Origin of the sequence: Streptomyces sp. NPDC051582 (genome assembly GCF_040681715.1) — a bacterium.
In the GTDB taxonomy this organism is placed as follows: Bacteria; Actinomycetota; Actinomycetes; order Streptomycetales; family Streptomycetaceae; genus Streptomyces.
Map to the genome: position 1 here is coordinate 111,197 of NZ_JBFAZJ010000015.1, position 57,671 is coordinate 168,867.

44 protein-coding genes (2 of these 44 running past the window's edge) are annotated in these 57,671 nt (G+C 72.0%); 27 read left to right on the plus strand and 17 right to left on the minus strand.

What is annotated here, in order from left to right; all coding sequences use genetic code 11:
- Positions 1-260: the 3' portion of a DUF3558 family protein gene (locus AB0M92_RS20935; protein WP_366103732.1), read on the plus strand. The gene continues 517 nt to the left of window position 1, outside the view; only the last 260 of its 777 coding nucleotides appear in the window; its start codon lies beyond the left edge, outside the window; it ends in the stop codon at positions 258-260.
- 137 nt (positions 261-397) lie between these two features.
- Positions 398-1,891, plus strand: coding sequence for a DUF2637 domain-containing protein (locus AB0M92_RS20940; protein ID WP_366103733.1), 1,494 nt, complete (start codon positions 398-400; stop codon positions 1,889-1,891).
- A gap of 89 nt (positions 1,892-1,980) precedes the next feature.
- Here the strand turns inward: AB0M92_RS20940 and lysS are convergent, their stop codons facing one another.
- Positions 1,981-3,720 carry a lysine--tRNA ligase gene (lysS, locus tag AB0M92_RS20945; RefSeq protein ID WP_366103734.1) on the minus strand — a complete coding sequence of 580 codons (1,740 nt, stop codon included), beginning with the start codon at positions 3,718-3,720 and terminating at the stop codon, positions 1,981-1,983.
- Between the two features lie 224 nt (positions 3,721-3,944).
- On the opposite strand from lysS, the gene argS reads away from it, so the two are divergent.
- On the plus strand, positions 3,945-5,705 hold the full coding sequence (gene argS, locus AB0M92_RS20950) for an arginine--tRNA ligase (protein WP_366103736.1): 1,761 nt from the start codon (positions 3,945-3,947) through the stop codon (positions 5,703-5,705).
- A 99-nt stretch (positions 5,706-5,804) separates the two neighbouring features.
- Here argS and AB0M92_RS20955 read toward each other — a convergent pair whose 3' ends face one another.
- Complete coding sequence (locus AB0M92_RS20955; protein WP_366103737.1) at positions 5,805-6,077, minus strand: DUF1876 domain-containing protein; 273 nt, start codon at positions 6,075-6,077, stop codon at positions 5,805-5,807.
- A 477-nt stretch (positions 6,078-6,554) separates the two neighbouring features.
- On the opposite strand from AB0M92_RS20955, the gene AB0M92_RS20960 reads away from it, so the two are divergent.
- A complete protein-coding gene (locus AB0M92_RS20960; protein ID WP_366103738.1) occupies positions 6,555-7,079 on the plus strand; it encodes a fibronectin type III domain-containing protein in 525 nt (174 codons plus the stop codon).
- A 244-nt stretch (positions 7,080-7,323) separates the two neighbouring features.
- Here AB0M92_RS20960 and AB0M92_RS20965 read toward each other — a convergent pair whose 3' ends face one another.
- Positions 7,324-8,853 (minus strand): FAD-dependent oxidoreductase, encoded by a 1,530-nt coding sequence (locus AB0M92_RS20965; RefSeq protein ID WP_366103740.1) that lies wholly within the window; start codon positions 8,851-8,853, stop codon positions 7,324-7,326.
- Between the two features lie 318 nt (positions 8,854-9,171).
- Here AB0M92_RS20965 and AB0M92_RS20970 point away from each other — a divergent pair, with 318 nt between their 5' ends.
- The 8 genes from AB0M92_RS20970 to AB0M92_RS21005 all read left to right on the plus strand — a co-directional run bounded on the left by AB0M92_RS20970 (position 9,172) and on the right by AB0M92_RS21005 (position 17,168).
- Positions 9,172-9,753, plus strand: a complete 582-nt coding sequence (locus AB0M92_RS20970; protein WP_366103741.1) for an NAD(P)H-dependent oxidoreductase — start codon at positions 9,172-9,174, stop codon at positions 9,751-9,753.
- A 67-nt stretch (positions 9,754-9,820) separates the two neighbouring features.
- Positions 9,821-11,104 (plus strand): MFS transporter, encoded by a 1,284-nt coding sequence (locus tag AB0M92_RS20975; protein ID WP_366103742.1) that lies wholly within the window; start codon positions 9,821-9,823, stop codon positions 11,102-11,104.
- Between the two features lie 109 nt (positions 11,105-11,213).
- Positions 11,214-11,828, plus strand: coding sequence for an NAD(P)H-dependent oxidoreductase (locus AB0M92_RS20980; RefSeq protein ID WP_366103743.1), 615 nt, complete (start codon positions 11,214-11,216; stop codon positions 11,826-11,828).
- Positions 11,825-12,628: an arylamine N-acetyltransferase gene (locus AB0M92_RS20985; protein WP_366103744.1), complete on the plus strand. Its 804-nt coding sequence runs from the start codon at positions 11,825-11,827 to the stop codon at positions 12,626-12,628. The genes AB0M92_RS20980 and AB0M92_RS20985 overlap by 4 nt, the downstream gene beginning before the upstream one ends.
- 136 nt (positions 12,629-12,764) lie before the next feature.
- On the plus strand, positions 12,765-13,160 hold the full coding sequence (locus tag AB0M92_RS20990; protein ID WP_366103745.1) for a DUF4440 domain-containing protein: 396 nt from the start codon (positions 12,765-12,767) through the stop codon (positions 13,158-13,160).
- 31 nt (positions 13,161-13,191) lie between these two features.
- The gene (locus AB0M92_RS20995; protein WP_366103746.1) at positions 13,192-13,839 is read left to right on the plus strand and encodes an NAD(P)H-dependent oxidoreductase; all 648 of its coding nucleotides are present in this window, start codon (positions 13,192-13,194) and stop codon (positions 13,837-13,839) included.
- 191 nt (positions 13,840-14,030) lie between these two features.
- Complete coding sequence (locus AB0M92_RS21000; protein ID WP_366103747.1) at positions 14,031-15,611, plus strand: AMP-binding protein; 1,581 nt, start codon at positions 14,031-14,033, stop codon at positions 15,609-15,611.
- A gap of 96 nt (positions 15,612-15,707) precedes the next feature.
- Positions 15,708-17,168 (plus strand): MFS transporter, encoded by a 1,461-nt coding sequence (locus AB0M92_RS21005; RefSeq protein ID WP_366103748.1) that lies wholly within the window; start codon positions 15,708-15,710, stop codon positions 17,166-17,168.
- Positions 17,169-17,359: 191 nt separating this feature from the next.
- On the opposite strand, the gene AB0M92_RS21010 is transcribed toward AB0M92_RS21005, so the two are convergent.
- The 9 genes from AB0M92_RS21010 to AB0M92_RS21050 form a co-directional block, all read right to left on the minus strand.
- Complete coding sequence (locus AB0M92_RS21010) at positions 17,360-18,571, minus strand: FAD-dependent oxidoreductase (RefSeq protein ID WP_366103749.1); 1,212 nt, start codon at positions 18,569-18,571, stop codon at positions 17,360-17,362.
- Positions 18,572-18,609: 38 nt separating this feature from the next.
- Positions 18,610-20,058: an FAD-dependent oxidoreductase gene (locus tag AB0M92_RS21015; protein ID WP_366103750.1), complete on the minus strand. Its 1,449-nt coding sequence runs from the start codon at positions 20,056-20,058 to the stop codon at positions 18,610-18,612.
- A complete protein-coding gene (locus AB0M92_RS21020) occupies positions 20,055-22,292 on the minus strand; it encodes a molybdopterin oxidoreductase family protein (protein ID WP_366103751.1) in 2,238 nt (745 codons plus the stop codon). Before AB0M92_RS21020 ends, AB0M92_RS21015 begins: the two co-directional genes overlap by 4 nt.
- Positions 22,285-23,691 (minus strand): nitrate/nitrite transporter, encoded by a 1,407-nt coding sequence (locus AB0M92_RS21025; RefSeq protein WP_366103752.1) that lies wholly within the window; start codon positions 23,689-23,691, stop codon positions 22,285-22,287. Before AB0M92_RS21025 ends, AB0M92_RS21020 begins: the two co-directional genes overlap by 8 nt.
- Before the next feature lie 23 nt (positions 23,692-23,714).
- On the minus strand, positions 23,715-25,145 hold the full coding sequence (gene pcaB, locus AB0M92_RS21030) for a 3-carboxy-cis,cis-muconate cycloisomerase (protein ID WP_366103753.1): 1,431 nt from the start codon (positions 25,143-25,145) through the stop codon (positions 23,715-23,717).
- Positions 25,142-27,130, minus strand: a complete 1,989-nt coding sequence (locus AB0M92_RS21035) for an FAD/NAD(P)-binding protein (RefSeq protein WP_366103755.1) — start codon at positions 27,128-27,130, stop codon at positions 25,142-25,144. Before AB0M92_RS21035 ends, pcaB begins: the two co-directional genes overlap by 4 nt.
- A gap of 41 nt (positions 27,131-27,171) precedes the next feature.
- The gene (locus AB0M92_RS21040; RefSeq protein ID WP_366103756.1) at positions 27,172-28,794 is read right to left on the minus strand and encodes an AMP-binding protein; all 1,623 of its coding nucleotides are present in this window, start codon (positions 28,792-28,794) and stop codon (positions 27,172-27,174) included.
- Positions 28,795-28,891: 97 nt separating this feature from the next.
- Positions 28,892-29,434 (minus strand): SRPBCC family protein, encoded by a 543-nt coding sequence (locus AB0M92_RS21045; protein ID WP_366103757.1) that lies wholly within the window; start codon positions 29,432-29,434, stop codon positions 28,892-28,894.
- A gap of 162 nt (positions 29,435-29,596) precedes the next feature.
- Positions 29,597-30,577, minus strand: coding sequence for an NADPH:quinone reductase (locus AB0M92_RS21050; RefSeq protein ID WP_366103758.1), 981 nt, complete (start codon positions 30,575-30,577; stop codon positions 29,597-29,599).
- A gap of 225 nt (positions 30,578-30,802) precedes the next feature.
- Here AB0M92_RS21050 and AB0M92_RS21055 point away from each other — a divergent pair, with 225 nt between their 5' ends.
- The 8 genes from AB0M92_RS21055 to AB0M92_RS21090 all read left to right on the plus strand — a co-directional run bounded on the left by AB0M92_RS21055 (position 30,803) and on the right by AB0M92_RS21090 (position 39,454).
- A complete protein-coding gene (locus AB0M92_RS21055; protein ID WP_366103759.1) occupies positions 30,803-31,975 on the plus strand; it encodes a 3-deoxy-7-phosphoheptulonate synthase in 1,173 nt (390 codons plus the stop codon).
- Positions 31,976-31,994: 19 nt separating this feature from the next.
- Entirely contained in the window at positions 31,995-32,765 is a 771-nt protein-coding gene (locus AB0M92_RS21060; protein ID WP_366103760.1) for a 2,3-dihydro-2,3-dihydroxybenzoate dehydrogenase, read from the plus strand.
- 69 nt (positions 32,766-32,834) lie between these two features.
- Positions 32,835-33,458, plus strand: a complete 624-nt coding sequence (locus AB0M92_RS21065; protein WP_366103761.1) for an isochorismatase family protein — start codon at positions 32,835-32,837, stop codon at positions 33,456-33,458.
- The gene (locus tag AB0M92_RS21070; RefSeq protein ID WP_366103762.1) at positions 33,455-35,371 is read left to right on the plus strand and encodes an anthranilate synthase family protein; all 1,917 of its coding nucleotides are present in this window, start codon (positions 33,455-33,457) and stop codon (positions 35,369-35,371) included. The genes AB0M92_RS21065 and AB0M92_RS21070 overlap by 4 nt, the downstream gene beginning before the upstream one ends.
- Positions 35,372-35,502: 131 nt before the next feature.
- Positions 35,503-36,525 (plus strand): ketoacyl-ACP synthase III, encoded by a 1,023-nt coding sequence (locus AB0M92_RS21075; protein WP_366103763.1) that lies wholly within the window; start codon positions 35,503-35,505, stop codon positions 36,523-36,525.
- A gap of 73 nt (positions 36,526-36,598) precedes the next feature.
- Positions 36,599-37,423, plus strand: coding sequence for an arylamine N-acetyltransferase (locus AB0M92_RS21080; RefSeq protein WP_366103764.1), 825 nt, complete (start codon positions 36,599-36,601; stop codon positions 37,421-37,423).
- A 16-nt stretch (positions 37,424-37,439) separates the two neighbouring features.
- The gene (locus AB0M92_RS21085; protein ID WP_366103765.1) at positions 37,440-39,053 is read left to right on the plus strand and encodes an FAD-dependent monooxygenase; all 1,614 of its coding nucleotides are present in this window, start codon (positions 37,440-37,442) and stop codon (positions 39,051-39,053) included.
- A gap of 212 nt (positions 39,054-39,265) precedes the next feature.
- The gene (locus AB0M92_RS21090) at positions 39,266-39,454 is read left to right on the plus strand and encodes a hypothetical protein (RefSeq protein WP_366103766.1); all 189 of its coding nucleotides are present in this window, start codon (positions 39,266-39,268) and stop codon (positions 39,452-39,454) included.
- Between the two features lie 90 nt (positions 39,455-39,544).
- On the opposite strand, the gene AB0M92_RS21095 is transcribed toward AB0M92_RS21090, so the two are convergent.
- Positions 39,545-42,370, minus strand: a complete 2,826-nt coding sequence (locus AB0M92_RS21095; RefSeq protein ID WP_366103767.1) for a BTAD domain-containing putative transcriptional regulator — start codon at positions 42,368-42,370, stop codon at positions 39,545-39,547.
- 635 nt (positions 42,371-43,005) lie between these two features.
- On the opposite strand from AB0M92_RS21095, the gene AB0M92_RS21100 reads away from it, so the two are divergent.
- Positions 43,006-44,187: a transposase gene (locus AB0M92_RS21100; protein ID WP_366103768.1), complete on the plus strand. Its 1,182-nt coding sequence runs from the start codon at positions 43,006-43,008 to the stop codon at positions 44,185-44,187.
- A gap of 78 nt (positions 44,188-44,265) precedes the next feature.
- Here the strand turns inward: AB0M92_RS21100 and AB0M92_RS21105 are convergent, their stop codons facing one another.
- The 4 genes from AB0M92_RS21105 to AB0M92_RS21120 form a co-directional block, all read right to left on the minus strand.
- Entirely contained in the window at positions 44,266-45,465 is a 1,200-nt protein-coding gene (locus AB0M92_RS21105) for an MFS transporter (protein WP_366103770.1), read from the minus strand.
- A 70-nt stretch (positions 45,466-45,535) separates the two neighbouring features.
- On the minus strand, positions 45,536-46,876 hold the full coding sequence (locus AB0M92_RS21110) for an ATP-grasp domain-containing protein (protein WP_366103771.1): 1,341 nt from the start codon (positions 46,874-46,876) through the stop codon (positions 45,536-45,538).
- A gap of 71 nt (positions 46,877-46,947) precedes the next feature.
- Positions 46,948-47,499: an NADPH-dependent FMN reductase gene (locus tag AB0M92_RS21115; protein WP_366103772.1), complete on the minus strand. Its 552-nt coding sequence runs from the start codon at positions 47,497-47,499 to the stop codon at positions 46,948-46,950.
- On the minus strand, positions 47,496-50,918 hold the full coding sequence (locus AB0M92_RS21120; RefSeq protein ID WP_366103808.1) for a hypothetical protein: 3,423 nt from the start codon (positions 50,916-50,918) through the stop codon (positions 47,496-47,498). The genes AB0M92_RS21115 and AB0M92_RS21120 overlap by 4 nt, the downstream gene beginning before the upstream one ends.
- 417 nt (positions 50,919-51,335) lie before the next feature.
- Between AB0M92_RS21120 and AB0M92_RS21125 the strand changes: the two genes are divergently transcribed.
- The 6 genes in view from AB0M92_RS21125 to AB0M92_RS21150 are tightly spaced (at most 38 nt apart) and all read left to right on the plus strand, a layout consistent with a single transcriptional unit that may run on beyond the window.
- The gene (locus AB0M92_RS21125; RefSeq protein WP_366103773.1) at positions 51,336-53,201 is read left to right on the plus strand and encodes a WD40 repeat domain-containing protein; all 1,866 of its coding nucleotides are present in this window, start codon (positions 51,336-51,338) and stop codon (positions 53,199-53,201) included.
- Positions 53,198-53,881, plus strand: a complete 684-nt coding sequence (ribA, locus tag AB0M92_RS21130) for a GTP cyclohydrolase II RibA (RefSeq protein WP_366103774.1) — start codon at positions 53,198-53,200, stop codon at positions 53,879-53,881. Before AB0M92_RS21125 ends, ribA begins: the two co-directional genes overlap by 4 nt.
- A complete protein-coding gene (locus tag AB0M92_RS21135; RefSeq protein WP_366103775.1) occupies positions 53,878-54,855 on the plus strand; it encodes an SUMF1/EgtB/PvdO family nonheme iron enzyme in 978 nt (325 codons plus the stop codon). The genes ribA and AB0M92_RS21135 overlap by 4 nt, the downstream gene beginning before the upstream one ends.
- Positions 54,852-55,988 carry a pyridoxal-phosphate dependent enzyme gene (locus AB0M92_RS21140; protein ID WP_366103776.1) on the plus strand — a complete coding sequence of 379 codons (1,137 nt, stop codon included), beginning with the start codon at positions 54,852-54,854 and terminating at the stop codon, positions 55,986-55,988. The genes AB0M92_RS21135 and AB0M92_RS21140 overlap by 4 nt, the downstream gene beginning before the upstream one ends.
- Positions 55,972-56,709: a class I SAM-dependent methyltransferase gene (locus tag AB0M92_RS21145; RefSeq protein WP_366103777.1), complete on the plus strand. Its 738-nt coding sequence runs from the start codon at positions 55,972-55,974 to the stop codon at positions 56,707-56,709. Before AB0M92_RS21140 ends, AB0M92_RS21145 begins: the two co-directional genes overlap by 17 nt.
- A gap of 38 nt (positions 56,710-56,747) precedes the next feature.
- A protein-coding gene (locus AB0M92_RS21150; protein WP_366103779.1) for a 2-oxoglutarate and iron-dependent oxygenase domain-containing protein crosses the window boundary here: on the plus strand, positions 56,748-57,671 show its 5' portion. It continues 45 nt past the right edge of the window; only the first 924 of its 969 coding nucleotides appear in the window; it begins with the start codon at positions 56,748-56,750; its stop codon lies off the right edge, out of view.

A 57,671-nucleotide genomic window follows, 5' to 3' on the forward strand; every position in this document is an offset into this window, starting at 1 on the left:
AGGCGTCGTCGATCGTGTACGGCGTGAAGAAGGAGGTCGACTTCTTCAACACGACGATCGTGGCGCGCACCCAGAACGTGGTGATCACGCTCGATTACAACGGTGCGGCGTACGAGGGCGCCGGTGCTCCGGATCAGGCCAAGCTGCTCGAAAACGCGATCGCCGCGGCGAAGGAGGCGGTCGCCTCGGTCGGCGCCGCCAACCAGCCGCAGGCCCCTCAGCAGCAGCCTGAGCAGCAGGCTTCCCCCTCCGCGCAGTAGGCGCCGGCGGGTCCGGGAGGCACGGCGGACGGCGCGGACGGCGCCCAATGGGAGGCTGACATTCAGTCACCTGTGCGGTCACCCGTACGCTGTGCCTGCCGTAGCTCGACAAGGGGAGGGGATCGCGGGTGGCCGCGATGCAGCTGACTCGTACGCACCGGATACTCATCGGCGTCGTGGTCGCAGGAGCCGTGGTCATCGCGGGGATCGGTTTCGCCGGTTCGTACGCGGCGGTCCGCGCGCTCGCCCTGCAGAAGGGGTTCGGGAACTTCTCGCTGGTGTTCCCGATCGGCATCGACATGGGCATCTGCGTGCTGCTGGCACTGGACCTGCTCCTGACGTGGATCCGGATCCCGTTCCCGCTGCTGCGCCAGACGGCGTGGCTGCTGACCGCGGCGACGATCGCGTTCAACGGCGCGGCGGCCTGGCCCGACCCGCTGGGCGTGGGCATGCACGCCGTGATCCCGATCCTGTTCGTCGTCACGGTGGAGGCGGCCCGGCACGCGGTGGGCCGGATCGCGGACATCACCGCGGACCGGCACATGGAGGGCGTCCGCATCACGCGGTGGCTGCTGTCGCCGCTGCCCACGTTCAAGCTGTGGCGCCGGATGAAGCTGTGGGAGCTGCGCTCCTACGAGCAGGCCGTCGGCATGGAGCAGGACCGGCTGATCTACCAGGCCCGTCTCCAGGCCCGGTACGGGCGCGCGTGGCGGCGCAAGGCCCCGGTGGAGGCGCTGATGCCGCTGCGCCTGGCCCGCATCGGCGTCCCCCTGTCCCAGACGGCCCCGGAAGGCCTGGCGGCGGCGGGCATCGACCCGCTGCTGCTGCCTCCGGCCGCGGCGTCGGTCGCGGCGGGACCGGCCGCGGTGTCCCCGGCCCCGGCGTCCCCGGCCCCGGCGCTGGAGACGGGCCGGGCGGCGCAGACCACCGGCCGGTCGGGCGCGGCGGCGGGCCACACGGGCCCGGCCGCGACGGTCCCGGCGCAGCCGGGGCCGACCGCAGTGGTCGGGGGCCAAGCCGGCCCTGTCGGCCCGGCAGCAGCCGTGGCCGCGGGCGTTCCCGGGCAGCCGGGGCCGAGTGCGCCGCAGGCGGCGGCTGCCGCCGAGATTCCCGGGGCGGGCACGGCAGCGGCCCCGCAGGGCCACACCCCGCCCGCGTTCGCGGTGGACCCGACGGCGATGCCCGCCGCCCACGACAGCGCGTGGTTCGCGGCCCCGCTGGCTCCGCAGGCCGCGTACGAGGGCGGGTACAACCCGCAGTACGTCGAGGGCCTGGAGCCGACTCCGGTCATGGCCCCGGCCGGCCCGGACGAGGTCCTCGCGCAGCAGGACCAGCTCCCCGTACCGGCCGCCGCCGTCGACGTCGTCGGCGATGAGGTCGACGCCGACGGCGAGGCCGATGTCGATGTCGATGCCGACTTCGACCAGGTGAAGTTCAACGAGGCCGCGTACGAGGTGTTCCGCGCCTACCTCGACGAGCACTCCGACTACCCGACCCCGGAGCAGGTGGACATACACCTCTCGGACCGCCACGGTCTCGACCACCCGCGCAGCTCCTCGATGATCCGCAAGCTCATGCCGGGCCTGAAGCTGCGCTACCAGCGCGAGCTGGAGAACGAGCACATCGCGTAGGCCCCGCACCGTGAGCGGCAGCGCCGAGCGGCAAGCGGAAGGGCCCGCACCCCGAGGGGTGCGGGCCCTTCCCGTACGTGCGGAACGGCTCAGGCGGCCAGCAGCTTGCGCACCCGGTCCGCGCCCACGGCGAGGAGCAGCGTGGGCAGGCGCGGACCGGTCTCCCGGGTCACGAGCAGGCGGTACAGCAGCGCGAAGAAGGTGCGCTGCGCGACCTTCAGCTCCGGCGTCGGCTTGGCGTCGGGCTCCAGCCCCGCCATCACCTTCGGCACGCCGTAGACGAGCGTGGTCAGCCCGTCGAGCGACCAGTGCGAGTCGAGGCCGTCCACCAGCAGCCGCAGCGATTCGCGGCCCTCGGCGTCCAGGGAGGACAGGAGCTCGGTGTCGGCGTCCTCGCGCACGAGCGTCCGCTGGTCGGCCGGGACCTGGGTGGTGATCCAGTTCTCGGCGCGGTCCAGCCGCGGCCGTACCTCGTCCAGCGAGTTCAGCGGCTGCGACGGGTCGAGGTCGGCCAGGATGCGCAGGGTCTGCTCGTCGTGTCCGGCGGTGATGTCCACGACCGAGGCGAGCGTGCGGTACGGCAGCGGCCGCGGGGTGCGCGGCAGCTCGTGCGAGGCGACGCGTACGGCACGGGTGTGCGCGGCGGCGTCGGCCGGCAGCACCGAGCCGTCGGCGACCTTGGACTCCAGCTTGTCCCACTCGTCGTAGAGGCGCTGGATCTCCTGGTCGAAGGCGATCTTGAAGGACTGGTTGGGCTTGCGGCGCGCGTACAGCCAGCGCAGCAGCTGCGGCTCCATGATCTTCAGCGCGTCGGCCGGGGTCGGGACCCCGCCCTTCGACGAGGACATCTTGGCCATGCCGCTGATGCCGACGAACGCGTACATCGGTCCGATCGGCTGCTCGCCGCCGAAGATGTGCACGATCTGGCCGCCGACCTGGAACGAGGAGCCGGGCGAGGAGTGGTCGACGCCCGAGGGCTCGAAGATCACGCCCTCGAAGGCCCAGCGCATCGGCCAGTCGACCTTCCAGACCAGCTTGCCGCGGTTGAACTCGCTGAGCTTGACCGTCTCGGTGAACTCGTCCTCGGTGCAGACGTAGGTCATCTCGGTCGTCTGGTCGTCGTACGAGGTGACCTTGGTGAAGTCCTTGCCGCACCGGCCGCAGTACGGCTTGTACGGGAAGTACCCGCTCTCGCCGGTGCTGCCGTCGTCCTCGGCGGCCGCACCGGAGCCCTCGGCGGCCTCCAGCTCGGCCTCGTCGACCTGCTTCTGCTGCGGCTTCTTGCCGCCCGGCTTCTGCTTGGTGCGGTACTGGTCGAGGACGGCGTCGATGTCGCCGCGGTGCTTCATCGCGAACAGGACCTGCTCGCGGTACACGCCGGTGGTGTACTGCTCGGTCTGGCTGATCGGGTCGTACTCGACGCCCAGTTCGGCCAGGGCCTCGACCATGGCGGACTTGAAGTGCTCGGCCCAGGTCGCGTACGCCGATCCGGCCGGGGCCGGGACGGAGGTCAGCGGCATGCCGATGTACTGGCCGTACGTCTCGGGGTCGACGCCGGGGATGCCGGCCGGGACCTTGCGGTAGCGGTCGTAGTCGTCCCAGGACAGGACGTGGCGGACCTCGATGCCGCGGCGGCGGATCTCGTCCGCGACCAGGTGCGGGGTCATGACCTCGCGGAGGTTGCCCAGGTGGATCGGGCCGGAGGGGGAGAGTCCGGACGCGACGACGACGGCTTTGCCCGGGGCTCGGCGCTCCGCCTCGGCGATGACCTCGTCCGCGAAACGGGAGACCCAGTCGGTCTCGGTGCTGCTCTGGGCGCTCTGAGCCACGACACGTCCTTCTATCTCGAATGCTGGCTTCTCGCCATTCTCCCAGACGGAAGCGGCCCCTCGGAGGTTGCCTGCCGACCCGCGCCGAACGTGGGCCCCGGTCCGTCCCGGCACCGTGGCGAGGGGGAAATCCCGGATTGCGGGGTGGCCCCGCGTGGGATACTCGGGGCTTGTCGGAACAACCAAGTGCAGCTTCAGGCACGACCTCACAGGAACGGCAGCTCATGGCCTCGGTCCCTTCCCTCGCTTCTTCGGTCAATCAGCGCGTCGCGGACGCCCTTGCCTCGGCACTGCCGGAGGCCGGTGGCGCCGACCCGCTGCTGCGACGAAGCGACCGGGCCGACTTCCAGGCCAACGGCATCCTGGCGCTCGCGAAGAAGGCCAAGGCCAACCCGCGCGAGCTGGCGACGACCGTGGTCGCGGGCATCGCCGCCGGTGACCTGATCAAGGACATCGAGGTCTCGGGCCCCGGCTTCCTCAACATCACCGTCTCCGACCGGGCGATCATCGAGACCCTCGCCGCCCGCGCCGGCGACGACCGCCTCGGTGTCCCGTACGCCGCGAACGCCGGCACGACGGTCATCGACTACGCGCAGCCGAACGTCGCGAAGGAGATGCACGTCGGCCACCTGCGGTCCGCCGTGATCGGCGCCGCGATGGTCGAGATCCTGGAGTTCACGGGCGAGAAGGTGGTCAGGCGCCACCACATCGGCGACTGGGGCACCCAGTTCGGCATGCTCATCCAGTACCTGCTGGAGCACCCGCACGAGCTGGACCACAAGTCGGAGGCGGAGGTCTCCGGCGAAGAGGCCATGTCCAACCTGAACCGCCTCTACAAGGCCTCGCGCGCGCTCTTCGACTCCGACGAGGAGTTCAAGACGCGGGCGCGGGCACGGGTCGTCGACCTCCAGGCGGGCGACGAGCAGACCCTCGCCCTGTGGCAGCGGTTCGTGGACGAGTCGAAGATCTACTTCTACTCCGTCTTCGACAAGCTGGACATGGACATCCAGGACCCGGACGTGGTCGGCGAGTCCGGCTACAACGACATGCTGGTCGAGACGTGCAAGCTGCTGGAGGACTCGGGCGTCGCCGTCCGCTCCAACGGCGCGCTGTGCGTGTTCTTCGACGAGTACAAGGGTCCGGACGGCAACCCGACCCCGCTGATCGTCCAGAAGTCGGACGGCGGCTTCGGCTACGCCGCGACCGACCTGTCGGCGATCCGGGACCGCGTCGGCAACCTGAAGGCGGACACCCTCATCTACGTGGTCGACGCCCGCCAGTCGCTCCACTTCAAGATGGTCTTCGAGACGGCCCGGCGCGCGGGCTGGCTGAACGACGGGGTCAAGGCCGTGCAGCTGGCCTTCGGCACGGTCCTCGGCAAGGACGGCAAGCCGTTCAAGACCCGTGAGGGCGAGACGGTCCGGTTGGTGGACCTGCTGGACGAGGCGGTGGAGCGGGCCGCCTCGGTCGTGCGCGAGAAGGCGCAGGACCTCACCGAGGCCGAGATCGCCGAGCGTGCGGCCCAGGTCGGCATCGGCGCGGTGAAGTACGCGGACCTGTCGACTTCGGCGGCCCGTGACTACAAGTTCGACCTCGACCAGATGGTGTCGCTGACGGGTGACACCTCGGTGTACCTCCAGTACGCGTACGCCCGCATCCAGTCGATTCTCCGCAAGGCCGGGGACGCCCGGCCGGCCGCCCACCCGGAGTTGACCCTCACTCCGTCCGAGCGGGCGCTGGGCCTGCACCTGGACCAGTTCGGCGAGCTGATCACCGAGGCGGCGCAGGAGCACGCCCCGCACAAGGTGGCGGCGTACCTGTACCAGCTGGCGTCGCTGTACACGACGTTCTACGCGGAGTGCCCGGTCCTCAAGGCCGACACCCCGGAGCAGGTCGAGAACCGCCTGTTCCTGTGCGAGCTGACCGCCCGGACGCTCACGAAGGGCATGTCCCTCCTGGGCATCCGCACGCCCGAGCGCCTCTGACCCAGCACGCCGCGAGGTGCCCGTGAGGGGCTCGAAAGTCCCTCACGGGCACCTCTGCGTCTCTCACTCGCGGCGCGCGGTCCCACCTCGCTCAGTGGGTCAGTGGCTGATCGGGTAAGAGTGCCGGCCCGTCGCGTCGTCGATCTCCGAGTGGGCCTTCTGCAACATCTGGGACGCGAGATCCATCAGCGCGCGAGCGCCTGCGATCTCTTCCCCGACCCGCAGCTGCTCCGGGTCGGAGGGGTGGCGCATGGCGTAGCCGTGCGCCCTCATCTCGGAGCCGTCACCGAGCCTGACCATGGCCGCCGCGCTGGTGCGGTGGCCTTCCTCGGTGAATTCGAGCTCCACGTGCCACCCGACGAGTGTGGGCATGGTGCATCACCTCCAGGGGGTCACCCTGCCTCCAGGGTGCGCCCGGGGCGGCGGGAACGCGAGTGGGGGCTTCGGGGGTGGATCCCCGCGGACGGGCCGGGACGTTCACGTTCCGAAGGCGGTCCGGTGGACGGGGTGGTGGGGCGGCGGGACGATGAGGGCATCTCCCACGAGCCTGCCGAGGCGTCTGCGCCGAGGCGATTGTGAGGTGTGGCGATGAGGTTGCGACGTACGGCGGCCCTTGCGGCGATCGCGCCGGTCACCGTGTTGTGCGTGTGGACGGCTCCCCCGGCCTCCGCGGCCAGTACGCACACGGTCACCATGACCGGGACACTGACCGTGTCGAACGCGCCCGGTTTCGGGTCGAGCAGAACCACCCAGAATTTCCCCTTCACCAGGTTGGTCAGGCTGAGTCACGACAAGCCGGACGGCACGTTGACGGCGTCTTCGTGTGCCGGTGGCGAGACCCGGGGCGAGGTGACGGTCCAAGTCCACCTGAGGTCGGACGAGATGGTCGTGGCCACGCCCACCCTGAAGCTCTTCGAGGGATCCGACTGCCGCTCCAACGACTTGGACGGACAGGCGCAGGGCGTTCAGCAGGGCGTCATGCCGGGCAAGAACACGAGGTTCAACTGGCAGATGTCCGCCCAGAACGGTGAGGTCGGATCCGACGACTACACGCGGGCGAACTTCAGCGTGAAGCAGGACGGCAGCACCGGGATCGGCCTCGGCCGGCCGGCCGAGCCGTCGAACGTCGTGGCCTCGCGGGACTCCGCCGACCCGACCCGCGTGAACGTGGAGTGGTCCGACCCGGCGACCGACGAGACGCACTTCGAGATCTTCAACAGCACCCTCCGGCAGGCCAAGGGCGCCCCGAAGGACAGCACGTCGTTCGTCTGGACCGGTCTGCCGCTGGGCAAGCAGTGCTTCCAGGTACGAGCGGTCAATGCCAACGGTGCGTCGGACTTCACCCCGGTGAACCCGAAGTCCGAATGCGTCTGAGCCCCCGGCACGCCTTCCGGCTCCACCGCGGCCGATGGCCCGGAGTGACAGATTCCTCTCCCGCTCCGTGAACCTGCGCCCCGACCCTGCCTACGCTCCCCGGCATGGGTGGCTACGGGAAACCGGGATGGTGGCGGCTGTGGTCACGGATCTGGCGGTCCGGGCCCCCCGCCGGGTCGGCGCGCGTCTGGCCGCTGCGCTGACCCGGCGGGGGCGCCCCACGGGGAACCGCCCCGAACCTCGCTCAGTCGATGCCCTGCGCGAAGCGGAAGAAGCGGTTCGGGTCGTAGGCGCGCTTGACCGAGCGCAGGCGGGTGTAGTTCCGGCCGTAGTAGGCCTCGCGCCAGTTGGTCAGCGCCGGGTCCATGTAGTTCTGGTACGACTGGTGCAGCGAGGCCGTGTACGGCTCCACCGTGTTGAAGCCCCTGTCCACCCAGGCCTGACCCCGGTCCTTGTCCTCCTGCGTGAGGTTCGGGCTGGTCAGACCCACCGAGTACCCGGCGTTGAACAGCGAGTCGCGGTGTACGAAGGCGGTGGCCGCCGGGGCGACGTCGTTGACCTTGCCCGCGTAGGCGAACAGGCCCAGGAAGCGGAACTGGCCCGGGCGGAAGTCGGCCGTGAAGGCAGCCAGGGCCGCCTCGGCGTTGGCGCGGGTCCAGCCGCGGGAGAAGAAGTTGTTGCGGCCCAGCGAGTAGTTGTCGCGCGTCAGCTGCGCCTCGGGCGAGTAGCCGATCCGGTGGCACTGGTCGACGGTCTTCGTCCCGCAGCCGAAGACGTTCATCATCGCCTCGCGGTAGGGCAGTTCGCTGACCGTACGGGAGGTCGTGGGCCGGCCGACGGCCGCGACCAGCTGGTCGAGGACCCGGTCGGCGTCGGCCTGCGGACCGGCGTAGCCGCCGGTGAGGACGACGTACGGCTCGGTGCCCTGCGGGGCGTCGGTGGAGAGCAGGAACAGCAGCTCGGCCGACAGCTCCCGGGGCGCCGTCGCGATCCAGTCCTGCCAGGCCAGGATCACCTGGACGGCGTCCGACCAGGCGAAGTTGAGGTTGTACGTGGTGAGCGAGGGGATCTGGACCGGCTGCACCTCGAAGTCGGTCACGACGCCGAAGTTGCCGCCGCCACCGCCGCGCAGACCCCAGTACAGGTCCGCGTTCTCGTTCTCCGAGGCGCGTACCGTGCGCCCGTTGGCCAGGACGACCCGGGCCGAGACCAGCCGGTCGGCGCCCATGCCGAACTTGCGGGTGGCATAGCCGAGGCCGCCGCCCTGGAGCCAGCCGCCGACCGCGACGGTGGGGCAGGTACCGGCCGCGACCTGGATGTTGTACGGGGAGAGAGAGTTGAGGACGTCGACGCCCTGGCTGCCCGGACCCAGGTGGACGGTGTCGCCGGGGCGGACGTGGTTGAGCTTGGAGACGTCGATGACCAGGCCGGGGGTGGTGGAGTAGCCGGCCTGGCTGTGGCCGCCGCTGCGCACCGCGGGGGCGAGGCCGTAGTCCTGGGCGAAGCGGATGCACGCGGCCACGTCGGCCTCGCTGGTGCAGTAGGCGATGGCCTGCGGGTGGATCGCGTCGAACTGAGCCAGCTGCAGCTGCTTGGCCGTGTCGTACGTGGTGTCACCGGGCAGGACCAGCCGGCCGGACAGCCTGCTCTGCAGGGTCTTCCACGGGGTGGCGCCGGCAGCCTGCGCCAGCATCAGGCCACCGGTTCCGGCGGTCAGCGCGGCGGCCGCCCCGACGCTGGCACCGGCGCGTATGAGCGAGCGTCTGCTGAGCACGTGAACCACACTCCAGTTCCGTCCTGACACGCAGGACAAGGCTTTCGGTCGAGTGCGTGCAGCCTCGGTCAGGAACGCACGGTTCCCGCCACGCCCATCCGGAATCCGTCAGTACCCGGCGGTGGGCCGGCACCGAGCTGACGGATTCGGCCCGCGGCCCGCAAGTTGGCCGAGGCGCACCGCCTACCGTGACGCCCCGGCCGGCGACGGGGGGCGGACACGGGAAGTTGACGTACTCGTGCCTGCGGCGTTGTCCGCGCGGCGCGGGGCGCAAAAAGTGGGCACCGCTAGCTCGCACTCATCCGGAGGTATTTTTCAATGTCTGAGCCGCTCCGCGTCGCAGTCATCGTCGCAAGTGTCCGTGACGGCCGGTTCGGCCCGGTCATCGCGAACTGGTTCACCGGTGTCGCGCGTGAGCGGCAGAGCCTGGACATCGACGTGATCGACCTGATCGAACACGACCTGCCCAACCGGCTGTCGCAGTCGCCGGACCTGGAGGTCCAGGCCCAGCTGTCCGCGGTCTCCCCGCGGCTGGCCGCCGCCGACGCGTTCGTCGTCGTCACCCCGGAGTACAACCACTCCTACCCCGCCTCGCTCAAGTCGCTGATCGACTGGCACACCACCGAGTGGCACGCCAAGCCGGTCGGTTTCGTCGGCTACGGCGGCCTCGCGGGCGGCATGCGCGCCGTCGAGCACCTGCGCCAGATCTTCGCCGAGACCCACTCGGTGACGGTCCGCGACACCGTCGGTTTCCACGGTCCCTGGGGCCAGTTCGACGAGCAGGGCAACCTCATCGACCCGACCGAGGCGGAGGCCGCGGCCAAGACCCTCCTGGACGCCCTGGAGTGGTGGGGCACCGCGCTGAAGGACAAGAAGGCCCAGCAGCCGTACGGCAGCTGATCGCCGACCCGCCACCACGCTCGGCCCGGCCCACCCTCCCGGGGTGCACCGCAGCCCAGGAGGAACGATGAGTCTGCGCACGACCTCTCCCCGGCCCGCCGCCCCGCTACCGGCCGCGTCACGCGGCGGCGCGCCCGACTGCCCCGCCTCCCCCGAGGCGGGGCAGTCGGTATGGCGCGTGATCACGGGCATCTCCCTGCTCGGGATGCTGGTGGTGGGACAGCTGTACGTGGCGATCCCGCTGCTGCCCGACATAGGGCGGGCCTGGGGGGTGGACCAGGCGTCGGCCACCTGGGCCACGTCCGCGTACGCGGTGACGTACGCGCTCATATCGCTGTTCACCGGGCCGCTGGCCCGCCGGTTCGGCACCCGTACGGTGCTGGTGGCCGGGGTGAGCGCGCTGGCGGTGGCGACCGCCTGCGTGCCGCTGGCGGATTCCTTCGGCGCGGGGCTGGCGCTGCGGGCCGGGCAGGGGCTGTTCGCCGGCGTGTACGTACCGCTGGTGTACGCGTACCTGAACACGCACATGCCGGCTTCGAAGCTGCCGACCGCGCTCACGATCGTCTCCGCCTGCATGGCGGGGACGATCGTCGCCGGTCAGGTGGAATCGCAGCTGCTGGCCGCCGTCGTCGGCTGGCGCGGCACCTTCTGGGTGACCGCGCCGCTGCTGCTGGTGGGTGCGCAGATCCTGCGCCGGGTGCTGGCGCCGGAGGATCCGGCGCGGGCCAAGGCCGGCGGTGCCTCCGGGGAGGCCGCCTCCCGGGAGGATCGCGGAACCGCCCGGCGGATGTGGCTGCGGCTGCTGCCCCTGTACGTCGTCGGGCTCACCTGCTCCAGCACCCTGACCGCCGTCTACACGAGTGTGCAGCTCTACGGTCCGCCCTCGCTCGTCAATGACGGCCAGGCGATGCTGACGCTGCGCGCCACCGCCATCCCCGCGCTGGTGCTGGGCGTGCTGGTGGCCCCGCTGCTGGGCCGGATACCGGCCCGCAAGCGCGGGGCCGGGGCGTTCGCCGTGGCGGCGCTGGGCATCTGCGGCGCCGGCCTGTTCGGCGGTACGGCGGCCGGGCTGGCCGGGGCGATGTTCGTGTTCATGCTCGGCCTCGCGGCGATCGGCCCTGCCGTGGTGCAGGAGATCGGCTCGATCTCGGGCGTGGCCCACGGAGTCATGGCGACGGCCCTGTACGGGTTCACGCTCAACATCGGCGGCGGGGTGGGCGCTCAGATACCGCTGGCGTTCGGCGAGGTCAGGGGCGTCGGGCTGTTCATGTCCGCGCTGCTGGGCGGCTGCGTGGTGCTGCTGGTCGTGACCGGCCGCCGCCGGCGCCGCGCCGCGTACGTGACGGACTAGGACCGGCGCCCTCGATGGGGCGCCGGGCACGCAAGCAGGATCAACTCAAGGCCCCGGCAGTCGAAAACCGGAAACGAGCGGGGGCGGTCGAAAGGGAGTGCATCTCGTCATGACGAACATCGCTGTCATCTACTACTCGTCCACCGGCTCCACCCACAAGCTCGCCGAGGCCGCCGCCACCGCGGCCGAGAAGGAGGGCGCGGAGGTCCGCCTGCTGCGGGTCGCCGAGATCGCCCCGAACGGCGAGGCCGCGAGCCGCGACGGCGCCTCGGACTTCCAGAACGCCACCAAGGACATCCCGGTGGTGACCCTCGCGGACCTGGAGTGGGCGGACGGCATCCTCATCGGCACCCCGGTGCACTTCGGTCTCGCCGCCCCGCAGCTGATGCACTTCATCAACTCCACGTCGAAGCTGTCGATCGAGGGCAAGCTGCTGAACAAGGCGGTCTCGGCCTTCGCGTCCGGCTCGGCGGCCCACGGCGGGCAGGTCTCCGCGATCCTCGCCCTGCACAACGCGATCACCCACTGGGGTTCGCTCATCGTCTCCACCGGTTCGACCGACCCGGTGCTGTACAAGCCGAAGAACGGCAACCCGTACGGCGCCTCCGCCGTGGTCGGCGCCAACCCGGGCCAGGTCCCGGAGGAGAACCTGGAGGCCGCGGCCTTCCAGGCGCGCCGCACGCTGGAGGTCGCCTCCGTGGTCAAGACCCTGGACGCCCGGTGATCGACAACGGGCTCGCCACGGCGTACCTGGCCCGGATCGGAGCCTCGCGCCCCGCGAAGGCCGACCTGGCGTCGCTGGCCGAGCTGACCGAACGGCACGTGCTGACCGTGCCGTTCGAGAACCTCGACTACCACCTCGGCCAGGAGATCCACCTGGACGAGCGGGTCGTCGACAAGATCGTGCACCAGGGCCGCGGCGGCGCCTGCTACGAGGTGAACCCGGCCTTCGGGCTGCTGCTGGAGGCGCTCGGCTTCCAGGTGGAGATCCTCTCGGCGCGGGTCCACCGCCCCGGCGGGCTCGGCGCTCCGCTGGGCCACCTGATGCTGCGCGTGACCGTCGACGGGTCGGCGTACCTGGTGGACGTGGGCTTCCGGCGCAACGCGCGCCGGCCGCTGCTGCTGGGGACCGGGGCGGTGCAGTACGACCCGCAGGGCGCCTTCGCCTTCGGGCCGGAGCAGCAGGGCGAGTTCGACCTGTTCCTGGACGGCGAGCCGATGTACCGGGTGGACGGCCGGGCGCGTGAGCTGGGCGAGTTCCGGCCTTCGCTGTGGTGGTTCCGCACCTGCCCGGACTCGCCGTTCATGCAGGACGTGTTCTGCTCGCTGCCGACGGTCGAGGGCCGGATCACGCTGAAGGGCCGCACCCTGACCAAGCGCGTCCACGGCGAGTTCACCGTGGAGCACCTCGCCGACGACACCGAGGTGTTCGAGGCCTACCACAAGCACTTCGGAATGACGCTGGACCGGCTGCCCGTCGAGCCGGTGCGCCCCGAGGGCACGCCCGGCATCGCCGTCGAGTAGCCGCGGGTCCCCACCCCGCAGCCGCACCTCCCTCCCCGACCCGCACCGCCGGATCCCTCCCCTCCCCCCACGGTGTGCGCTCCACCCCAACCGCCTCCGCCAGGTACCTCCTTATCCCCCCCTCTCAGGAGTCACCATGACCACAACCGTCACGGCACCGGCCGAACTGCCCAATGCGTTCCTGCGCGCCTTCAACGCCCGCGACATGGAGGCGATCGATCGCCTCTTCGAGCCCGGGGCGGTACGTGTGCTGACCCCCGGCGAGGTCGTCACGGGCGAGGGCCGGCGCGACGCGACGCGCAGCTTCATGTCACTCGGCATTCCGATGAAATTGACGGTGCGCCACTGCTACGAATACGACGACTTGGCGTTGCTTCTGTGTGACTATCTGATCAAGGGCGTCAAGCCGGACGGAACTTCCGTTCTCCACGAAGGCACGGCCACGGATGTGGTGCGCCGCGGCGCGGACGGCTCCTGGCGTTATGCCATCGACAACCCGCCGGGAATCGACCGCGAAAGCGCGAAGCCCTGAATCCCACAAGACAAGAGAGATTGAAGAGCCGATGACCAACGTCGCGATCGTCTACTACTCGGCCACCGGAAACATCCACAAGCTCGCCGTGGCCGCCGCCGAGGCGGCCGAGAAGGCCGGCGCGCAGGTGCGTCTGCGCCGGGTCGCCGAGATCCAGGAAGCCACCATCGCGCCCAACTTCTCGGAGTGGACCGAGGCGTTCCAGGAGCACGTCGGCGGCAGCAGCCGCGAGGTCGAGGTCGCCACGCAGGACGACCTCGACTGGGCCGACGCGGTCATCTGGGGCACCCCGGGCCGCTACGGCGCCATGGCCGGCCCGCTCAAGCACTTCATCGACCAGACCTTCGAACTGCACGCGCGCGGCGGGCTGAAGAACAAGGCCATGTCCTCGTTCACGTCCACGGGCACCCAGCACGGCGGCCAGGAGTCGACCGTCCTGTCGCTGTCGAACGTCTTCTACCACTGGGGCGCGATCATCGTTCCCCCGGGGGTCACCGACCCGATCATGGTGGCACCGAGCAACGGCAACCCGTACGGCGTGAGCGCCACCTCCGGGCTCCAGGCCGTCCCCGGGCTGCTCGCCCAGAACGTGACCGAGGACAACCTCAAGGCGGTCGGCTACCAGACCGTCCGCACCCTCCAGGTCGCCGAGGCGCTCAAGCAGGGGCTCGGGAACTAACGCACCTGCGCGAACGGCAAGAACAGCAACGCACCGGCACCGGAAAGGCCCGTAGCGGAAGCATCCGCTACGGGCCTTTTTTCGCGCGCACCACAGCGAATTCCCGCCATTTCGATGGCTCGAATCCGTCGAGCTGACACAGTCAAACAACCGCCATTGGGCCCGGGCATTCTTGGTGAGAACTTGAACACATGCTCCGGATTCCCAAGAACAAGACGCCGCTCTACCTCGGCCTGGTGGCCGAGGAGGCTGCCGCCCAGTTCGGCGCCAACACCATCACGCTCGACCGCACCATGGACGCCCTCCCCGAGGTCGGCCAGGTCCTGACGGTCGCCCAATTCGCCGACCTGATCGCCGAGATGGCAAACCGCCTGTGGGCCAGTGGTATCCGGCCCAGCGAACACGTCGTCATCCACAAGACCAACAACTTCGACATCACCCTCTTCGCGTGCGCCGCGGCCCGCATCGGCGCCGTCCCGGTGATGCTCTCCGCGCACCTCGACGGAGAGACCATCAACGCGCTGCTCCAGCGGCTGCCGTCACCGACGCTGCTGACGGACGCCGCGAAGCTGAACGGCTCGCTGGCCGCCTCGCCGCTCCCCGAGCTCACCGCGCGGGTCATCTCGGTCACCGAGCCGGTCGAGGGCGCGATCTCGCTCTCCGACCTGGCCGGCGCCCCCGAGCGCACGGCGGTGACGCTGCACCCCGACTCGCACGCCATCATGACCCACACCTCGGGCACGACCGGCATCCCCAAGCTCGTGGTGCACTCCGCCCGTTCGATCGGTGCCCGCTACCGCTGGCAGAACATCCCCGTCAGCCTGCTGCGCCAGCGCGAGCCGATCCTGATGCACGTCTCCTACGTCCACTCGCGGATGTACCCGGGCATCGCGTCCATGATGCTGAACAACAAGCCGATGGTCTTCCTGGACGACGCCGAGCCGGCGAAGGTCGCCGACGCGATGGTCAAGTACCGTCCGGGAGTCTTCGAGACGCACCCGAACTCCTTCCTGGAGTGCGAGGCGATCCTCGACGACCCGCGCAAGCCCTTCAAGACGGTCCGCTTCTACAACTCGACCTTCGACGCCATCCACCCGGGCACGATGGACAAGTTCCTGCGGGCCTCGGAGCGCAAGAGCCCCGTCTTCCTCCAGGTCTACGGCCAGAGCGAGTGCGGCCCGCTGGTCGGCCGCCCGTACACCCGCAAGACCGTCATGCAGGCCGACGGCCGCTGCCAGGGCTACTCCACGCCGGGCATCACCAAGTACCGCCTGGTGTCCCGCAACGGCAAGCCCGTCACCCGTGACAACCCCGGTTACATCGACGTCCAGACCTCGGGCCGCGCCCTGACCTACTACGGCGAGGCCGAGCGCTTCGAGAAGCAGCTCGACGGCGAGTGGTGGCGCGGCGGCGACATCGGCTACCGCACCAAGTGGGGCTGCCTGCACCTGCTGGACCGCGAGGTCGACCAGATCCCGACGATCCACTCGACCCTGGAGGTCGAGGACACCGTCCTGCACCGGCTGCCCGAGCTCACCGAGCTCATCATCGTGCCGGGCCCCGAGCAGGAGCCCGTGCCGGTCGTCTGCACCAAGGACGACGCCCCCCTGGACCTGGCCCGCTGGAAGCGCGCCATCGCCGACCAGTCCACGATGGCCGACCCCATCCAGATGAAGCTCGGCGAACTGCCGCGCACGGCCACCGCCAAGATCAAGCGCCTTGAGCTGGCCCGCCGGCTGGCCGACCAGGTGACCCACGAACTGGCCTCCTGAGCAGGCGCTCCCACCGGACTCCACCGCACTGCACCGCATCGCACCGCACCAGGTACGACCCATCGACCCCCGACCCGACCCCGGGAGCTGTACACCATGTCAACCACCCAGAACCAGGACGGCCGGCGCAAGCACCTCGGCCTCACCCTGGCGCTGCTCGCCTTCGCCCAGCTGATCATCTCCATCGACTACAACATCGTCTACGTGGCCCTGCCCGACATCGGCAGCGGACTCGGCTTCTCCGCCCAGACCCTGCAGTGGGTCGTCAGCGCCTACGCCGTCGCCTTCGGCGGGTTCCTGCTCCTCGGCGGCCGTGCCTGCGACCTGTTCGGCCCGCGCCGCATGTTCGTCCTGGGCCTCGCCCTCTACGCCGGCTCCTCCCTGCTCGGCGGCCTCGCCGGCAGCCCCGAGGTGCTCATCGCCGCCCGCGCGATCCAGGGCATCGGCGGCGCCTTCCTCTTCCCGGCGACCCTGACCCTGGTCTCCACCAGCTTCGCGGAGGGCAAGGAGCGCAACCGCGCCTTCGCCGTCTGGGGCACCGCCGGCGGCAGCGGCATGATCGTCGGCTCCCTGCTCGGCGGCGTGCTCACCCAGTCCCTCGGCTGGGAGTCGGTCTTCTACGTCAACGTGCCGCTGGCCGGCATCGCCGCCCTGCTCGCCTTCCCGCTGATCAAGCCGGACGCCGCCCGCAACGCCGGCCGCAGCTTCGACCTGCTGGGCGCCCTGACCTCCACGGTCGGCATCACCGCGATCGTCTTCGCCCTGGTCCAGGGTCCCGAGTCCGGCTGGGCCTCCAGCGAGGTCCTCAGCGCCCTCGCCGTCGGCGTGGTCCTGCTCATCGCCTTCTTCGTCATCGAGAAGAAGTCCGCGGACCCGCTGCTGCCGCTGTCGCTCTTCAAGAACCGCAACCTCACCACCGCGGTGGGCGTGACCTTCTTCTACATGGCCACCTTCGGCACCCTGCTGTACTTCCTCACCGTCTACTTCCAGGGCGTCCACGGCTACAGCCCGCTGGAGACCGGTGTCGCCTTCCTCGTCCCGATGGTCGCCATCGCCATCGGCGCCCAGACGGCCGGTGGCCTCGCCACCAAGCACGGCATCCGCGCCATCATGGTCGGAGCCATGGTCATCGGTGTCATCGGCACCGCGATCGTCGGCATCACCATGGCCACGGACGCCTCGTACTGGGCCCTCGTCCCCGGCCTGATCATCATGGGCCTCGGCCAGGGCGCCGGCTACACCCTGATGTTCGGTGCCGCCGCCATCGGCGTCGCCCCCGAGGAGCAGGGCATCGCCTCCGGTGTCGCCTCCACCACCCAGCAGATCGGTGGCGCCGTCGGCCTCGCCGTCCTGGTCGCCATCGCCAACTCCGGCCTGGAGGGCCAGACGGGTGAGGCGCTGCGCTCCGCCACCACCGACGGCATCCAGAAGGCGGTCTTCATCGCCGCGGTCGGCATCGTCATCACCGGCCTGATCGCCCTGGGCCTGAAGAAGCCCGAGCAGAAGGCGCAGACCGCGCCCGCCGCCGAGCGCGAGTCACAGACCGCCGGCGTCTGATCCGGCAGCACGACACGCACCGCACGGCGAAAGCCCCTACCCCGCCGGGTAGGGGCTTTCGCCGTGGCCCGTGCGCGCGGGGCGGGGGAAGCGGGGAAGCGGGGAAGCGGGGAAGCGGTACGGAACGCAAAGGCCGCCGGGGGGTGTCCCGGAGTCGGGACACCCCCCGGCGGCGCGGGGCGGGAAGCGGATCAGACGGAGGCGAGCAGGGCCTCCGCGGAGTCGGGCAGTTCGCGGCCCAGCAGGGACCGCAGCCGCGGATAGGCCGCCGCGTCGCCGGCGAGGATCCCGCCGAGGAGGCTGTCGCCCTCCGAGTCCAGGACGAGCTTGGCGTACACCTCCCCGCCCGCCGACTCCCGCACGAACTCCAGCGCGCCCGGGGTCTGCGCGTGGGCGTCGCCGAAGGAGGCGACGTCCACGCCCATCAGCTTGAGCTTCGTGGACATGTCGGCCCCCGGGAAGCGGGCCGGGCCCTCTCCCAGCAGCTGGGAGGCGACGGCCTCCGCCATCCGGTAGCCGGGGGCCACCAGGCCGTAGCAGCGGCCCTCGACGGCCGCGCACTCTCCGATGGCCCAGACGTACGGGTCCTCGGTGCGGCAGTGGTCGTCGACGAGGAAGCCGCCGCGCTCGCCGCGCGGCAGCTCCGCGGGACCGGCCAGGGAGTCCTGGGGCCGCACCCCGGCCGAGAAGACCACGAGGCCCGTCTCGATGGACGTGCCGTCCGCGAAGACCAGGCGGGCCACGCGGCCGTCGTCGCCCGCCTCGATCCGGCTCGTCGCCACGCCCAGGTGGGTGGTGACGCCGAGCCCGGTGACGAGCCGGTCCAGGACCCGGCCGCCGCCCTCGTCGATCTGGACGGGCATGAGCCGCGGGGCCATCTCCACCACGTGCGGGGAAAGTCCCAGCAGGCGCAGGCCGTTGGCGGCCTCCAGGCCGAGGAGGCCGCCGCCGATCACCACGCCGGTGGTGGTGCGGGTGGCGGTCTCACGGATGGCGTCGAGGTCGTCGAGGGTGCGGTAGACGCAGACGCCGGGCAGTTCGCGGCCGGGGACGGGCGGGACGAAGGGCACCGATCCGGTGGCCAGGACCAGTGCGTCGTAGGGGACGCGGCCGCCGTCCTCAAGGGTGACGACGCGGGCCCCGCGGTCAATGCCGACGGCCCTGGTGGAGGTGTGGAACTCCACCAGGGCGTCGTCGAACAGGGCCGGCTTCACGAGGCTCAGCTCGGCCGGGGTCTTGTCGTCGAGGGCGGACGACAGCCTGACCCGGTCGTAGGCGGGGTGTCTGTCCTCGCCGAGGACCACCACCCGCCAGGTTCCGTCCGGGTCGCGGGAGCGGAGCTCCTCGACGAGCCGGTGGCCGGTCATTCCGTGTCCGATGACGACGAGGGTTCGGGTGGTCATGCGGGATTCCTTTGCGGGGTGAGGGCCTCCGCGCCGGGTCAACTGCCGGTCGCGGCAGGCGTGGTGGAGGCCAGGACGGTGCAGATGGACTCCACCTGGCGGGCGCAGCCACCGCAGCCGGTGGTCGCTCGGGTGGCGCTCGCGAGCTCGGCGAGCCCCTGCGCCCCGGCGTGCCAGGCCCGGGTGAGGTCCTGATGGGTGACGTTGTTGCACAGGCAGATGACGGTCTCGGGCGTGATCTCCTCGGAGCCGGCCTTGGTCAGGCGCGGGGCCCGTCCCATGAGGAAGCTGAGCCGGTCGCGGGGGACGGGCGCGTCGTGGACGTACAGCTCGGTCGTGGTGGCGATGGCCCGGTCGAAGCCGAGCAGCACCCCGGCGGTGATGTGTTCGCCGGTCAGCTCCAGGCGCGCGTAGCGGCCGTTCGCCGGGTCGTTGAGGGTGATCGTCTCGTCGCAGGGGGCGGCGCCCGGCATGCCGAGGACCACCAGGCCGGGGCCGGCGATCCGGGGCCGCAGGACGCGGCGGGCGGGGGCCACGCCGCGGGCCCCGTGGGCCAGGTGGCGGGCCAGCGCCTCGGCCTGGGCCCAGCCGGAGGCCAGGGATCCGCCGCGGTTGCCGCGGTGCTCGGCGCAGTCGCCGATGGCGTGGATCAGCGGGTCGTCGGTGCGCATGCAGTCGTCGACGAGGATGCCGGTGCGCACGGCCAGTCCCGCGGTGCGGGCCAGGCCCGTCTCGGGCAGGACGCCGGTGCACAGCAGCAGGGTGTCGGCGGGCAGGGTGGCGCCGTCGGCGAGCGTGAGGGCGCCGGGGGCGTCGGCGGTGGCGGGGGTGTAGGCGGTGGCGGCGCTGCCGGCGACGAGCTCGACTCCGGCGGCGGTGAGCCGGTCGCTCACGAGGGCCCCCGCGGTCGCGTCGAGGAGGTGGTCCATCGGCCAGGGGCGGGGGTGGACGAGGGTGACGGGCCGGTTCTTGAGGGCGAGCGCGAAAGCGGCTTCGACGCCGAGGGATCCGGCCCCCAGGATGGTCACGGGGGTCCGGGCGGCCACGACGGCCGGGGCGGTGAGCCGGGTGCAGTCCGCGAGGGTGCGCAGGACGGCGACGCCGGCGGCCGGGCGCCCGTCGGGGGTGCGCAGGCCCGGCAGGTCGGGCAGGAGCGGGGTGGCGCCGGTGGCCAGGATCAGCCGGGCGTACGGGAAGACGTCCCCGTCCGCGGTGTGCACGCGGCGCCGGACCCGGTCGATGTGGACGGCGCAGACCCCGGTGCGGATCGTCGTGTCGCCGGGCGGCGGCGGCAGCTCCATGGCCTCGATCGGCAGGCTGCCGTCGAGGGCGGAGGTGAGCAGGGCCCGGTGGTAGGCGGGGGTGTCCTCGGCGCCGAGGACGGTGACGGGGTCCTCGCAGCCGAAGTGGCGCAGCCGGTCGAGGATCTGGTGGGCGGCGGGACCGTTGCCGATGACGAGGATCGGCGCGGTGGAGTACGTGGTCATGGGCGGGCGTCCTGGAGGAGTGCGGGGCCCTGGCCGGGGCCGGGCGCGGAGGCGAGCACGATGTCGACGGCGTCGTCCTCGAAGTCGTCCTCGATGCCGTCGCTCCCGGCGTCCGTCTCGGGGAATTCGAGCTCCGCCGGTTCGATGCGGACCGCGCACACCTTGAACTCGGGCATGCGGCTGCGCGGGTCGAGCGCGTCGTTGGTGATCAGGTTGGCCCGCCCGGCGCCCGGGAAGTGGAACGGCAGGAAGACCGTGTCGGCGCGCAGCGTCGGGTCCAGGCGGACCCGGGCGAGCGTGGTGCCGCGCGCGGAGCTGACCCGGGCGTGGCCGCCGTCGGTCAGTCCGGCCCGGGCGGCCGTGTCGGGGTGCACCTCGACGTGCACCTCGGGGGCGGCGGCGGCCAGCTGCGGCACCCGGCGGGTCTGCGCCCCGGACTGGTACTGGGCCAGGACCCGGCCGGTGGTGGCGTACAGGGGGTGCTCTGCGTGCGTCTCCTCGGCGGGCGGGCGGTGCTCCACCTCGGCGAAGCGGGCCCGGCCGTCGGGGTGGGCGAAGCGGTCGAGGAAGAGCCGGGGGGTGCCGGGGTGGGCGGCTTCGCCTTCGGGGGTCTGCGGGCAGGGCCAGTGCAGGGTCTCGCCCGCGTCGAGGCGGTCGTAGCTGATGCCCGAGTAGTCGGCGCCGCCGCCGCGCGAGGCGCGGCCCAACTCCTCGAAGACGGCCCGGGGTTCGACCGGGTAGCGCTCGGGGAGGTCGCCGAGGCGGGTGGCGAGGGCGTGCAGGACGGCGAGGTCGGAGCGGGCCCCGGGGGGCGGGTCGAGCAGCCGGCGCCGGCGCAGGATGCGGCCTTCGAGGTTGGTCATGGTGCCCTCCTCCTCGGCCCACTGGGTGACGGGCAGCACCACGTCGGCCATGCGCGCGGTCTCGGAGGGCACGAAGTCGGCGACGACGAGCAGGTCCAGGGAGGCCATGCGCTCGGCGACCCGGTCGGCGCGCGGGGCGGAGACCACCGGGTTGGCGCCGAAGACGAGCAGGGCGCGGGGGCCGGTGTCGGTGCCGAGGGCGCTGAGGAGTTCGTAGGCGCTGCGGCCGGGGCCCGGGATGACCTCGGGGTCGACGCCCCAGACGTCCGCCACGTGCGCGCGGGCCGCCGGGTCGGTGATCATCCGGTAGCCGGGCAGCTGGTCGGCCTTCTGGCCGTGCTCACGGCCGCCCTGGCCGTTGCCCTGGCCGGTGAGGCAGCCGTATCCGCTGCCCTCCCGGCCGGGCAGGCCCAGGGCGAGGGCGAGGTTGATGAAGGCGGCGACGGTGTCGGTGCCCTTGCTGTGCTGTTCGGCGCCGCGCCCGGTGAGGACGTACGCGCGCTGGGCGGCGGCGAGCATCCGCACGGCCTCGCGCATGTCGCTGACGGGTACGCCGGTGACCTTCTCGACGCGCTCGGGCCACCAGGAGGCGGCGCGCTTCCAGGCGGCTTCGAAGCCGTTGGTGCGCCGGTCGACGTAGGTCCGGTCGGCGTGGCCGTCGACGACGAGGATGTGCATCAGACCGAGGGCGAGGGCCAGGTCGGTGCCGGGGCGCGGCTGGAGGTGCAGGGCCGCGCGGGCGGCGGTGGGGGTGCGGCGCGGGTCGATGACGATCAGCTGGGCGGCGCTCAGGTGGCGCATCAGCGGGGGCATCGTCTCGCCGGGGTTGGCCCCGGCGAGCAGGATCACGTCGGCGGCGCCGAGGTCGGTGACGGGGAAGGGCAGTCCGCGGTCCAGGCCGAAGGCGGCGTTCCCGGCGGCGGCCGCCGAGGACATGCAGAAGCGGCCGTTGTAGTCGATCTGGCTGGTGCCGAGGGCGAGGCGGGCGAACTTGCCGAGCAGGTAGGCCTTTTCGTTGGTGAGTCCGCCGCCGCCGAACACGCCGACGGCGTCGGCGCCGTGTTCGGCGCGGATCCGGGCGAGGCCGGCGGCCACGGTGTCGAGGGCGGTGTCCCAGTCGGTGGGGCGCAGGGTCCCGCCGGCGTCGCGGACCATCGGGGTCCGGATCCGGTCGGGGGTGGTGAGCAGGGTGGGGGCCGTCCAGCCCTTCTGGCACAGGCCGCCGCTGTTGACGGGGAAGTCCGGGTCGGGCTGCACGTCGGCTCCGCCCGACCGGTCCTCGCGGCTCAGCAGGGTGCCGCATTGCAGGGCGCAGTACGGGCAGTGGGTCCGTACGGTCGCGGCGTCCTCGGGCGGTATCCGGTCAGACATGGACGTTCTCCGGGCGGGTGGCGGCTGCCACCGTCTGCTGCTCGCTCGCCGCCGGGGCGGCGGCGGCCGCACGCTCGCGGCGCACGTACACCGTGAAGACGACGGCGGCGCAGAGGGCGTAGTAGCCGAGGAAGGACAGGAAGGCGGGGGTGCCGTTGCTCGCGCCACCGCTGTAGGCGCCGCGGAAGGCGAGGTTGATGGCGACTCCGCCGAGCGCGCCGATGGCGCCGGAGATGCCGATGGCGGCGCCCGACAGCCGGCGGGCGGCGGCGAAGGCGCGGGTGGCGTCCTCGCCCCGGACGATGCGTGCCTCGGCCTGGCGGGTGAAGGCCGCGGGGATCAGCTTGTAGGTGGAGCCGTTGCCGATGCCGCTCAGGACGAACAGGGCGGTGAATCCGGTGATGAAGATCGTCAGGGAGTCGCGTGCGGAGGCGAGGAGCAGCACTCCGGTGCCGATGCCCATGCCGCCGAAGGTGAGCAGGGTGATGCGGGCGCCGCCGAAGCGGTCGGCGAGCCAGCCGCCGAAGGGGCGGGAGAAGGAGCCGAGCAGCGGGCCGAGGAAGGTGTACGAGGCCGCCTGGAGCGGGGTGGAGCCGAACTGGGTCTGCAGGACCAGGCCGAAGGCGAAGCCGTAGCCGATGAACGAGCCGAAGGTGCCGATGTAGAGGAGCGAGATCAGCCAGGTGTCGCGCTGGGCGAGGGCCTCGCGCTGGGCGCCCGGGTCGGTCCGTACGGTCGCGATGTTGTCCATCTTCAGTGCGCAGCAGAGGGAGACGAGCACGATCAGCGGCAGGTAGGTGGCGGCGATGTACGCCGGGTGGGTGTCGCCCGCGGTGGAGATGACGAGCAGGCCCAGCAGCTGCACGGCGGCGACGCCGAGGTTGCCGCCGCCGGCGTTGAGGCCCAGCGCCCAGCCCTGGTGGCGGCGCGGGAAGAAGGCGGTGATGTTGGTCATCGAGGAGGCGAAGTTGCCGCCGCCGACCCCGCCCAGGGCGCTGATCAGCAGGAACACCCACAGCGGGGTGCCGGGGCGCTGGATGAAGAACACGGTGAGCCCGGCGGGGATCAACAGGATCGCCGAGGCGAACACGGTCCAGTTGCGGCCGCCGAAGCGGGTGACGGCGTAGCTGTACGAGGGGCGCAGGAGGGCGCCGACGAGCGTGGGGGTGACGACGAGGAGGAACTTCTCGTCGGGCGCGAAGCCGAGTCCGATCGCGGGCGTCATGAAGAGCACCAGGACCGACCACATGCTCCAGACGGAGAAGCCGATGTGCTCGGAGACGACGGACAGGTAGAGGTTGCGCCGGGCGACGCGCTTGCCGCCCTGCTCCCAGAACTGCTCGTTCTCGGCGTCCCAGTCCTCGATCCAGCGCCCCTTGGCTGATCGCGTGGCACTCATGACCTGGTTTCTCCCTTTGTCTGTCAGACGGTTGATCCCGGTGGTGGGGACTGCGGTGCGTCGGCCAGTGCGCGGTCGACGAGTGCGCCGGCGGCGCCGCTGTACCCGGCCGGGTCGCAGAGCCGCGCGATGCGGTCCGCGCCGAGTCCGTGGCCGGGCATCGCGGTGAGTACGGCGGCCAGGGGCCGCCCGCTCGCGGCGGCGGCGGTCGAGGCCTCGGTCAGCAGCTGCTTGGCGGCGGCCTTGCCCAGGTGCGGGGCGAGGCGGGCCGCGATGCGCTCGGAGACCACCTGGCCGCCGGTGAGGTCGAGGTTCTCCCGCATCCGGCCGGGCCGGACCTCCAGCCCCTCGGCCAGTTCGACCGCGGTGTGGGCGGCTCCGCCGGCCAGGCGCAGGCATTCGCGCAGCAGTTGCCACTCGGCGTGCCAGACGCCGGCGGCCCGTTCGTCCTCGGTGACCAGGCACTGGGTCAGTCCGGCGGCGATCACCGGGACCTGGAGGGCCGCCGCGCGGATCAGGGTGGCGAGCACCGGGTTGCGCTTGTGCGGCATGGCCGAGGAGCTGCCGCGGCCGGCGGCGGTGGGTTCGGCGACCTCGCCCACCTCGGTCCGGGTCAGCGCCTGCACGTCGACCGCGATCTTGCCGAGGGCTCCGGCGGTGAAGGCCAGTGCGGCGGCGAGATCGGCGAGCGGGGTGCGCAGCGCGTGCCAGGGCAGCACGGGGCGGGCGAGTCCGGTCTCGGCGGCGAAGGCGTCGACGAGCCGGTCGAGGTAGGGGTGCTCGGTGTCGGCCGCCACGTCGGGGCGGTCGATGTCGGCGTATTCGAGGTAGCCGGCGAGGGTGCCGGCGGCCCCTCCGAGGGAGACCGGCAGGCCCTCGTCCAGGACGCGGGCCAGGCGGGCGTCGGCGTCGAGGACCAGGGCGCGCCAGCCGGCGGCCTTGAGTCCGAAGGTCGTGGGTACGGCGTGCAGGGCCAGGGTGCGGCCCGGCATCAGGGTGTCGCGGTGGGTGCCGGCGAGGCCCGCCAGGGCCTGCGCCGTCCGGGCGAGGTCCGCCCGGATCAGGCGCAGGGCCCTGGCGGCCACCAGCATGGCGCCGGTGTCGAAGATGTCCTGGCTGGTGGAGCCCCGGTGGACGAAGTCCGCGGCTTTCGGATCGATGCCGCGGACCTGCGCGGTGAGGGCCTGGACGAGGCCCACCACCGGGTTCGCGGTCTCCCGCGAGGCGAGCGCGAGGGCCCTCAGGTCGAAACGATCGGCCTGTGCCGCTTCGGTGATGGCGGCCGCGGCTTCCCCCGGGAGGGTGCCGAGGCTCGCCTGGGCCCGGGCCAGGGCGGCCTCGGCGTCGAGCATGGCCTGGAGCCATGCCCGGTCGCCGACGGCCGTCTCGACCTCGGTGCCGGCCCGCACCGGGGACAGCAGGCCGGCGTCCACGAGAGGACCCTCGCCGGTCATACGATCACGCCGGGCAGGGTGTCGTCGGCCGGCTGGTCGGCGACCGCGCGGATCCCGGCCGGCAGGCTCGCGACCGGCGGGAGGGCCAGGACGGCCCGGGCGATCGCGTCGGAGTCGCCGAGCGTCACCGAGTCCACGCCGGGCCGGATGCCGGCCGCCGTGACCCAGTGGACCGACTCGGTCGGCACCCCGTAGGCGAAGCGGCGCGCGTGGGCGGTGCCCCGCGCGTCGATGAGCCGGTACGGGCGCTCGGTGACCGCGAGGCCGCCGGTCTGGTAACCGCCCTGCTCGCCCGAGATGACGTACGGCTTCGCCTGGTCGGTGTCCAGCAGGTGCTGGAGCAGCGGGTCGGAGGTGCGCCGCAGGTCGGGCTCGGGCAGCCGGGACTCGATGAGCACCTGCGCCTTGATCTGCGGCCCCGGAACGGACGCGGACGCGGCCACGTACGTCTGGGTGTCGGTGTCGATGCGGACCTGGGTACCGGGTCCGGTGACGGTCAGGACCCCCGCCTCGATGAGGGCGATCATCTCCTCGATGCGGGTGGCCGGCGGGCCGATGGAGAGGAAGCCGTTGAGCGGGGTGTACCAGCCCTCCAGGTCGTCGCGGTGCGAGTCCCCGTCGAGGCCGCCGTGGTCGACGGCGAGCCGGACCTCGTTGCGCAGGTCGCGCAGGACGTCCAGGGCGGACTTGATCGGGCCGCTGAGGTTGCCCTGGCGGGCGGCGACGACATCGGCCGCCAGGTACTCCACCAGCCAGCTCTGGAAGTCGTCGCGGTCGGCGAACTCCCGGTCCCCGTAGGGGATGGAGAGCTTCTCCCAGCTCCAGTGCTGCTCTTCGGGGATGTCGTACTCGGCGAGCAGCCAGGCGCGGCCCTCGGCGTCTTCGGTCTCCAGGTAGCGCTCGGCGAACGCCTCGCGCTCCTCCGGCTGCCCGTTGGCGGCGAGCAGGGCGCCGTAGTAGACGCTCTCCACCTCCAGGGAGATGAAGGGCCACAGGTCTTCCTTGAAGGTGACCTTGCCGCCGTCCGCGGCGCGCTGGCGCAGCGCCCTCACGTAGTCCGGGGTCAGCAGCTTGGGGAAGTAGCGGCCGTACGCGCCCTTCTCGTTGTCGCCGCGGGCGTGGTACGGGATGCCGCGCCGGGAGAAGGCGTACAGCCGGGGCTCCTGGCCGGACGGGCGGTAGGTGAGCTTTCCGTCCTCGTCGCGGACGAAGGAGCCGCCGCGGCCGTGGCTGAACAGCGCCATGTAGTCGAAGAAGTTCAGCCCCAGGCCGCGGACGAGCACCGTCTGGCCGGGCTTGATCGCCGCGAGGTCCTTGTCGGCGGGGTTGCCCGGCGTCAGGTAGGTCAGGTAGTGGATGCGCGCCAGGGATGCGGTGCGCGCCTCGCGCGGGGTCAGCCGCGCGGGGACGTGACCCTGGGCCAGGATGATGGCGTCGAGGTCGTTGAGGCGGGTGCCGTCCTGAAGGCGCACGCCCTGCGGGCCGCCGGAGATGCCGAGGGTGTCGGCGAGGGCGACCGCGCGGGAGCGGTGGACGTGGACGCTGACGTGCTTGGGGGCGCCGACGATGACGCGCTGGAAGCACTCGCTGAGGTAGTTGCCGTAGAAGGCGCGGGTCGGGTAGGTGTCCGGGCCCATGGCCGCGGCCTCGGCGAGGGTGCCCTCGTCGTAGTCGCCGAACTGGCCCAGGACGGAGAGGGACTTGGCCCACTCGAACAGGGTCGGACCGGGCTCGATCGGGCCGTCGATCTTGCAGCTCTCGTCCGTGTAGACGGTGATCTGGCAGGCGACGGTGTTCATCAGCAGGTGGCGTGACTGGCCGGAGCGCCAGACCTGGCCGGCGCCGGGCGCGGCCGGGTCCACGACGTGGATGGCGACCGAGTCGTGAACGGGGTTCTCCCGCTCGTTGGCGACCAGTCGCTCGACGACGGACAGGCCGCGGGGGCCGGCGCCGACGACGGCTATCTCAACGGACGAGCTGCTCATGCGAATTCTCCGATGCTGTGGGGATGCGGGGTGGGATCCACTCAGGCGGCTTCGGCAGGGACCTCGGTGCCGGTCTTTGCGTCGGCGTCCGCCTCGGCCCCGGCTTCCGCCCCGCCCGCGACCAGTCGGGCGAGTTCGAGGCGCTTGATCTTGGTGGTGGAGGTCTGCGGGACGTCCTCCAGACGCCACTGGACCGGCGCGGCGAGCTTCGGCAGGCCGATGACCGCGGACTTCCACGCGATCAGGTCGAGCGGCTTGTCGTCGCGGGTGCAGACGACCGGGACCGGGACCCCGTCGGGGCCGGGGATGATGATGACCTCGATCAGCTCGTGCAGCCGGGTGAAGAGCTTGTCCTCGATCTCCAGGGTCGAGCCGATGCCCGGGATCTCGTCGACCTCGCGGTCGAGCAGGTGCAGGCAGCCCCACTTGGTGCGGTAGCCGAGGTCGCCCATCCGCCACCAGCCGTCGTTGACCTGCTTCTCCCAGCGCTCGTGCTCGGAGTGGTAGGTGATGATGCGGCCGTCGGACTTGATCTCGATGAAGCCCGGGTTGTCCTTGGTGACGGGGTTGCCGTCACGGCTGACGACGCGGACGCCGGTCATGCCGGGGAACGGGGAGCCGACGCAGCGGCCGTCGAAGTCGGCGCCGCCCTTGCGGGTGTAGGTGCGCGCCGCGATCGGGCCGACCTCGCTCTGGCCGTAGGCCTGGGCGAAGAGCGCGTTCTTCCGCTTGCTCGCCTTGAGCAGGATGCTGACCGTGCGCGGGTGGATGGCGTCGAAGGTCGAGCTGAAGTACTTGACGTTCGCGAGGGGCCCGCGGGGGTCCTCGGCCAGCTCCTCCCAGCGCAGGAACGTGTTGGGGTGGGCCTCGATGAAGCCGGGCGGCACCTGGGAGAAGATGTCGCCGACGGTCTCCGGGTCGTCCTCCTTGAGGACGATCAGGGTGTGGCCCTGGAGGATCGAGATCGGCATGGCCGTGAACATCCGGGAGTGGACGAACGACACGTGGACCGCGACCGGTTCGCGCTTGGGCACGGCCGAGAAGACCGTCGCCTGCGGGCGGTAGCGGGCCTCGAAGGTGTGGCCGGTGTGGACGGCGAGCTTCGGGGTGCCCGTGGTGCCCGAGGTGTGCGTGATCAGGGTGGGGTGCTCCGGCGGCATCGGGATCGCCTGGACGCGGGGGACGCCCGCGAGGGAGGCCAGTTCGACGGTCCTCTCGTAGGACCCCGAGGTCAGCAGCACGCCGGCCGTGATGTCGAAGATCTCGGCCGGCAGGTTGGTGTCGAGCTTTTCCTGGTCGGTGATCAGGAAGGGCTGGTCGATGCGGCGCACCAGCGTCGCGACCGTCTCGCCGTCCAGCTTCGGGGACAGCAGGGCCGGGATCGCGCCGATGCGGGCGATCGCGCAGGCCAGCAGCGAGATGTCGAAGCCGTCGGCCTTGTGGACGACGACGTGGTGGTTGGGCCGTACGCCGACCGACCACAGCCGTGAGGCGAAGTCGTCGACCAGGTCCGCGAGTTCGGTGAAGGTGGGGCGGCGCCCGAGCTGCGGGGCGATGTCCAGGTCGTGGTCCATGACCACGAGGCCCGCGGGGGTGCGGGCGGCCGCTCGGTCGAAGAGCGTACCCAGCCGGATGCCCTTGTTTCCTATGCGCTGGAGAAGCATGGCCTCGTTCTCTCAAGAGTGTCTTCGATGACGTACGGGGAGTGGGCCGGCACCGGGAGGGAAGCCGGTGCCGGCGTCCGGGTGCGGCAACGCGGGCTCAGCGGCCTTCGACGACGTCGCGGATGCGGGCGAGGGTGGCGTCGAGGTCCCCGACGAGCTTCTCGGTCCAGTCGGTGATGAACTGCTTGCGCTGGACCTCGTCCAGGTCGGCGACGATCTTGTGGATGCCGGCCGTGGCCTTGCCCATGCGGAAGTGGTGCACGAGGACCGAGCCCTCCTGGGCGGGCTCGATGTCGAAGCCCCAGACGGACTCCTGGTCCTCCTGGGCGTGGGTCAGCATCATCCAGCGGAAGGTGCGACCGGGCTCGGCAGCCGTGACGCGGGCCTCGGTGTACCAGGTGCCGCGCACCAGCGGGGCCCAGCCGACGACGTCCTCGGCGCGCAGGTTCTCGCCGCGGAAAACCGCGCCGACGGTTGAAGGTTCACCGGAAATCCACTCGCCGCCCATGCATTCCGGGCTCCACTCGGCGCTCCGGGTCAGGTCGCTGACGACGTCGTAGATCTCCTGCGCGGTGGCCGCGACGGGAATGTCCGCGCGGACCTCGAAAAGCGGGGTCGAGTCGATGATGGAGTTCGTCATGGCCGAAATACTGCTGCTCTGCGAATCTCCACTCAAGGCTCTTATCGCAGGTCCATCAGGTCTTTTACCCGTGTATTGCACAAGGAAAATAAAGGCATGCCGGAGCGGCGCCGCGATAATGATCCCGCGGCGCCGCTCGCAGTTATTCCGCAGATGTGTACGTCAGGAACGGGCGCGCAGCACCAGCTTTCCCGTCACCTTGCCCTCGTCCAGCAGGCGGTGCGCCTCGGCCGCCGCCGACAGCGGCAGCACCTCGGTGCCGCGCGGGCGCAGCAGCCCCGCCGCCGTCAGCTTGTTCACGTGGGCCGCGGCGGCCGCCAGCCGGCCCGCGGTGGCGTGCGAGATCGCGAAGCCGCGCACCGAACAGTCCTTGAGGTACAGCGGTCCCACGGGCAGCACGGGACGGGTGCGCATGCCCGAGAGCAGCACGATGCGGCCACGGCTCGCCAGCAGGTCGACCGCGGTCTCCAGGTCGTTGCGGGCCGAGGTGTCCACGTGGATGTCCACCCCGTCCGGGCTGAGCCCGCGGACCCTGGCCGGCACGTCGGGGTCGTTGTAGTCGATGACCTCGGCTGCGCCGAGCCCCCGTACGTAGTCGAAGTCGCGCGGCGAGGACGTGGCGATCACCCGGGCTCCGGCGTGCGCGGCCATCGTGACCAGCGCGCTGCCCACGTTGCCGGCGGCGCCCAGCACCAGCACGGTGTCGCCGGCGGCGATGCCGCCCTGGTCGAAGAGGGCGAGGTAGGCCGTGACGGCGGGGTGCGCGAGGGCCACCGCGTCGACCGGGTCCACCCCCTCGGGCAGCGGGTAGAGCCGCTCGGCCGGGACGACGGCCTGCTCGGCGGCGGCGCCCTGGCGGCCGTCGTGCCCGAGGCTGTTGCACCAGACCCGGTCGCCGGGCGCGAAGCGGTGGGCGACCGCGGCGCCGGCGGACAGCACGGTCCCGACGAGGTCCCGGCCGATCACGAAGGGGAAGTCGAGGGGGGTGCTCCAGGCACCCGAGCGGACGAAGGTGTCGACGTGGTTGACGGAGACGACGTCGACCTCGACGAGCACGTCGGACGGCCCCGGCCGCGGAGCGGGCAGCTCACCGAAGCGGATGAGCTCTGCGGGACCCAACTGTTCGATATAGGCGGCATGCATGGTTCGGATTCTGTTCGCAGCGGCCGCCACGGGAAACCCGCTGACACTTTTCAATCAGGTGCGACTTATCCATCGGGACGCGGCTCCGTCAGGTGCGCCCGCCCCACCTGACGGAGTGACTATCGGCCAGTGGGTGCCGCACCAATTCCCCAGCAGCATCGATAATCCGCCACCCCTCAGTTCTGCCCATGCGCAAGACTTGGGCCCATTTCCTGGGAGTTTCCTGTGGTTACTGCATCCCTCACCGTCAGAAAAGCATCGGCCCTACAACAGCCCGACTGGGCCGATTCCCCCGACCTGGCCAAAGTAAAGGACGATCTTTCCCAGCGTCCCGCGCTGGTCAATGCCGGAGACGTCCGCCGCCTGCGCTCCCACCTCGCGCGGGTGGCGGCGGGCGAGGCCTTCATCGTCCAGGCGGGCGACTGCGCCGAGGACCCGGCGGAGTGCGACGCCGGGTACATCGCCCGCAAGTCCGCCCTCCTCGACATGCTCGCCGGCACGCTGAAGATGGTCACGCACAAGCCGGTGGTGCGGATCGGCCGGCTCGCCGGCCAGTTCGCCAAGCCGCGCTCGCGCCCGACCGAGGTCGTGGACGGCGTCGAACTGCCCGTCTACCGCGGCCACATGGTCAACGGCCCCGAGGCCGGCCTGGCCGAGCGCCTCCCCGACCCCTTCCGCCTGCTCTCCGGATACCGCTCCGCCGCGCAGGCCATGGCCCACCTCGGCTGGACCGACCCGGCGCGCCGCTCCGGCATCTGCCCGCCGGTGTGGACCAGCCACGAGGCACTGCTCCTCGACTACGAACTGCCCATGATGCGCTGGGACGAGGAGGGCAGCCCGCTGCTGACCTCGACCCACTTCCCGTGGATCGGCGAGCGCACGCGCCAGATCGACGGCCCCCACGTCGACATGCTGGCCGGGGTCGTCAACCCGGTCGCCTGCAAGGTGGGACCGTCGATGGAGCCGGAGGAGCTCATCGAGCTCTGCCGGCGCCTCGACCCCTGGCGCGAGCCCGGCCGCCTCACCCTGATCGCCCGCATGGGCGCCGACCTGGTCGCCGAGCGCCTGCCCTCGCTCGTCGACGCGGTACGCCAGGCCGGCCACCCGGTGGTCTGGCTGACCGACCCCATGCACGGCAACACCTTCTCCGCCCCCGGCGGTCACAAGACCCGTCTCGTCGACACCGTCGTCAAGGAGATCCAGGGCTTCCAGGCGGCCGTGGCCCAGGGCGGCGGCGTCGCGGGCGGACTCCACCTGGAGACCACCCCGGACGACGTCACCGAGTGCGCGACCGGCGACGACCAGCTGCACACGGTCGGAGACAGGTACACGAGCCTGTGCGACCCCCGCCTCAACCCGAACCAGGCCTACGCCGTGGTGACGCAATGGCGAGCCTGAACCAGCAGGGAGATTGGACATGGAGAACAAGGTCGCCCTCGTCACCGGAGCCGCAGGAGGCATCGGCTTTGCCGTAGCCCGCAGGCTCGCCGAAGAGGGCGCGACGGTGGCCGCCGTCGACCGGGACGCCGAACGGCTCCTGGAGTCGGTGGAGAAGCTGGTCGCCGACGGGCTGGACGTCCACGCCCACCCGGCCGACGTCACCGTCACCGCCCAGGTCGAGGCCGTCGTCGACGCGGTCGAGTCCGAACTGGGCCCGCTGGACTTCCTCGTCAACACGGCGGGGATCCTGCGCCTGGGCGAGGTGCGCGACTTCAGCGACGAGGACTGGCTCCAGACCTTCGAGGTCAACGTCAGCGGCGTCTTCCGGCTGTCCCGCGCCGCCGTCAACCGGATGATCCCCCGCAACCGCGGTGCCATCGTCACCGTCGCCTCGAACGCGTCCGGCACCCCGCGCACCGCCATGGGCGCGTACGGCGCGTCCAAGGCGGCGGCGACCATGCTCACCAAGACCCTCGGCCTGGAAGTGGCCAAGCACAACATCCGCTGCAACATCGTCGCCCCCGGATCCACGGACACGGCGATGCTCGCCTCGATGTGGGAGGACGAGCAGGGCCCCGCGCGGACCATCGCGGGCAGCCCCGAGTCCTTCAAGGTCGGCATCCCGCTGGGCAAGCTCGCCCGGACCAACGACATCGCCGAATCCGTGATGTTCCTGCTGTCCGACCGGGCGGCGCACATCACCCTGCACGTCCTGACCGTGGACGGCGGAGCCACGCTCGGCGCGTGAGCCCGCCGCCGACCGCCCCGCCCCCTCCTGCGCACCCCTTTTGAGGAACAGACATCCGAGAGGACAGTCATGGCCGGCATACCGACCATCGAGCCCTATCCCCTCCCGACCGCGGGAGACCTTCCCCCGTCCATACCGCAGTGGACCTTCGACCCTGACCGGGCCGTACTGCTCGTCCACGACATGCAGCGCTACTTCCTCGCGCCCTTCCCCGAAGCGCTGCGCGGCGAGCTGACCGACAACGCCGTGCTGCTGCGCGAGCACTTCAAGGCCCACGGCGCCCCCGTGGCCTACACCGCCCAGCCCGGCGGCATGACCCCCGAGCAGCGCGGGCTGCTCGCCGACATCTGGGGTCCGGGGATGCGTACGACCCCCGAGGACCGCGAGGTGGTCCCCGCGCTCGCACCCGACCCCGAGGACTGGGTCTGCACCAAGTGGCGCTACAGCGCCTTCTTCAACACCGACCTGCTGGAGCGCATGCGCGCCGCCGGCCGGGACCAGCTCGTCATCTGCGGCGTCTACGCGCACGTCGGCGTGCTGACCACGGCCATCGAGTCCTTCAGCCACGACATCCAGACCTTCCTCGTCGCGGACGCGATCGGCGACTTCAGCGAGCTGGAGCACCGGCTGGCCATCGACTACGCGTCCAAGCGGTGCGCGGTCGTCACCACCGCCAAGGAGATCGCGGGATGACCTCTCCCCTGCTGGCCCGCATCCTGGGCCCCAATCCACCACCCTTCGCCCTTCTCTACCGTCCCGAGGCCACCGGTCCCGGAATCCTCGACGTGATCATCGGCGAGAGCGCCACCGTCGACTCGCTGGCGCAGCTCCGTGCGTCAGGTGCCGCGTCCGCCGCGGACGGGCCGGCCGGGCCGGCCGCGGCGGACGGCGCCCGGCACGAGGTGCTCGCGCTGATCCCGTACCGGCAGATCTCCGAACGGGGCTTCGCCGCCCCCGACGAGGACACCCCGCTGGTCGCGATGACCGTCACCGGGCAGGAGCGGATCTCGCTGGTCGAGGCCCTCACCCGGATCCCCGACCTGCCGATCGACCTCGACGGAGGGTCGTTCGACGTCTCCGACGAGGAGTACGCGGACACCGTGCGCCGAGTGATCTCCGACGAGATCGGCGAGGGCGCGGGCGCCAACTTCGTCCTCAAGCGGTCCTGGACCACCGGCATCCGCTCGTACTCCACCGGCCACGCGCTGACCCTCTTCCGGCGGCTGCTGCAGCGGGAGTCCGGCGCCTACTGGACCTTCGTCGTGTACACCGGCGAGCGCACGCTCGTCGGCGCCAGCCCCGAGCGGCACGTCAGCCTCCGCGAGGGCACCGCCGTCATGAACCCGATCAGCGGCACGTACCGCTATCCGGCGGCCGGGCCCTCGCTGCCGGAGGTGATGGACTTCCTCGCCGACACCAAGGAGGTCGACGAGCTCTACATGGTGGTGGACGAGGAACTCAAGATGATGGCCCGGATCTGCGAGGGCGGTGCCCGCGTCGACGGCCCGTACCTCAAGGAGATGGCCCGCCTCGCCCACACCGAGTACTTCATCGAGGGACGCAGCACGCGGCCCCCGGAGGAGATCCTGCGCGAGACCCTGTTCGCCCCGACCGTCACCGGCAGCCCGCTGGAGAGCGCGGCTCAGGTGATCGCCAAGTACGAGCCGCAGGGCCGCGGTTACTACAGCGGCGTACTGGCACTGATCGGCCGCGACGAACAGGGCGGGGACGCGCTGGACTCCTCCATCCTGATCCGCACCGCCGACATCGGCTCCGGCGGCGAGGTGCGCATCGGGGTCGGCGCCACCCTCGTGCGCCACTCCGACCCGTGGTCGGAGGTGGCCGAGACCGCCGCCAAGGCCGCCGGTCTGCTCGCGGCCCTGGAGTCGCAGGGCGCCGCCGCACGCTTCGCCGGCCACCCCACCGTCCGCGCGGCCCTGGAGGACCGCAACCGCACGATCGCCGGCTACTGGCTCAAGGAGGACCGGGACCGGGCCTCCGTCGATCCGGCGCTGGCCGGCCGGCGGGTGCTGGTGGTGGACGCCGAGGACACGTTCACGGCGATGATCGCCCGCCAGCTGGACTCCATCGGCCTGGACGTGACGATCCGCCGCTTCGACGAGCCCTACTCCTTCGACGGGCACGACCTGGTGGTCATGGGCCCCGGCCCCGGCGACCCCCGGGACGGCACCCACCCCAAGATCGCCCATCTGCGCACGGCGGTACGGACCCTGCTGGACGAACGGCGGCCCTTCCTGGCCGTCTGCCTCAGCCACCAGGTGCTGTCCACCGCGCTCGGCTTCGACCTGGTCCGCCGGAGCGAGCCCAACCAGGGCGTGCAGAAGGAGATCGACTTCTTCGGCAGGCCGGAGCGGGTCGGTTTCTACAACACCTTCGCCGCCCGCTCCCTGGTCGACAGCGCCGTCGTCCCGGGCGTCGGCCGCCTGGACATCAGCCGCGATCCGGAAACCGGGGAGGTGCACGCCCTGCGCGGGCCGCACTTCGCCTCGATGCAGTTCCACGCCGAGTCGGTGCTGACACAGAACGGACCGCGCATCACCGGGGACCTCCTGGCCTCGCTGACCGCGCGGATGCTCGCCGCCTGACGCGGCGCGGGGCGGTCCGGCCTCCCGGACCGCCCCGCGGCCCCGTACCTGACAAGGTCCCACGGACGCCGTTGTCGGCATTTCCCCGGGACGGAACCATGAGTTTCACGCAGTGTTGAGGAGTCGTAGAAATGATCACGACGGGAAATCACGGTGCGCGCAATGCTTTTTCGGTGGGCGTGCTCGGTACGGGGTCGTACGTACCGGCTCATGTCGTCTCCAACGAAGAAGTCGGAGCGCCGGCCGGAGTCGATCACGAATGGATACTCGGCAAGACGGGAATACGCGAACGCCGTTGGGCCAAGCCCGATGAGGCGACATCCGATCTCGCGGTGATCGCGGGTCGGGCGGCACTGGAGAGTGCCGGCATCCGCGCCCGTCAGCTGTCCCTCATCGTCGTCGCGACCTCCACCCCCGACCAGCCGCAGCCGCCGACGGCTTCCGTGGTCGCCGACGAGCTCGGCGCTGACCAGGGCACCGCCGCCTTCGACGTCAACGGTGTCTGCACGGGCTTCCTGTTCGCCCTGACCACGGCCCAGGGCATGCTCGCGGCCTCCTCCGGCGAGGGCTACGCGCTGGTCATCGGGGCCGACGTCTACTCCCGGATCCTCAATCGCGAGGACCGGCGCACCACGATCCTGTTCGGTGACGGCGCCGGCGCCGTCGTCCTCGGCCCGGTGGCCGGGGAGGACCGCGGCGTCCTGTCCAACCGGCTGGCCAGCTACGCGGCCGACCGCCACCTGATCGAAGTCCCCGGCGGCGGCAGCCGCATTCCGGCGACCCCGGAAGTCCTCGCCGAGGGACTCCAGTACTTCACCATGAACGGACGGGGCGTCCGCGATTTCGTCGCCGACAACGTCCCGCCCGCCATCGAGGCATTCCTCTCGGAACGGGGACTCACCCCGGCCGATATCGCGCACTTCGTTCCGCACCAGGCCAACGGACGCATGCTGGAAAACCTCTCCGAGGAAATCGGAGTGGGCATCGACCGCACCTGGACCACGTACGAGAGGTACGGCAACACCGGCTCCGCCTCCGTCCCGATCACCCTCGACCGCGCGGCCCGCTCGGGCCGTCTGGCCGAGGGCGACCTGGTCCTGCTCGCGGGCTTCGGCGGGGGCATGGCCCTCGGCCTGTCGCTGATCCGCTGGTAGTCACCTCCCGCACACCCCTCCCCTCCCTGCGCTCCCCGCCCCGCCGGAGAGCGACACCCTTCAAGGAGATCCCATGCTGGACGCAACCCCGATCGACGACGCCCGGGTCGACGCCTACCTCACCCGGATCGGCGCCACCCGCCCGGCGCAGCCGGACCTCGCCGGTCTGCGGCACCTGGCCGAACGCGCCGTGCTGTCGGTCCCGTTCGAGAACCTCGACTACCACCTCGAAGGCCGCGAGATCCACATGGACAAGCGGTCCGTGGACAAGGTCGCGATCGACAGCCGCGGCGGCGGCTGCTACGAGGTCAACCCGGCGCTCGGCTTCGTCCTGGAGGCCCTGGGCTACGAGGTCGACATCCTGCCGGGCCGCGTGCACCGGCCGGAGGGCGTGGGCCCGTTCCTCGGCCACCTCGCCCTCAAGGTGACCATCGGCGAGAACGCGTACCTCGTCGACACCGGCTTCGGCCGCAACAGCCGTTTCCCGCTCGACTGGAACAGCCGCGAGGTCCAGAGCGACCCGCACGGCGAGTACCAGCTCAAGGACGTCGAGGACAAGCCCGGCACCGTGGACCTGTGGCTCGGCGGCCGCCCGCTGTACCAGGTGGTCGAGACCCCGGTCCGCATCGAGGACTACGCCCCGTCGCTGTGGTGGTACCGCACGGCGCCCGACTCCTCCTTCATGCAGGCCCTGTTCTGCTCCATCCGCACCGAGAACGGTCTGGTGACCCTCAAGGGACGCCACCTGAACGTCGTCGACGGCGACCAGCGCTCGAAGACCGTCCTGCAAGACGACGCCGAGGTCATCGCCGCGTACAAGACGCACTTCGGCATCAGCCTCGACCGCCTGCCCACCGAGCCGGAGAACTCCGTCACCACCGGCGTCCGCACCGACTGAGAGAGTCCCAGAGGCCATGGCTGACCTGATAGCCGGCGAGAGCCGGCCCACGAGAGAGGGCGAAGCGGTTTCCGCCGCCGGGGAGTCCGACCTGGACGTCCTGGTGGTCGGGGCCGGCCCCACCGGACTGCTGACCGCCGTCGAACTGCTGCGGCGCGGCATCAGGGTCCGTGTGATCGACCGCGCCCTCGAACCCATGCTGACCCCCAAGGCCCTGTCCGTCTGGCCGCGCGCCCTCGACATCCTTGAGGACACCGGTCTGGGCGGCGTGGTCGACGAGGAGTCCGTACGGATCAACACGCTGAGCTACTTCTCCGAACGGCGCCCGCTGGCCTCCTTCGGATTCTCCGACGACCTGGCGTGCCGCACCCTGCCGCAGCACGTCACCGAGCGGCTGCTCACCCGGCGGCTGCATGAACTCGGCGGCAAGATCGAGCGCGGGGTGCGGCTGCTGGCCCTGGACGGACTGGACTACTCCGGCCGGATCGAGGCGACCGACGGCGTGACGGCGGTGCTGGAGACCCCCGAGGGGCTGCAGCGGATCCGGGTGCCGTTCGTCGTCGGCGCGGACGGCGCCGGCAGCGCCGTCCGAGGCCAACTCGGCGTCGGATTCGAGGGGTCCACTTACGAGATGGCCTTCGCACTCATCGATGCCCGCATCGATGGGTACCTACCTCCGGACGAGTGCCACTTCTACCAGTCCGCGAACGGCGCTCTGGTGATCGTGCCCATCCCGGGCGGCATCTTCCGCTTCCTGTCGGTCATGCCCCAGGGCGGCGGCGAGGTCGACGCCGCCATGATGCAGGCCGTCATCGACGAGCGCGGACCGCGCGGCGTACGGATCAAGGAGGCGGTTTGGAAGGCCGTGTTCCGGGTTCACGCCCGGCGGGCGAGCGAGTTCCAGCGCGGCCGGGTCTTCCTGGCGGGCGACGCCGCCCACGTGCACAGCCCGGCCGGCGGGCAGGGCATGAACAACGGCCTCCAGGACGCGCACAACCTCGCCTGGAAGCTGGCCTCGGTGATCCGGGGCGAGTCCCCCTCCTCCCTGCTCTCCTCTTACGGCGAGGAGCGTGCGGAGGTCACCCGCCAGCTCGTGCGCGACACCGACTTCCAGACCCGGGCCTGGCTGTTCAAGTCCAAGGCCAGCGTGGCGGCGCGCGACGCCGCCTTCCGGCTCCTCGACCGGACCGGGATCGTCTCGGAGTTCTACGCCCCGGTGATGGCCGGCCGCCGGCTCTCGTACCCGCCGGTCCGCGACACCCAGCAGCCCTCGGGCTGGACGGGCTGCCGCGTACGGCGTTCCCTGCCCGGCGTGCTGGAGGTCGGAGCGGTCTTCCCGCGCCGTCTGGCGCTCGCGTACGGGATCTCCGGACCGGCCGCGGACCCGCACGGCTGGAATCTGGTGGTCGTGCCGGACGGGAACAGGGGCTGGGAAGAGGAATTGGGCCACATCGTGGCGCAATGGCCACTGTTGCGGCAAGTGACGGTCCAGCGCCGCGACGCCGCCGCCCAGGCCGGATGCGGAGCCGCGGGCTACTACTTGATCCGGCCGGACGGTCATATCGCCGCTCACGGCCATGCGCGGGATCTGGGAAGGCTCGAAGCGGAACTCCGGCTCTCCTTTTCTTGAGCGGCAATCCACCGATATCCGAACATCGATATCCGGCCAATCAAATACCGGATAACCTCCCGGTTTTCTCGTTAGACTGGCCGTTCCCGTTCCGTTCCCATACCACCTCCCACTCAAGCGGGAACGGAGAGGGACTGGAGCAGGAAGCCCCGTTGCGAATCTCTGTCACGTCGAAAGCGACACGGGATTTCCAAACAAACAAGGGGTTCGAAATGCGCGGCAAGCTCGCTGGTCTGGTCGGTATCTTCGCGGTCGCCCTCGCCCTGGGCCTGGGTGCGGCAGTCGAGCAGGACCACCAGGCCAACGGCACGGGGCACTCCGTACTGGCCGACACCAAGGGCCCGGGCGTCGCCCCGGCCACGCCGCCGACCACGCCCCCGGCGACCCCCACGGGCGTCTGATCCGAACCCCCTCCGCGCACGCAGTGGGCCCCGTCCGAAGCCGGACGGGGCCCACTGCTTTTGCCGTACCGCCGCGCACCCGCGCCGCGGTCAGCGGGTGCGCCGCCCCTCGGCCGGCACCCCCATGGCCTCGAAGAGCACCTCGGCCCGCTCCCGGTACCCGGCCGCGGCCGGCAGGCCGAGCCCCGCGGCCGCGACCGCCATCCCGTCCAGGGCGTGCGCCATCTCCACCCGGTAACCCATGCCCTCGGCACACACGAACGCGCTCTCGTGCAGGCGCAGGGCCTCCTCGTAACGGCCGCCCCGGCCGTGCTTGAGCGCCAGGACGTTGTCCACCCTGGCGCGCCGCTGGGGCGAGATCGTCGAGGTGAGCAGCTTCAGCGCGGTGGCCTCCTGCTCCTGCGAGCGCCGCACGTCACCGCGCCGGTCACAGAGTTCCGACGAGACCGCGAAGGCGAGCACGAGGACCTCTTCCGGGCACGAAGAACCCATGTTCAGCGCCCGGGAAAGGCTGGACTCCGCTTCCTCGAACGCGCGCGCGCCGCAGTGCGCCAGAGCCAGGGTCGTCCACCCCAGGGCCTCCTGCTCCGGGAACGCGAAGGCCCGGCAGATCTCGATCGCCTGCCGCGCGGCATCGACCGCGTCCTCGTACCGGCCGAGCGCCAGGCACACCGTGCCGACGTTGTTGAGGTCCTCCGCCTGCTGCTGCGGAAGCTTGGTGCGTCCCCCCTCCTTGAGTTCGCCCACGGCCTGCGTCGTGTAGTCGTACGAGCTCGCCAGGTTCCCCAACGCGTAGTGCGCGATCCCCAGCAGCCCGAGGGCGACCGTCTCGTCGTCCGGCCCTCCCGCCTTCCTGGCCCAGTCGAGCGCCTCCTCCGCCGCCTCCACGGCCTCGGTGAGCCGGCCCAGCTTCCAGCGCGCCACCCCGAGGTTGTTGAGCGTCTGGCAGATGAGCAGGGAATCGCCCATGCTGCGCGTCGCGGTCAGGCCCACCCGGCACACCGCCTCGAACTCGGCGAACCGTCCGCGGAGGTTCAGGTGGAAGGACGCGTTGCGGGCCAGGGCGAACACCAGCTGCGGGCTCTCGTCGTGCCCGCCCCGGGCCAGGAGCGTCTGGATGCCCGCGGACTCCCGGTCGAACCACTCCAGGGTGCGGTCCTCGCGGCGCATCGGCGGCAGCGCGTACGCGGTGTCGGGAGCATCCACGTGCATGCTGCGGCGGCTGGGGAACAGCAGGGTGCACGCGGAGTCCGTCGCCGCGGCGTAGTAGCCGAGCAGCCGTTCGTCGGCGTCCCGGGCCTCGCGCCCGCCCCTGCCCTCGCCGAGGGAGAGCGCGTACGTGCGCACCAGGTCGTGGAAGGCGTACCTCCCCGGATCGTTCTGCACCAGCAGGTGCATGTCGAGCAGGTCCTCCAGCATGTCCTCCGCGTCCCGGACCCCGGTCTCCAGCAGCGCCGCGGCCGAGTAGACGTCGACCTCCGCGCCGGGGTGCAGGCCCAGCAGGCAGAAAGCGCCCTGGAGCTCCTTCTCCAACGCCTTGTACGACAGGCTGAGCGTGGCGGCCACGCTGCGCTCGCCCGCGCTCAGTTCGTCCAGCCGCCGGGTCTCGTCCTCCAGCCGCTCCACCAGGTAGCGCACGGTCCAGCGCGGACGGTTGCGCAGCCGGGCCACCGCCAGCCGCAGGGCCAGCGGGAGGTGGCCGCACAGGTCGGCGAGTTCGGCGGCGGCCTCCGGCTCCCTGGCCACCCGGCTGTCGCCGAGGATCTCGCCGAGCATCACCCGGCTCTCCTGCGGCTCCATCACCCCCAGCGAGATCCAGTCCGCGCCGTCCAGATCGAGCAGCCGGGCCCGGCTGGTGACCAGCACCAGGCACTCGGTCGAGGACGGGAGCAGGGGCAGCACCTGGCCGGCGTCGAGGGCGTTGTCGAACAGCAGCAGCAGGCGCCGGCCCGTCAGGGTGGCCCGCCACAGGCCGATCAGGCCCGCCTCGTCGTCGGGGATGCTGTCCGCGGGAACGCCGAGGGTGCGCAGCAGACCGCCGAGGGTGGCGGACGGCCGCTGCGGCTTCTCACCGGGGGTGAAACCGCGCAGGTCGGCGTAGAGCTGGCCGTCCGGGTACTCCTCGGCCAGCTGGTACGCGGTCCGCACCGCCAGCGAGGTCTTGCCGCAGCCGCCCATGCCGTCGATCGCCACGACCCGGGACCCTTCCCCGGCGTCCTGGCGGCACGCCTCCAGCACCTCGGCCAGCTCGCGCTCACGACCGGTGAAGTCGGGAATGCCGGGCGGCAGGGTGCAGGGGGCGCCGTGCAGGGAGGCGAGGGTGGGGAAGCGGTCGTTCCCGGCGCCGGAGGGCGCGGACCGCCGGGCGGCTGGAGCGTCCGGCTCCGGGGGCTGCGGCGCGGGCGGATGGTCCACGGCCACGGCCACGGGCCGGGCGGCCGGGCCGGCGAGCTCGGGGGAGGCGCGCAGTATGGCCTCGTACAGCTTGGTGAGCTGCGCGCTGGGGTCTATGCCCAGTTCCTCGACGAGCAGTTCGCGGACCTTGGCGTACTCGGCGAGCGCCTCGGCCTGCCGGCCGGAGCGGTACAGCGCCAGGATCAGATGACCGCGCAGCGACTCCCGCAGCGGGTGCTGTGCGATGAGCGTGCGCAGGTCGCCGATGAGTTCGCCGGCCTCCCCCAGGGCCAGGCGCAGTTCGAAGAGCTGCTCGGCCGCCCCCAGCCGGCGTTCCTCCAGTACCGCGCCCGCGGCCTCGACCACCGAGCCGCCGGCGCCCGACATCACCGGGCCGCGCCACAGGGCCAGGGCCGCGCGCAGCTGGTCGGCCGCCTCCTGGGGCTGGCCCACGGCGACGGCGCGCCGGGCCTGCTGCATGTGTCCGTTGAACGCGAGCAGGTCGAGCTGCTCGTCCGCCACCTGTACGCGGTAGCCGGGACCGTCCGTGACGATCAGCTTCCCGCCCCCCGGGATCCGACGCCGCAGGTCGGCGACGGCCTTGCGTACCTGATGGGAAGCGGTTACCGGAGGTTCCTCATCCCACACCGCCTCCACAAGACGGACAACCGGGACAATATTTCCCGGTTCGAGCAGCAGAGTGGCAAGAACTCGTTCGTAAATTTGACCGCCGAGCTTTAACCGCTCTCCCGCCATCCACCCTTCAAGCGGTCCAAGAATGTTGAAACGCACCTGGCTTTCCACTGAATTCGCCATGGCCTCCTTGCCCATCCCCCTCAATGCCCCCTGCTGAAGAGCCTTCCCCAGGATCCTAAGAGCTTCCGGGGGGAAGCGGTAGCGAAGAGGGAACGAAGCGGGAACGGCTCCTCGCACAGTTGCGTCCTGACTCGGACTCAGGAGCAGCGATGAAGACTTTCGGCCTCGGCGCCAGCCGGCGGACCGTGCGGCGCGCGGCGAACCATTCCGGCACCCGGCCTGCCGCCGCGCACAGCGCCTACCAAGCACCTGTAGCCGCCCCTCCGGCACAGGATCCCCACTCCCCACCCGCCATACCGTCGACCACGACGGCCGACCACAGAGCCCAGATCGTCGAAGCGATGATCTCGGAGCTCGCACCGCAGCTGTTCATGTCGCTGCGCCGCAGCGACCAGCGCGCCCGCGGTGAGCAGTACCTCCGGGGCCTGCTCTACGCGGAAGGACGCAAGTCGATCCGCAACATGGCCGGAGTCGTCGGCGGAGCGGGCACCGAGCAGTCGCTGCACCACTTCATCAGCGAATCCACCTGGAACTGGGCCCCGATGCGCGCGGCGCTCGCCCGGCACGTGGAGCAGACGGTCCAGCCCAAGGCCTGGGTCATCCAGTCCATGCCGATCCAGAAGGCGGGCGAGCAGTCGGCGGGCATAGACCGCCGGTTCGTCCCCGAGCTGGGGCACTCCGTGCACGGCCAGCACTCCTTCGGGCTGTGGATGGCCTCGGAGGCGATGAGCGCGCCGGTCAACTGGCGCCTGTACCTCTCCCCTTCCTGGCTCCAGGACGAGGAGAAGCGCCGCCGGGCCGACATCCCCGACTGGGTGGACGAGGAGTCGCCGGGCGAGTGCGCCACGGCCTCCGCCCTCGACGTCCTCGCCTGGGGCGACGTGGAGCGCCGCCCGGTCGTGCTGCCCTCCCGCGACTTCGTCAGCAGCGCCGTGCTGAGCCGCTTCCACACCGCGGGAGTTCCCGTCATGGCCCGGATGCGGCCCATGGACCAGCTGCGGGTCGCCGACACGGCCATGCCCGGATACGGCGCCGGACCGATACCGCTGGCCGACATGCTCCAGCACGTACGCGGACTGCGCCGGCCCGTCGAATGGCTGGACCCCTCCTCGGGGACGCCCGTCGTCCGCAGCACCCTGGTCGCCGGCATACGCGTCGAGCTGCCGCAGCCGCGCCGCTCGCCCGCCGGTCCGCAGCAGTGGCTGCTGATGGGCGAGTGGACCAACCGCAACGGCCCGCCCAGCGAGTTGTGGCTCACGGATCTCACCACCACCTCGCTCGACGGGCTGATGCGGCTGGCCAAACTCAGCCGGCGGACGGCCTTCGACAGCGCCGTCACCGGCGAGCGGGCCGGTCTGCGCGATTTCGCCGGCCGCTCCTTCAAGGGCTGGCACCGTCACCTCACGCTCGCCTCGGCCGCCCACAGCGTCGCGATCGGCGCCGACCACGCCGCTGGCCGCACTCGGGCGGAGAGTTCGTCCGGCACTCCGTCGCGGAACCGGCCGCTGCGGCAGATGGGCTGAGGCGTGTCGTCCGAGGATGACGGTACGCCGAGCACAGGGGAATGTTCGGGGCCCGCTCCCGTGCTTCCTCGGCCCGCCTCACGCGGGGCTTCCCGCGGTCTGCGGCGCCTTCCCGGCGGCCGGGGTCGGCTGCGGGAGACGCGTGGCGACCAGTCCGACGGTGGTGAAGTAGAGCGCCCAGCCGAGCCAGGCCCAGCCGCCCCAGCCGACGGAGGTGGTGATGAGAGGGGGTCCCACGACGGTGGTGACGGCGAAGCCGAGGTTGAAGGCGGCGAGGTAGCCGGTCTTGCGGCCCTCGGGGATGTGCAGCAGGGCGGCGCCGGTGGCGCCGGACATGATGTACAGCTCCCCGAGGGAGAAGAGCAGCGCGGCTGCGATCACCAGGGCCAGGTTCGTGGTCGCGTCGCCGAACGCCGTCAGCGGTACGACCCCCGCTGCCAGAGCCGACAGCAGCCCGCCGCGCCGCATCATCCTGCGGGCGGTGCGGAAGTCGTCCGACCCCTTGCTGATCCGGACCTGGAGGGCGACGACGACGGCGGTGTTGAGGACCTGGACCACGGTCACGGTCCAGGCGGGGGCCTGCGTCTGCTGGACCACCCACAGCGGGACCCCGAGCCCGAGGACCAGCGCCGACATGGTCAGGGCCCCGTACAGGACGGTGATGCGCAGGAAGGCCCGGTCGCGCAGGACACTGCCGCGTGAGGGGCCGCCCCGCGCGGCCCCGGCCGGGCGTCCGCCGTCGGCGAGGGTCCGGCAGACGGCGGCGCAGCCGATGAACAGGACGGCGGAGAGCACCATCACCGCCCGGTAGGCCCAGGCCTCGTCGATCGCGATGGCCGCCCCTGAGGGCAGCGCGCCGGCCGCCATTCCGGCGTTGCGCAGCGACCGGAGCCGGGCGAGCGCCCCGACCGCCTCCTCGTTGCTCGCCCGGGCGATGAGGCCCGATTCGATCAGCGGGCTGATGCCCCGGCTGAGCACCCCCGCGACCGCCGAGGCGAGCAGGGCGGCGACGAAGGAGGAGGACACGGCCAGCGCCAGGAAGGCGGCGGCCCGGACCAGGAACAGGACGGTGAGCACGGTACGGGTGCCGAAGCGTTCGGCGGCCCGCGCGATGGGCATGGCCCCCAGCAGCGAGGTGACCCCGGCGATGCCGAGGACGAGCCCGATCTCGGCGTTGGGCAGTTCAACGGCCTTGTGGAAGAAGAGGACGGACAGGGACAGGTACATCCCGAGTCCGACGGCGTCGGACAGTCCAGTGGCGTAGATGCGTTTCTTCATCGGAGCGATCCCCACGTCATGAGTAGGCGGGATTGCGGAGTCGGGCGGGGCGGGGGGTGCGTGTCCACGGCTATGCGGCCCGGACCGGGACGGACTCGGACGGTGCGCCGGCCGCCTCTTCGAGTTCGATGCCCAGCGCCCGCTCGATCCGGCCGGCGAGCTCCAGCGCCCCGGCGGGCGTCGGCGCGCCGAGCATGAACGTCGCCAGGTGCAGGGTCCGGTCCCGGCTCGCCGACTGGCCGATCCCGAACCGGGGCTTCACGTAAGCCAGTTCGGGGAAGGCCGCCATGAGCTCCGCCACCGGCGTCTGCGCGGTCACCAGCCATTCGCCGGCCGGGATCGGCACCATCCTCACCAGCGCCGTCCGCGTGAACTGCGGCACGGCGTCCGGCGCCAGGCCCAGGGCGCTGCGGCCGATCTGCTCGGCGTAGTCGTACCGTGCGCCGACCTCGAACATGACCGGCATTGGCCCGCCCGCGCGGGCGTTGACCTCGATGACGCGCGGCCCCCGCGGGGTCAGCGCGATCTCCGTGTGCACGGCCCCCGTCGTCAGCCCGATGGCCCGGATCGCCCGGTCCGCGCAGTCCACGACGGCGGCCCGGTCGGCCGCGCCGAGCCTCGACGGCATCGACGCGCCCTCCTCCGCGTAGCCGTGGCGCAGCCGGATCCGGTCGGAGACGGCCAGGTGGTGCCGCTCCCCGGCCGCGAGGAGCGATTCGACGCTGCAGTAGGCGGCCCAGCCGCTGTCTGCGTCCGCCTCCAGTTCGAGACGCTCTTCCAGCAGGAAGACGTCCTCGCTCTGGAGGAAGGCCGAGACGGTGGCCCGGCCGTCGCGGTACGCCTCGACGAGTTCCCCGTACGTGCGGACCAGGCGCACGCTCTGGCTGCCGGCGCCGAGCGAGGGCTTGAAGACGGCCGGGAATCCGATGCTGCGGGCCGCCTCCGCCAGGTCGGCCTCCCCGCGGATCTCCGCGAACCGCGGTGAGGGCACCCCGTGTTCGGCGAAGACCTGCCGCTGCCGGGACTTGGACTGGGCGATGCCCACCGCCTCGGGCGCGTTGCCCGGCAGTCCGAGGCGTTCGGCCAGCTCGGCCTGCGGCCGCAGCAGCAGCTCCGAGTAGGTGACCACGCCCGACAGCGGATACCGCTCGTGGAGGGCGAGGCCCACGGTCACCGCGTCGTCGAGGTCGGCCGCGGTCAGGAACTCGCCGCGCAGTCCGCGCGCGGCCCAGTCGGCGCGCACCGGTTCCGGGTCGCCCCATGCCGCGATGTGGACGACGGAGACCGCCGGGCCGATCCGCGAGAGGGAATCGAGCGCCGCGGCGGGCGGATGGCCGCCGATCCCCGAGATCAGCAGCAGGTGCGGCTGGTCCTCGGGGCCGGCGGACGGGCGGGCGGGGCGGGGGGTCATGGCGCGTCCTTTCGGGTGACGGGCTTGCCTTCGCTGGAGTGGGGGTTCATTCGGGGGTTAGGGCTCCCGGCTCATCGGCCGGCGAGGGCCGCCGGGAGCCGGCGGGCGGAGCGGAACGAGAGCAGTTCGCCCACCATCCGGTCCATCCGTACGTGCAGCTCCTCCAGCGGCACCCCGGGCGTGAAGTCGCCGCGGGCGGAGGCCACATGGGTGGGCACGGCCCAGCCGCCGAGCGCCCTCACCACCGCCCGCATCTGGTCGCAGGCGGTGCCCGCGCCGCGCGGACCGCCGCCCGCGGCGATCAGCCCCACGGGCCGGTCGGCCAGCGAGTCGCCGGTGAGGTGGTCCAGGGCGTTCTTGAGCAGCCCGCTGTACGAGCCGTGGTAGACCGGCGTGGCGAAGACGGCGCCGCTCGCCCCGGCGATGCGGGCGCGCAGGGCCGCCGTCTGGCTGTACGGGGGCGGGTCGTCGTAGTCCTCGATCCGGTGGCGCCCCGGGAACTCCACGCTCAGGTCCAGGAGTTCGTACGCCGCCCCGGCCGCCCCGATCCGCTGGGCGGCCACCTCCAGGACCCGGCGCGAGACCGAGTCCGCGGAGGCGCTGCCGAGGATGCCGAGTATCACCGCCCGGCCCCCGCGGCCCCGGGCTTCGGCTCCAGTCCGATCACCAGACGCACCTCGTGCTCGGCACTGGCGACCAGCCGGCGGACCTCCTCGTGCGAGTCGTGGGTGAAGACGTACGTACAGGCGCCCGTCCCCGAGAACGGCTGCGGCGGGACCACGTCGCCGATCCGGTACGGCACGTTGCGGTAGTACGCGTCCTGCGCGACCGCCGAGTCGTCGAAGTCCAGCAGCATCCCGCCGACCGTGAAGTGCACGGTCCAGCCCGCGTACGCGCCCACGGGCGCGATCCGGCCGGCCCTCGGGTCCAGCCCCACGTCGGTGAGGATCTTGGCGTGGAAGAGGTCGACGCCGGTCGTGGCCAGGAAGGCCTGGCGGATGCCCGCGCCGCCCGGGCGGCCCGCCACCTCGCAGAAGGTGAAGGACCCGGACTCGTCCAGGAAGGCCTCCAGGTGCAGCACTCCGGCCGTGACCTGCCAGGCGTCGGCGACCTGGCCGAGCAGTTCGCGGGCGGCCGCGCGCACGGCGGGGTCGGCGACCGTGATCGAGGAGAGCGGCTCCACCCGGGAGACGGCCAGGGTGTCGCTCACGTACCGGGACACGTCCCAGATCACGTCGCCCTCGTAGAGGACGGCGTCGATGTGGCACATGTCGCCCGCCACGAACCCCTCGCACAGGTGGGTGCCGGGGGTGAACTCCTCGCGCACCCACCGCTCGACCTGCCCGGCGTCGGTGAGCACCGACACCCCGTACGAGCCCGAACCGTCGCGCGGCTTGACCACGACCCGGCCGTGCCGGGCGAACAGGCCGGTGACGTCCTCGGGGGTGTGGATCAGGTGCCCGTCGGCGGTGCGGATGCCCGCCCTCCGGGCGATGCGCTTCATCACCGCCTTGTCCACGAACTTGCGCGCGGTCGCCGGGTCGCTGCCCGGAGTGCCGAGGCGGGCGCGCAGCTCGGCCGCCGGCTCCAGCAGCCGCTCGGAGATGGTGGCGACCCGGTCCACCGGGTACAGCGCGTGCACCGCGCCCGCCAGGGCCCGCACCCCGTCCGGGTCGAACACGTCGGTGCGGGCGGCGAAGTCGGCAGCGCTGCCCGTGGTGTTCGCGGCGGACGAGCTCAGCACGCTGACCCGGTAGCGGTCCGGGTCCAGCAGCGGCGAGCCGTCGTCGCGGGTCCACACCCCGGGACCGATCCGGTCCAGCAGCAGGACGTGCGTACGGTCGGCCGGCTCGGTCTTCCACAGCAGCGAGCGCTCGATCCGGGCCACCGCCTGCTCCGCGCGGACCGCGTCCGGGGCGGCCACGGTGTACTCCAGGCGGACGACCGGCCCGTTGTGGACGCCCTCGCGATCGAGCGGGGTCCGCACGAAGACCGTCTCGGGCCAGTCGTACAGCTCCTCGGCACCGGTCGCGGCGACCACGCGGAAGCGGCCCGGCCCGGACAGGACGTGGCGCTGGACGGCGATCCGCCCGGCGTCGGGCAGGGCGGCGGCCACCGGCCGGCCCAGGGCGCTCTCGGCGGCGGCCGCCACCAGGCTCCGCCGGTGGGCGGCGTCGTAGAGGTCGAGGACCTGCCGGTCGAAGCCGGGCAGGACCAGCGGGCGGGTGTTGCGCGCCCCGAAGACGACCCGGGCGGGCCCCTCGATCCCGGCCTCGCGCACGGCCTCCACCGTGCGGGCCAGCAGCCGCGCGGGCATCGGGCCCGCGGTCAGGCGGCGCTCGGTGCTGCCGTCCTCGGCGGCCTGGTCGCCGCTCTCGTCGATCGCGGCGAGCACGTCCACGCGGCCTCCGGCTGCCGCGAGGGCCAGCACGGTGTGCACGGGGTCGCTGACGAACGCGAGCTCCTCCAGGAGCCCTCGAAGCTCACCCAGTTCCTCGCTGCCCGGCTCTTCCGCCCGGCCGTCTCCGGCGGCCAGCGCGCGCAGTTCGCGCGCCTCCCGTTCGTACGCGCCCGACCAGGACAGCACCGCGGCCACCGGCACGCTCGCGTGCGCCGCCAGGAAACGTGCGCGCACCTCGTCCATGGTGAGCTCGTCGCGCCGCAGCACGGTCAGCCGCGCGGTCACCGCGCCGGCCGCGCTCACGATCCGCTCGACCGGATCGCCCCGGTCCAGCAGCAGCACCAGGTGCTCGCCGCCGGCGCGGCCGTGCTCCGGGCGCGCCGGCCCGGCCTCCGGCGCCTCTGCGGCGACCGGCTCGATGCGCAGCGACTCCTGGACCCGGGCCGCGGCCTCCGCGGCGGTCCGCACGGCCGTCGCGGCGTCGGCGCCGCGCACCATCAGGTACCCGAACCGGTCGTGGTTGGTGCCCAGCGCCGGCACCCGGTCCCCGGGACCGGCGGTCACCTCGCAGTCGACCACCCCGGCGGGCAGCTCCCGGGGCCCGGGAGCCGTGCCGCGCACGATCCCTTCGGTCCGGCTCCACAGGGCGCGCAGCGCCACGGTGGCCACGGGCGGGGCCGCGTCCTCGACCGGCGTGCCGGTGGCGAGCGCGACCAGGTCGAGGGCGACCGAGCGGTCCAGCGCCAGCGACATCTGCCGGGTCACCACGTGCCCGGCGATGCGGCCGTTCACCTCGATCAGCTCCGGGCCGGTCGGCGTGACGAGCAGCTCCACGTGGAGCGCGCTCGCCCGGACGCCCAGCGCCTCGACGGTGTCCAGGACGAACCGCCGTGCGGCGCCCATGCCCTGGAAGCGGGCCGGGAAGTGCCCGCCCAGCTCGGCGGTGGTCCCGGGCGCCGCCGGGACGCGCTCGGCGAAGCCGTACAGGACCACGCGCCCGTCCTGGACGAGCAGTTCGGCGCTGACGTGGCGCCCGACCGCGTACTCCTCGACGAGCGCGACGGGCCGCCCGCCGCCGTCCTCCTCACCGTTCGCTCCCGCGTTCCCGTCGCCGTTCCCGACCGCGTTCCCGTCGCCGTTCCCGTACGGGCTCCCCAGCACCTCGGCCAGCCCGGCGGCGGCCTGCTCCCGGGTCCACGCCACGGTGACCCCGACCGAATACCGGCCGGACGTCGGCTTGACCACGCAGGGCAGGCCGATCTCGTCGACCGCCGCCAGCCCCTCCTCCTCGGTGACCGCCCGGCGCCAGCGCAGGCTGCCGATGCCGGCCTTCCCGAGCCGTTCCCGTACGGCCGACTTGTCGCCGAGCAGCCGGGCCGCCTCCAGTGACTCGTGGGGCAGGCCCAGGTCGCGGGCGAACCGCGCCGCGCCGTGCAGGAGGTTCTCGTCGCGGCAGATGACGCCGTCGACCGGGTGGGGGCCGAGCCGTCCCCGCAGCAGGGCGGCCAGGTCGTGGCCGCCGGACAGGTCCGGCACCTCCACCACCCGCGCCGCGCGTTCGATCAGGTCGAACCCGGCATTGGCGCGGTAGGCGTCCAGGCGCTCCGTGACGAAGGTGACCTCGATACCGTCGTCGGCCATCTCTGCCACGACGTCAAAGCCTCTGACGTATGCCGTCTCCAACAGAACAACATGCATGAGCTCAGCCCCTTGAGTCCTCTTCTCATCGAAGCATCAAGGGGCGGCGACCGGAGAGCAAGCGGCAACCGCATAATCCCGCTCACTCCATCACCTCTTCCCGTTCCATTCCCGTCCGGTTCCCGTTTCGCTCCCGCATCGATCCCAATTGGATCCGACGCGGACCCATCCTGACCTGCGGCAACATGTCAAGTAAGAGAATTCGAATCCATCAGGTCGGGAAACTTCCCACATTGCAGGACAGTATTTCGCGGCTTTTTGCGGCGCCCACTAGCGTGAATGCCAGGAAACTGGACACCCACATCCACCCCCACCTTGAAAATCCACCTTCCCGGCTCCGAAACAAAGGACAGAGACAGCGTGCGCACCATCTCCATCCCGAAATCGGGGACCGGACATTCGGCCCCGATCACCCACGTGGCCTTCAGCCCGGACGGTTCCCGCCTCGCCACCTCGTCCTACGACGGAACCGTGATCGTCTGGAACACCGCCGACCCCGCCCGCCCCACCGAGACCGCCACGCTGCGCCACCGCCGGCTCGTCAACGCCTCGGCCTGGAACCCCGCCGACCCGACCCTGCTCGCGACGGCCTCCGCCGACAAGACGGTCGGCATCTGGCGCGTCCCCCAGGAGGGCCCGGCCGCACTGGTCAACGTCCTGGCCCGGCACACCGACGACATCAACTCGGTCGCCTGGCTGCCCGACGGCGAGCGCCTCATCTGCGTCTCCGAGGACGGCCGCGCCACCTTGTGGTCCGTGCTCGACGGCACCTTCCTCACCGAGGTCGGCTCCCACGAGGCGCACTGCATGATGGTCTCCGTCAGCGCCGAGGGCCTGGCCGCCACGGTCGGCGAGGACGGCCTGGTCGCCGTCAGCGACCCCGCCTCCGGCTCCGGCGCCGCGCGCAAGCGCCACTACGACTCCTCCATCGAGGGCTGCGCCTGGTCCCGGGCTGGCGACCTCCTCGCCGTGGCCCGCGACGACGGCCGCGTCGACCTGCTGACCCGCGAGCTGGAACACGTACTGACCGTCGAGGTGTCCAGCTCCGCCGCCCGCGCCGTCGACTGGGCCGAGGACGACTCCGCGTTCGTCGTCGGCGCCTACGACGGCTCCCTGCACTGGTTCGACCGCTCCGGCGGGCGCCGGCACACCGTCGCCGACCTGCGCGTATGGCCGCGCTCCGTCGCCGCCGCCCGGGGCCTGGTCGCCGCGGGCTCCTTCCGCAACGCCCCGCACCTGTACGACATGGCCACCGCGGCCGAACTCTCCGGCCCCGAGCGCGCCACCCACGGCCCCAACGCCCTGGCCGCACGCGGCGACGAGCTGCTCATCGGCGGGGACTCCGGCACCGTCTTCGCCGTCCGCATCGAGAACGGCGCCCAGAGCCGGGCCACCCCGATCCAGCTCACCGACGGCCCGATCCTGTCCCTCACCACCGACGGCGACACGATCTACGCCGGCACCTACTCCGGCCACGTCATCCGCTGGGACGGCGCCCGCACCTCCAGCGAGTGCCTCGGCGCACCGATCCCCTCCCTCACCGTCGACGGGGGCCGGCTGATCGCGGGCACCTACAACGGCGAGTTCCTCTTCGTGGACCCGCTCACGCTGCGGCTGGAGGAGCGCGTCGAAGCCCACGGCGGATCGGTGAAGTCCCTGGCCCCGATCCCCGGCGGCGGCTTCCTGTCCGCCGCCACCGACCGGACCGTCGAGGCGGGCGGCGCGCGCGGGCGCACCAAGCTGTGGGAGCACGGCAACCTCGTCAACGCGGTCGCCGGCCTGCACGGCCCCGAGGGCTCCGTCGTCGCCAGCGCCTCGCGCGACCACACCGTCAAGGTCGGCCGGGTCACCCGTAGCGGGGAGGGCGGCTGGAGCACCGGCGCGCCGCAGACGCTGCTCGGCTCCGACGAGTCCGTCAAGTGCGTCTCGCTGCTGGGCGACACCGCGGGGCCCACCGTCCTCGCCGGCTCCTACGACTTCAACCTCTACTGCTGGCAGGTCGACTGGGCCGACTCGGCGGGCACCCTCGCCTCCGGCCGGGTCCTCGCCGGGTTCGCCCAGGGCCTGTCCTGCATGTTCCAGCTCGACGACGGGCGCGTGGCCGTGGCCGGCTGGGACGGCCGGATCGTCTTCGTCGCCGTCGACGACTACGGCGCGCACATCCAGCACACCCTCCACATCGACGACATCGCGCAGAGCGCCGACCGGAAGCAGGTGGCCGCATGACGACCTCGGCGAAGACACCGGAAGCGGTCACCGAAGCCGTGACCACGGCCGTTCCCGGCGCGATCCCGGCGGTGGTCCGGGCCCGCGTACCCGTCACCCTCTCCCGCGTCCGGGGCCGCAGCGCCGACCTCGTCACCTTCCACCACCTGCCCGACCCCGGCGAGCACTTCGCGGTCCTGGTACCCGCCGACCCCGCCGACCCCGCGCCGCCGCTGGTGCGCCTGCACAGCGAATGCCTGACCGGCGACGTCCTCGGCTCGGCACGCTGCGACTGCGGCCCCCAGCTCGACGAGGCCCTGCGGGCCGTCGCCGACCACGGCGGCGCCGTCCTCTACCTGCGCCAGGAAGGCCGCGGGATCGGGCTCTACAACAAGCTCGACACCTACGTCCTGCAGTCCCAGGACCACGACACCTTCGCCGCGAACCGCATGATCGGCCGCGGCGACGACGAGCGGGACTACGCGGCCGCCGCCGCGATGCTCCACGCCCTCGGCCTGAACCGGATCCGCCTGCTCACCAACAACCCCGACAAGGTGCGGGAGCTGCGCGCGCACGGCATCGAGATCACCGAGGTGATCCCCACCGGCGTGTACGTCACCGCGGAGAACTCCCGCTACCTGTCCGCCAAGGCCGAACTCGCCGGCCACACCATCGCCCTGCTCCAGGAGGCCGCGGCATGACCCTTTCACTCGAAGACCTGGCGGACTCCCCGCACTTCAAGGAGCACGCCGGCCTCGCCGACCCCGGCAGGCTGCACCCCGCCCGGCTGCCCGGCACCACCCCCGAGGAGCTCGCGGCCGCCGTCGAGGACCCGGAGCTGCCGACCGCCGAGCGCCTCGCCGCCGGCCACGTCCTCGGCCTGCTCGGCGACCCCCGCATCCCCTCCCCCACCACCGGGGCGGGCCCGGCCACCCGCCACGTGCCCGGCGGCCGGATCCGCATCGGCCTGCCCGAGAACGAGACCGGATACGTCACCAACGCCTGGGCCCACGTGGGCGTGGAGGAGTCCTGGATCCTCAAGGAGTGCCCCGAGCACACCGTGGAGATCGCCGACTTCTGGATCGCCACGTACCCCGTCACCAACGGCGAGTACCGCGCCTTCCTGGCCGACACCGGCCTGGAGGAGCGCCCCACCACCTGGTACCTGGGCGCCTACCCCTGGGACCGCTCCAACCACCCGGTGGCCGGCATCCTCCCCGGGCACGCCGACGCCTACGCCGCCTGGCTCACCGAGCGCACCGGCCACCCGTGGCGGCTGCCCACCGAAGCCGAGTGGGAGCACGCCGCCAAGGGCCCCGAGGGCCTGCCCTACCCCTGGCCCGGCGGCTTCGACCCGGAGGCGGCCAACACCCGCGAGTCCGGCGTGCACACCACCAGCCCGGTCGGCGCGTTCCCGGCCGGCCGCTCCCCGTACGGCGTCCACGACATGGGCGGCAACGTCGAGGAGTTCACCGCCGACGAGTACGCCCCCTACCCGGACGGCCCGTACGTCGCCGACCACCTCGTGCAGTCGATGGGCGGCTACCGGATCGCCCGCGGCGGCTCCTTCTCCCGCTTCGGCGACCTGACCCGCACCCGCCGCCGCCACGGCGCCTTCCCCGGGCCGCTCTACCCCGTCGGGTTCCGCCTCGCCACCGGCGAGCGGCCCTCATGACGACCGCCCTGCGCCCCGGCGGGGGACCGGTCCTCACGGCCGGCCCCCCGCCGGCGGCCCCCGCACCGGCCGGGCCCGAACCGGCCACTCCCGTACCGGGCTTCGCCGACATCAGACGGGTCCTGGCCGACCGGGCCCCGTCCCCGGCCGACCTGACCCGGGCCTTCGCCCCGCTGGAGGCCGAGGCCCACCGGCTGCTGCCGCGGCTCGCCGCCCTGCGCCCGGGCATCGGGGACACCCCGCTGGTCCCGGTGCCCAGCCGGGCCGGGCGGGGCACGGTCTGGCTCAAGGCGGAGGCAGCCAATGCCTCCGGCTCCGTCAAGTCCCGCACCGCGTACGCCTTGTTGTGCGCGACCGCGGTCTCGGCGGGCTCCCCCCGGCTCCGGCTGGCCGAGTACTCGGGCGGCAGCCTCGCCGTCGCCCTGGCCGAGCTGTGCGGCCAACTGGACCTCGACCTGCACCTGGTGGTCCCGTACGGCGCCCCCCAGCGGCTCCTGGACCAGCTGCGCAGGAACGGGGCGAAGACCACCACGGCCGCCGAGGGCACCGGCTTCCTCGGCGCGATGGACGAGGCCGTCCGCGTGGCCGAACGCGAGGACCGGCACCTGCTGCTCCAGCACTGCGCGGCCGTCGGCGCGGCCCTGCACCGCGAGCACACCGGCGCGGAGATCATCGGCCAGCTCTCCGGCCACGGGGTCGAACCGGTCGCCCTGGCCGCGGGCGTCGGCACCGGCGGCAGCCTGGCCGGCACCGCCATGGCCCTCGCCGGCGCCTGGCCGCACTGCCGCCCCGTCGCCGTCTTCCCGGCCGAGGCCGTCTACGGGGACGAGCGCGCCCCCGGCGGCGCCCGCCGCATGAACGGCACGGGCGGGCTGGGCCACGGGCTGCGTCAGCCCCTGCTCGCCGCCTTCCCGCAGGACTACTTCGGCTTCACCGACGTCGCCTATCCACAGGCTCTCCACGCCATGCGCCACCTGCGCCGGGAACACGCCATCGCCGTATCGAGCAGTGGCGCGGGTGCATGGCTCGCCGCATCCGCGGAAGTCGACAAAGGCCCGCGAGGGCGCAACGCAGTCGCGGTCGTCGCAAGCCGCGGAACAATCGAGGAGTGGGAGCATGCCGCAGGATCATGACATCAAGGGGCGCGGCACACCCGCGGTCCTGACCGCCCCCGGCCGCAGCGCCGAGCACGCGGAGCACGCCGAACGCAACTACTGCGGCTACCGCGAGGTCGTCCGCAACTCCTTCAAGCAGTGGTACAAGAACAACCGCGACTCCTGGTCGGGCACGAAGACCAACGACCGCGTCACGCACTTCGCGATCGCCGCCGCCCCCACGGACGAGCACCAGCCGGGCTCCGGCCCGGCCCGGGTCCTGGACATCGGCTGCGGCCGCGGCCTCCAGACGGCGTCCCTCGCCGAATGGCTGGAGGCCGAGGTCACCGGCCTCGACCTGCTCGACGTATGGGACACCCCCCAGGTCAAGAACGGCTCGATCCGCTTCCACCAGGGCGACTTCCTGGCCTTCCGGGCCGAGGGCCTCGACCTGCTCGTCGACAACGGCTGCCTGCACCACCAGCGCCGCGAGGACTGGGCCCCCTGGGTGGAGCACGGCCGCAAGATGCTGCGCCCCGGCGGGGCCTGGGTCGTCAGCGTCTTCCTCAGCCCCGACGGGGAGATCACCCCGCACCCGCTCGCGGACGGACGGCTGAACTGGTGGCTCACCGAGGAACTCGTCACCGAGCTCTACGAGGCGAACGGCTTCCGCTTCACCGGCCGCCTGGAGATCGACCGCCACTTCGTCTACGAGGGCCACCAGCTCAAGTACCTGACCCTGTCCTTCGTCGCGGTCTGAGCGGCGCGCGAGGAGAGAAGAGAGAGGAGGGACCGGAGATGCTCAAGGAGATCGCACTCGACGTCCGGGCCCCGGGCGCGGCCGACGACCGGCACGTCCGCAGCGCCCTGCGCGACGGATTCTTCCTGGTGCGCAACACGGTGCCGGAGAGCCTGCTGGACGAGGCGTACGCCATGCTCGGCGCGTTCTTCGAGCTGCCCGCCGAGACCAAGGCGGACTGCCGGGTGACCGGCTCCAACGGGCAGTCCGGATACCTCCCACCCCTCGTCGAACAGGGCGAGAAGGGCCGCACCCCCGACTGGAAGGAGCTGTTCCACTGGGGCGCCCCGCTGCCCGCCGCCCACCCGCTGCGCGAGCGCTACCCCGCCCGCTACCCGCAGCCGTACTTCCCCGACCACCTCGTCCCCGGGATCGGCGCCGCGCTGGGCGAACTCCACCTGCGGATGGCCGCCTTCCAGCTCGACGTGGTCCGCCGGCTGGCCGGGGCGCTCGGAGCCGCCCCCGGTTACTTCGAGGAGATGCTGGAGGACGGCCCCGTCGTCAACCGCGCCACCTGGTACCCGCCGATGGAGCAGGCCCCCTCCGCGGACCACGTCTGGATGGTGGAGCACCAGGACTTCGACCTGATCACCGCCCTGCCCCGGGCCACCGCCGCCGGACTCGAAGTCCTCATCGACGGCGGGTGGACCCCGGTCGAGGCACCGGACGGCTACACCGTGCTCAACGTCGGCATGGTCCTGGAACGGCTCACCGGCGGCCTGGCCCGCGCCGCCGTCCACCGCGTCGTCTCCGCCCCCGGCCAGAGCGGCGGCCGGCTCTCCATCGTGCAGTTCTGCCACCCCACCCCGTGGACGGTGCTCTCCACGCTCCGCGGCGCCGCGACCGACGGCCTGCCCGACCGCTACCCGGCCCTGACCGCGCAGGACCTGTTCCAGCGCACGATGTACCGGATCAACCGGCTC

Coding starts and splice junctions, on each gene's coding strand:
- AB0M92_RS20940 (WP_366103733.1), top strand. CDS start 398: ATGCAGCTGACTCGTACGCACCGGATACTCATCGGCGTCGTGGTCGCA.
- argS (WP_366103736.1), top strand. CDS start 3,945: ATGGCCTCGGTCCCTTCCCTCGCTTCTTCGGTCAATCAGCGCGTCGCG.
- AB0M92_RS20955 (WP_366103737.1), bottom strand. CDS start 6,077: ATGCCCACACTCGTCGGGTGGCACGTGGAGCTCGAATTCACCGAGGAA.
- AB0M92_RS20970 (WP_366103741.1), top strand. CDS start 9,172: ATGTCTGAGCCGCTCCGCGTCGCAGTCATCGTCGCAAGTGTCCGTGAC.
- AB0M92_RS20975 (WP_366103742.1), top strand. CDS start 9,821: ATGAGTCTGCGCACGACCTCTCCCCGGCCCGCCGCCCCGCTACCGGCC.
- AB0M92_RS20980 (WP_366103743.1), top strand. CDS start 11,214: ATGACGAACATCGCTGTCATCTACTACTCGTCCACCGGCTCCACCCAC.
- AB0M92_RS20990 (WP_366103745.1), top strand. CDS start 12,765: ATGACCACAACCGTCACGGCACCGGCCGAACTGCCCAATGCGTTCCTG.
- AB0M92_RS20995 (WP_366103746.1), top strand. CDS start 13,192: ATGACCAACGTCGCGATCGTCTACTACTCGGCCACCGGAAACATCCAC.
- AB0M92_RS21000 (WP_366103747.1), top strand. CDS start 14,031: ATGCTCCGGATTCCCAAGAACAAGACGCCGCTCTACCTCGGCCTGGTG.
- AB0M92_RS21005 (WP_366103748.1), top strand. CDS start 15,708: ATGTCAACCACCCAGAACCAGGACGGCCGGCGCAAGCACCTCGGCCTC.
- AB0M92_RS21010 (WP_366103749.1), bottom strand. CDS start 18,571: ATGACCACCCGAACCCTCGTCGTCATCGGACACGGAATGACCGGCCAC.
- AB0M92_RS21015 (WP_366103750.1), bottom strand. CDS start 20,058: ATGACCACGTACTCCACCGCGCCGATCCTCGTCATCGGCAACGGTCCC.
- AB0M92_RS21020 (WP_366103751.1), bottom strand. CDS start 22,292: ATGTCTGACCGGATACCGCCCGAGGACGCCGCGACCGTACGGACCCAC.
- AB0M92_RS21025 (WP_366103752.1), bottom strand. CDS start 23,691: ATGAGTGCCACGCGATCAGCCAAGGGGCGCTGGATCGAGGACTGGGAC.
- pcaB (WP_366103753.1), bottom strand. CDS start 25,145: ATGACCGGCGAGGGTCCTCTCGTGGACGCCGGCCTGCTGTCCCCGGTG.
- AB0M92_RS21035 (WP_366103755.1), bottom strand. CDS start 27,130: ATGAGCAGCTCGTCCGTTGAGATAGCCGTCGTCGGCGCCGGCCCCCGC.
- AB0M92_RS21040 (WP_366103756.1), bottom strand. CDS start 28,794: ATGCTTCTCCAGCGCATAGGAAACAAGGGCATCCGGCTGGGTACGCTC.
- AB0M92_RS21045 (WP_366103757.1), bottom strand. CDS start 29,434: ATGACGAACTCCATCATCGACTCGACCCCGCTTTTCGAGGTCCGCGCG.
- AB0M92_RS21050 (WP_366103758.1), bottom strand. CDS start 30,577: ATGCATGCCGCCTATATCGAACAGTTGGGTCCCGCAGAGCTCATCCGC.
- AB0M92_RS21060 (WP_366103760.1), top strand. CDS start 31,995: ATGGAGAACAAGGTCGCCCTCGTCACCGGAGCCGCAGGAGGCATCGGC.
- AB0M92_RS21065 (WP_366103761.1), top strand. CDS start 32,835: ATGGCCGGCATACCGACCATCGAGCCCTATCCCCTCCCGACCGCGGGA.
- AB0M92_RS21070 (WP_366103762.1), top strand. CDS start 33,455: ATGACCTCTCCCCTGCTGGCCCGCATCCTGGGCCCCAATCCACCACCC.
- AB0M92_RS21075 (WP_366103763.1), top strand. CDS start 35,503: ATGATCACGACGGGAAATCACGGTGCGCGCAATGCTTTTTCGGTGGGC.
- AB0M92_RS21080 (WP_366103764.1), top strand. CDS start 36,599: ATGCTGGACGCAACCCCGATCGACGACGCCCGGGTCGACGCCTACCTC.
- AB0M92_RS21085 (WP_366103765.1), top strand. CDS start 37,440: ATGGCTGACCTGATAGCCGGCGAGAGCCGGCCCACGAGAGAGGGCGAA.
- AB0M92_RS21090 (WP_366103766.1), top strand. CDS start 39,266: ATGCGCGGCAAGCTCGCTGGTCTGGTCGGTATCTTCGCGGTCGCCCTC.
- AB0M92_RS21100 (WP_366103768.1), top strand. CDS start 43,006: ATGATCTCGGAGCTCGCACCGCAGCTGTTCATGTCGCTGCGCCGCAGC.
- AB0M92_RS21105 (WP_366103770.1), bottom strand. CDS start 45,465: ATGAAGAAACGCATCTACGCCACTGGACTGTCCGACGCCGTCGGACTC.
- AB0M92_RS21110 (WP_366103771.1), bottom strand. CDS start 46,876: ATGACCCCCCGCCCCGCCCGCCCGTCCGCCGGCCCCGAGGACCAGCCG.
- AB0M92_RS21120 (WP_366103808.1), bottom strand. CDS start 50,918: ATGGCCGACGACGGTATCGAGGTCACCTTCGTCACGGAGCGCCTGGAC.
- ribA (WP_366103774.1), top strand. CDS start 53,198: ATGACGACCTCGGCGAAGACACCGGAAGCGGTCACCGAAGCCGTGACC.
- AB0M92_RS21135 (WP_366103775.1), top strand. CDS start 53,878: ATGACCCTTTCACTCGAAGACCTGGCGGACTCCCCGCACTTCAAGGAG.
- AB0M92_RS21140 (WP_366103776.1), top strand. CDS start 54,852: ATGACGACCGCCCTGCGCCCCGGCGGGGGACCGGTCCTCACGGCCGGC.
- AB0M92_RS21145 (WP_366103777.1), top strand. CDS start 55,972: ATGCCGCAGGATCATGACATCAAGGGGCGCGGCACACCCGCGGTCCTG.